The 43,320-nt window shown below is 69.5% G+C and carries 36 protein-coding genes (1 of these 36 only partly in view); 25 read left to right on the plus strand and 11 right to left on the minus strand.

Translation table 11 applies throughout. The features are described 5' to 3' along the window. Nucleotides 1-766: the 3' portion of an ABC1 kinase family protein gene (locus tag ACFVMC_RS22395; protein ID WP_379213059.1), read on the plus strand. It extends 599 nt beyond the left edge of the window; only the last 766 of its 1,365 coding nucleotides appear in the window; its start codon lies off the left edge, out of view; its stop codon occupies nucleotides 764-766. Here the strand turns inward: ACFVMC_RS22395 and ACFVMC_RS22400 are convergent, their stop codons facing one another. Continuing rightward, nucleotides 767-2,230, minus strand: coding sequence for a multicopper oxidase family protein (locus ACFVMC_RS22400; RefSeq protein ID WP_379213061.1), 1,464 nt, complete (start codon nucleotides 2,228-2,230; stop codon nucleotides 767-769). 427 nt (nucleotides 2,231-2,657) lie between these two features. Here ACFVMC_RS22400 and ACFVMC_RS22405 point away from each other — a divergent pair, with 427 nt between their 5' ends. From ACFVMC_RS22405 to tuf, 4 genes are all read left to right on the plus strand, one after another. Then, nucleotides 2,658-3,881: a sensor histidine kinase gene (locus ACFVMC_RS22405; RefSeq protein ID WP_379213063.1), complete on the plus strand. Its 1,224-nt coding sequence runs from the start codon at nucleotides 2,658-2,660 to the stop codon at nucleotides 3,879-3,881. Further along, the gene (locus ACFVMC_RS22410) at nucleotides 3,878-4,513 is read left to right on the plus strand and encodes a response regulator (protein WP_379213065.1); all 636 of its coding nucleotides are present in this window, start codon (nucleotides 3,878-3,880) and stop codon (nucleotides 4,511-4,513) included. The genes ACFVMC_RS22405 and ACFVMC_RS22410 overlap by 4 nt, the downstream gene beginning before the upstream one ends. A 53-nt stretch (nucleotides 4,514-4,566) precedes the next feature. Continuing rightward, nucleotides 4,567-5,808 (plus strand): acyl-CoA dehydrogenase family protein, encoded by a 1,242-nt coding sequence (locus tag ACFVMC_RS22415; protein ID WP_379213067.1) that lies wholly within the window; start codon nucleotides 4,567-4,569, stop codon nucleotides 5,806-5,808. A 217-nt stretch (nucleotides 5,809-6,025) separates the two neighbouring features. After that, nucleotides 6,026-7,198 carry an elongation factor Tu gene (gene tuf / locus ACFVMC_RS22420; RefSeq protein WP_379213069.1) on the plus strand — a complete coding sequence of 391 codons (1,173 nt, stop codon included), beginning with the start codon at nucleotides 6,026-6,028 and terminating at the stop codon, nucleotides 7,196-7,198. 189 nt (nucleotides 7,199-7,387) lie between these two features. Here the strand turns inward: tuf and ACFVMC_RS22425 are convergent, their stop codons facing one another. Next, a complete protein-coding gene (locus ACFVMC_RS22425; RefSeq protein ID WP_379213285.1) occupies nucleotides 7,388-8,215 on the minus strand; it encodes a siderophore-interacting protein in 828 nt (275 codons plus the stop codon). A gap of 139 nt (nucleotides 8,216-8,354) precedes the next feature. On the opposite strand from ACFVMC_RS22425, the gene ACFVMC_RS22430 reads away from it, so the two are divergent. From ACFVMC_RS22430 to ACFVMC_RS22440, 3 genes are read left to right on the plus strand one after another with little or no spacing between them, the layout of a single operon-like run. Continuing rightward, complete coding sequence (locus tag ACFVMC_RS22430; protein ID WP_379213071.1) at nucleotides 8,355-8,930, plus strand: biotin transporter BioY; 576 nt, start codon at nucleotides 8,355-8,357, stop codon at nucleotides 8,928-8,930. Beyond that, on the plus strand, nucleotides 8,923-9,603 hold the full coding sequence (locus ACFVMC_RS22435) for an energy-coupling factor ABC transporter ATP-binding protein (protein WP_379213073.1): 681 nt from the start codon (nucleotides 8,923-8,925) through the stop codon (nucleotides 9,601-9,603). The genes ACFVMC_RS22430 and ACFVMC_RS22435 overlap by 8 nt, the downstream gene beginning before the upstream one ends. After that, entirely contained in the window at nucleotides 9,600-10,199 is a 600-nt protein-coding gene (locus tag ACFVMC_RS22440) for an energy-coupling factor transporter transmembrane component T family protein (protein WP_379213075.1), read from the plus strand. The genes ACFVMC_RS22435 and ACFVMC_RS22440 overlap by 4 nt, the downstream gene beginning before the upstream one ends. Nucleotides 10,200-10,332: 133 nt before the next feature. Here ACFVMC_RS22440 and ACFVMC_RS22445 read toward each other — a convergent pair whose 3' ends face one another. Next, nucleotides 10,333-11,604: a hypothetical protein gene (locus ACFVMC_RS22445; protein ID WP_379213077.1), complete on the minus strand. Its 1,272-nt coding sequence runs from the start codon at nucleotides 11,602-11,604 to the stop codon at nucleotides 10,333-10,335. Nucleotides 11,605-11,681: 77 nt separating this feature from the next. On the opposite strand from ACFVMC_RS22445, the gene ACFVMC_RS22450 reads away from it, so the two are divergent. The 3 genes from ACFVMC_RS22450 (at nucleotide 11,682) to ACFVMC_RS22460 (ending at nucleotide 16,350) form a co-directional block, all read left to right on the plus strand. Next, the gene (locus ACFVMC_RS22450; protein ID WP_379213078.1) at nucleotides 11,682-12,554 is read left to right on the plus strand and encodes a LysR family transcriptional regulator; all 873 of its coding nucleotides are present in this window, start codon (nucleotides 11,682-11,684) and stop codon (nucleotides 12,552-12,554) included. A 308-nt stretch (nucleotides 12,555-12,862) separates the two neighbouring features. Further along, nucleotides 12,863-15,055, plus strand: a complete 2,193-nt coding sequence (gene helR / locus ACFVMC_RS22455; RefSeq protein WP_379213080.1) for an RNA polymerase recycling motor ATPase HelR — start codon at nucleotides 12,863-12,865, stop codon at nucleotides 15,053-15,055. 116 nt (nucleotides 15,056-15,171) lie between these two features. Beyond that, nucleotides 15,172-16,350: an Ig-like domain-containing protein gene (locus ACFVMC_RS22460; RefSeq protein WP_379213287.1), complete on the plus strand. Its 1,179-nt coding sequence runs from the start codon at nucleotides 15,172-15,174 to the stop codon at nucleotides 16,348-16,350. Nucleotides 16,351-16,414: 64 nt separating this feature from the next. On the opposite strand, the gene ACFVMC_RS22465 is transcribed toward ACFVMC_RS22460, so the two are convergent. Together ACFVMC_RS22465 and ACFVMC_RS22470 are read right to left on the minus strand one after the other, a co-directional pair. After that, the gene (locus tag ACFVMC_RS22465; RefSeq protein ID WP_379213081.1) at nucleotides 16,415-17,782 is read right to left on the minus strand and encodes an MFS transporter; all 1,368 of its coding nucleotides are present in this window, start codon (nucleotides 17,780-17,782) and stop codon (nucleotides 16,415-16,417) included. Between the two features lie 87 nt (nucleotides 17,783-17,869). Continuing rightward, nucleotides 17,870-18,775 carry a hypothetical protein gene (locus tag ACFVMC_RS22470; RefSeq protein WP_379213083.1) on the minus strand — a complete coding sequence of 302 codons (906 nt, stop codon included), beginning with the start codon at nucleotides 18,773-18,775 and terminating at the stop codon, nucleotides 17,870-17,872. Between the two features lie 189 nt (nucleotides 18,776-18,964). Between ACFVMC_RS22470 and ACFVMC_RS22475 the strand changes: the two genes are divergently transcribed. From ACFVMC_RS22475 to ACFVMC_RS22490, 4 genes are all read left to right on the plus strand, one after another. Beyond that, nucleotides 18,965-20,386: an MFS transporter gene (locus tag ACFVMC_RS22475; protein ID WP_379213085.1), complete on the plus strand. Its 1,422-nt coding sequence runs from the start codon at nucleotides 18,965-18,967 to the stop codon at nucleotides 20,384-20,386. 173 nt (nucleotides 20,387-20,559) lie between these two features. Continuing rightward, nucleotides 20,560-21,198, plus strand: coding sequence for a hypothetical protein (locus tag ACFVMC_RS22480; RefSeq protein WP_379213086.1), 639 nt, complete (start codon nucleotides 20,560-20,562; stop codon nucleotides 21,196-21,198). Then, nucleotides 21,191-22,078 (plus strand): hypothetical protein, encoded by an 888-nt coding sequence (locus tag ACFVMC_RS22485; protein ID WP_379213088.1) that lies wholly within the window; start codon nucleotides 21,191-21,193, stop codon nucleotides 22,076-22,078. Before ACFVMC_RS22480 ends, ACFVMC_RS22485 begins: the two co-directional genes overlap by 8 nt. A 128-nt stretch (nucleotides 22,079-22,206) precedes the next feature. After that, entirely contained in the window at nucleotides 22,207-22,968 is a 762-nt protein-coding gene (locus ACFVMC_RS22490; protein ID WP_379213089.1) for an SDR family oxidoreductase, read from the plus strand. Nucleotides 22,969-23,016: 48 nt separating this feature from the next. Here ACFVMC_RS22490 and ACFVMC_RS22495 read toward each other — a convergent pair whose 3' ends face one another. Then, nucleotides 23,017-23,367, minus strand: coding sequence for a VOC family protein (locus tag ACFVMC_RS22495; protein ID WP_379213091.1), 351 nt, complete (start codon nucleotides 23,365-23,367; stop codon nucleotides 23,017-23,019). A gap of 115 nt (nucleotides 23,368-23,482) precedes the next feature. Between ACFVMC_RS22495 and ACFVMC_RS22500 the strand changes: the two genes are divergently transcribed. Beyond that, on the plus strand, nucleotides 23,483-24,292 hold the full coding sequence (locus tag ACFVMC_RS22500; RefSeq protein ID WP_379213093.1) for a helix-turn-helix domain-containing protein: 810 nt from the start codon (nucleotides 23,483-23,485) through the stop codon (nucleotides 24,290-24,292). A gap of 198 nt (nucleotides 24,293-24,490) precedes the next feature. Here the strand turns inward: ACFVMC_RS22500 and ACFVMC_RS22505 are convergent, their stop codons facing one another. Continuing rightward, nucleotides 24,491-25,900 (minus strand): aldehyde dehydrogenase family protein, encoded by a 1,410-nt coding sequence (locus tag ACFVMC_RS22505; RefSeq protein ID WP_379213095.1) that lies wholly within the window; start codon nucleotides 25,898-25,900, stop codon nucleotides 24,491-24,493. Nucleotides 25,901-25,950: 50 nt separating this feature from the next. Between ACFVMC_RS22505 and ACFVMC_RS22510 the strand changes: the two genes are divergently transcribed. Beyond that, nucleotides 25,951-26,832, plus strand: coding sequence for an RNA polymerase sigma-70 factor (locus ACFVMC_RS22510; protein ID WP_379213097.1), 882 nt, complete (start codon nucleotides 25,951-25,953; stop codon nucleotides 26,830-26,832). 27 nt (nucleotides 26,833-26,859) lie between these two features. On the opposite strand, the gene ACFVMC_RS22515 is transcribed toward ACFVMC_RS22510, so the two are convergent. Beyond that, nucleotides 26,860-28,548 carry a hypothetical protein gene (locus ACFVMC_RS22515; RefSeq protein ID WP_379213099.1) on the minus strand — a complete coding sequence of 563 codons (1,689 nt, stop codon included), beginning with the start codon at nucleotides 28,546-28,548 and terminating at the stop codon, nucleotides 26,860-26,862. A gap of 320 nt (nucleotides 28,549-28,868) precedes the next feature. Here ACFVMC_RS22515 and ACFVMC_RS22520 point away from each other — a divergent pair, with 320 nt between their 5' ends. The 4 genes from ACFVMC_RS22520 (at nucleotide 28,869) to ACFVMC_RS22535 (ending at nucleotide 34,220) form a co-directional block, all read left to right on the plus strand. Continuing rightward, nucleotides 28,869-29,741, plus strand: coding sequence for a helix-turn-helix transcriptional regulator (locus ACFVMC_RS22520; RefSeq protein ID WP_379213101.1), 873 nt, complete (start codon nucleotides 28,869-28,871; stop codon nucleotides 29,739-29,741). Between the two features lie 95 nt (nucleotides 29,742-29,836). Beyond that, a complete protein-coding gene (locus ACFVMC_RS22525; protein ID WP_379213103.1) occupies nucleotides 29,837-29,983 on the plus strand; it encodes a DUF1059 domain-containing protein in 147 nt (48 codons plus the stop codon). A gap of 97 nt (nucleotides 29,984-30,080) precedes the next feature. Continuing rightward, nucleotides 30,081-30,767, plus strand: a complete 687-nt coding sequence (locus tag ACFVMC_RS22530; protein ID WP_379213105.1) for a DNA polymerase beta superfamily protein — start codon at nucleotides 30,081-30,083, stop codon at nucleotides 30,765-30,767. Between the two features lie 129 nt (nucleotides 30,768-30,896). After that, complete coding sequence (locus ACFVMC_RS22535; protein ID WP_379213107.1) at nucleotides 30,897-34,220, plus strand: hypothetical protein; 3,324 nt, start codon at nucleotides 30,897-30,899, stop codon at nucleotides 34,218-34,220. Between the two features lie 20 nt (nucleotides 34,221-34,240). On the opposite strand, the gene ACFVMC_RS22540 is transcribed toward ACFVMC_RS22535, so the two are convergent. From ACFVMC_RS22540 to ACFVMC_RS22550, 3 genes are all read right to left on the minus strand, one after another. Next, nucleotides 34,241-35,005 carry an alpha/beta fold hydrolase gene (locus ACFVMC_RS22540; RefSeq protein ID WP_379213109.1) on the minus strand — a complete coding sequence of 255 codons (765 nt, stop codon included), beginning with the start codon at nucleotides 35,003-35,005 and terminating at the stop codon, nucleotides 34,241-34,243. An 85-nt stretch (nucleotides 35,006-35,090) separates the two neighbouring features. Next, complete coding sequence (locus ACFVMC_RS22545) at nucleotides 35,091-35,768, minus strand: hypothetical protein (RefSeq protein WP_379213110.1); 678 nt, start codon at nucleotides 35,766-35,768, stop codon at nucleotides 35,091-35,093. A gap of 69 nt (nucleotides 35,769-35,837) precedes the next feature. Next, the gene (locus ACFVMC_RS22550; RefSeq protein WP_379213111.1) at nucleotides 35,838-36,395 is read right to left on the minus strand and encodes a heme-binding protein; all 558 of its coding nucleotides are present in this window, start codon (nucleotides 36,393-36,395) and stop codon (nucleotides 35,838-35,840) included. A 166-nt stretch (nucleotides 36,396-36,561) separates the two neighbouring features. On the opposite strand from ACFVMC_RS22550, the gene ACFVMC_RS22555 reads away from it, so the two are divergent. From ACFVMC_RS22555 to ACFVMC_RS22570, 4 genes are all read left to right on the plus strand, one after another. Beyond that, a complete protein-coding gene (locus ACFVMC_RS22555; RefSeq protein WP_379213113.1) occupies nucleotides 36,562-37,719 on the plus strand; it encodes a sensor histidine kinase in 1,158 nt (385 codons plus the stop codon). Further along, complete coding sequence (locus ACFVMC_RS22560) at nucleotides 37,716-38,345, plus strand: response regulator (protein ID WP_379213115.1); 630 nt, start codon at nucleotides 37,716-37,718, stop codon at nucleotides 38,343-38,345. The genes ACFVMC_RS22555 and ACFVMC_RS22560 overlap by 4 nt, the downstream gene beginning before the upstream one ends. Nucleotides 38,346-38,571: 226 nt before the next feature. Further along, complete coding sequence (locus ACFVMC_RS22565; protein ID WP_379213116.1) at nucleotides 38,572-40,821, plus strand: SulP family inorganic anion transporter; 2,250 nt, start codon at nucleotides 38,572-38,574, stop codon at nucleotides 40,819-40,821. Nucleotides 40,822-40,973: 152 nt separating this feature from the next. Then, a complete protein-coding gene (locus tag ACFVMC_RS22570; RefSeq protein ID WP_379213118.1) occupies nucleotides 40,974-43,208 on the plus strand; it encodes a SulP family inorganic anion transporter in 2,235 nt (744 codons plus the stop codon). Nucleotides 43,209-43,320 lie beyond the last annotated feature (112 nt).

Below are 43,320 nucleotides of genomic sequence, written 5' to 3' on the forward strand. Positions count from 1 at the left end.
CGGCGAACTCGACTATCCGCGGGAAGCGCTGACCCAGCATCGCATCGCCGAACGCTATCGCGGGCACCCGTTCATCACGGTGCCCGACAGCATCGGCGAGCTGTGCGGGCCGCACGTGCTGGTGACGGAATTCGTTGCGGGACAGTCCTTCGACGAGATCCGCGAGCTGCCCGCCGCCGATCGCGACCGGATCGGCGAACTGGTCTACCGCTTCTATGTGGGCACGCTGTTCTCCGACTACGAATTCTGTGGCGACCCGCATCCGGGCAATATCCTGCTCGCTCCCGACGGGCGGGTCGGGTTCGTCGACTTCGGGCTCTACAACACGATGGATGTCGCGCATGTCGAACTGGAGCGCGAATGCCTGCTCGCCGCGGGCGAATACCGCGCGGACGACCTGTACCGGGCCTGGGTCGCCAACGGCATCCTCGACCCGGAATCCGGGGTGTCCGCACAGGAAGTCCTCGACTATGTCTGGGCGGCGGCGGGCTGGCACCTGCTCGACGAGGACATCACCATCACTCCCGAGCTGGCCACCGGCGCGGTGATCATGGCCGTCGATCCCCGGGCCGCCGAGTTCAAAGGCATGCGGTACCAGCGTCTTCCGGCGGAGCACGTGTTCTCCCGCCGCGCCGACCTGTTCACCTTCGCGGCGCTCGGCCAGTTGCGCACCACCAACAACTGGCATCGAATCGCCCGCGAATGGCTCTATCGGGAGGCTCCGGCGACAGCGATCGGTCGTGCGGTGGCGCGCTGGAAGTCGTGATCAGCCGTGTGACATCGACATCGGCGCCGGCGTCTGCCCGGGGGCGAGGGCCAGGAACTGGCCCATCATGCCGTGATCCTCGTGCAGCAGCAGATGGCAGTGGAACATGTAGGGGTAGGTCGGGTCGGTGTGCGCGCCGAACCGCATGGCCAGCGTGTAGCTGGAACCGGGCCGGGTGTAGACGGTGTCCTTCCAACCCGCCAACTCCGATGGCGGTGCGGCGCCGTCGATTTCGGTGACCTGGAACTGGACGTCGTGGATGTGGAAGTTGTGCGGCCAGTCGTCGGCATTGCGGACCGTCCACACTTCGACACTGTCCGGTGTGACCGTGAAGTCGATGCGGTTCATGTCCATGCGCTGCCGGTTGATCTGGAACCACTGGAGATCGAAGTGCCGCCGCGCGAGCGCGGCCGCCGCGGGCACCGGGGTCATCGGTACGAGTGCATCCGGTACGACCGCGGACGATCTCGGCTCCTTTGCGCCGCGCAGTTCCAGAATGTCGAAGGTGTCGTCGAAGCCGAATTCGCGGGCCCGGTCCGCGTCGAGCTCGCCGCGCTGTTCGATCGGTAAGGCGCGCAGCATGACTCGGTCATCGGGCTGGATCGGTACCACGATCTCGGCGCGCTCGCCCGGGCTCAACTGGATCCGGATCAGCGCAACCGGCCGTGGCAGCAACCCGCCGTCGCCGCCGATCAGCTGGAACTCGCGGTTGTCGGCGAATCCGAGGTGATAGAGCCGTCCGGAGGAACCGTTGAGCAGCCGGAGTCGAATCCGCGAGGTGCGGGCGCGGAAGTACGCTCCCGCAATGCCGTTCGTGACGATGGTGTCGCCGAGCAGGCCGACGTCGGTGGGATCGGATTCGTCCAGCCCGCCGTCCGCGCGGAATCGCCGATCCTGGATCACCAGCGGAATATCGTCCACCCCATAGTCGTTCGGTAGCGCGAGGGTGTCGGCGACGTCGTCGTCGAGCAGGAAGAACCCGGCCAGCCCCCGGTAGACGTGCTTCTCGGTGCCGCCGTGTGGGTGCGGGTGGTACCAGAGCGTGGCGGCCTGCTGCGCCACGGTCCACGTCGGCGTCCATTCCCCGCCCACCGCGATCGTCTGATGCGGCCCGCCATCCATCCGCGCCGGTACCCGCATGCCGTGCCAATGCAGTGTGGACGGCTCCGGCAACTCGTTGCGGACCCGCACGGCGACGGTCTCGCCGCGCCGCGCCCGCAGCGTCGGCCCGAGATACGGCCCATCGATTCCCCAGGTGGGCGTCCGTTTTCCCGCCAAGATCTCGGTGTTGCCCACCTGCATGGTCAACTGAAATCGCCGCACCCCATCGGCTCCGACCACGGATTCGGCCAAGGGTGGGATCGGCAGCGCTCGCGGCCCCGTCGCGACGGCCCGACGTGCGCAGCCGACCGCGACCGGCGCGATGGCGAGCCCGGCCAGAAAACCTCTACGCGAAACACTCATGCCGAAATCCTGCTGACGATCAACCCGCCGCCCCTCCTGCCCTGAGCCGTGAATCGACCCGTGGAACCTCCGCCTCGCGACCCTTGCGGCATGGTTTGCGCTGTGGTAGCCACTGTCCGCACAGCATTGCTGCGGATCGGTTCGAGCCGCTGCCCGACGGCTTGGACACGACCCGGCGCGCGGATCGGATGCGGGCACCACGTTCGCGGAGTTCACTGCCGAATCGAAGCGTCCGCCCCCCCGGGGTTGGAGTTCGCATGCTCGTTTGCGTGATCGATGGCGCGATCGGGCGGGTGTTGTCGCTGCTCGGCTTGTGAAGTGGCGGCTGCGGAGGGCCGCCGACTATTTGCTGCCGGGTAGCGGACGTGCTGTCAACTCCTCCCGGGGGACGAGTCGGCACCGGGGCGGCGTCGCTTACCGTGGGCCGGTGAGCGAATTCGTTTTCCGCCGTGACCGGTGGTTGCTGCTGCGCTGTGTGCCGTTGGTGCTGGTGCCGTTGCTGCTGCTGGCGAGTACGTTCCCGGGGGAGTTCCGGGTGCCCGTGGGTTACTGGGTGCTCGCGATGACGGCGGCGGCGTTGTTCGCGCTGGGGAATCGGTGGCCGCTCACGGTGTCGGTAGCGCTGTCGGTGCTGGCGGTGCCGATGTTCCTGACCGATGCGTGGGGGCTGTCGGGACTGGTGCCCTACGTGGCGGCGGTGGCGTTGGTCGACGCGGTGGCGCGCACGCACCGGCGCGGCGCGGTCGGGCTGGTGACGGGATGCTGGGCGGCGGCCGTGCTGATCGGGCTGTGGTTCGATCACGTGCCGTTCCGGCGGGGCGCGATCGCGCTGGAGGTCGTCGCGTACGCGGGGCTGCCGCTGCTGCTCGGCCTGTATCTGCGGGCCCAGCGCGATCTCGCCCGGAAGTTCCGGCTGGAGGCGGTGGCCGCCGAACTGCGCCGGGCCGAGGCCGAAGAGCGCACCCGCGCCGCCGAACGCGCCGCCATGGCCCGCGAACTGCACGACCTGGTCGCCCATCACATGGCCTCCATCGTGCTGCGCATCGAGGTCGCCCGGTATGTGCTCGACGACCCCGACCCGCGGGTGGTCTCGGTACTCGACGACGTGCACGCCGCCGCCTCCGATTCGCTCACCGATATCCGCCGGCTCCTCGTCGCCCTGCGCGACCCCGATCTCGGCGCTGTCGCCCTCGTCGAATCCGGCACCCTCGGCCGCGAGATCGCCGCGGCGGTCGATCGCGCCCGCGCCGCGGGCTTCACCGTCGACGCCGACCTGGAACCCGACCTCGCCGGCCTGGACGCCGTCGGCCGCCTCACCCTCCTGCGCGTGGTCCAGGAATCCCTCACCAACGTCATGAAGCACGCCGATCCCGCAGCGCCGGTAACCGTCCGAATGTCCTACGCCGACAAGGGAATAGCGGTCCAGATCATCAACAGGGGCCACGGCGACGCACACCCCTCGGGGCACGGTCTGATCGGAATCCGCGAACGTGTCGACATCGCAGGCGGCACCCTCACCGTCGGTCCCGGTGTCGGTCGCGCCGGTTCGGGTGTGCCGGTGGTCGAATCGCGGATCGGGGAGCCCGCTGAGCGCGGGTGGATCGTCCGTGCGTGGTTGCCGCTGGTCTCGGCGCAGGAGGGTGTGCGGTGATCCGGGTATTGATCGTCGATGATCAGCGGCTGATTCGGGCGGGGTTGCGGATGCTGCTGGAATCGACCGACGACTTACAGGTCGTGGGTGAGGCGGGGGATGGTGTGGAGGCGGTGCGGGCCAGTGCCGAATCGGAGCCCGACCTGATTCTGATGGATCTGCGGATGCCGGGCCTGGACGGAGTGGCCGCCACCCGGCAGATAGTCGGATCCCGTCCTGCGGCAAAGGTTCTGGTGCTCACCACGTTCGACGACGACGATCATCTCTATCCGGCGCTCGCCGCGGGCGCGACCGGGTTCCTGGTCAAGGACACCGCCGCACCCGACCTGCTCGCCGCGATCCGGCGCGCCGTCGACGGTGACATGCCGTTCTCGCCCGCGCTGCTGCCGCGGTTGGTCGGCCGGGCGCTCGTGGCCCCGCGCGGCGCGCCCGATACCGTCGCGCTCACCCCGCGCGAACAAGAAGTGCTCGCCCTGGTCGGTGCGGGGCTGGGCAATCAGGAGATCGCGGACCGGCTGCACCTGGGCGTCACCACGGTGAAGACGCACGTGGGCAACCTCATGGACAAGACCGGCTGCGACAACCGCGTCCGCCTGGCGGTGTACGCGTACCGCCGCGCCGAATCCCACTAGAACGTGTTCTATATTTGGGGCACCCGTTCCGGCGATCCGTGGGAGTTTGCACGATGTACCAGTGGTCCGACACCGACCTGATGTTCCGCGACGCGCTGCGCGGATTCATCGACAAAGAGATCACCCCGCACGTCGAGCGGCTCGAGAGCGGCGAACTGCCACCCTTCGACATCATCCGCAAGCTCTACGCCACCTTCGGCATGGACGAACTGGCCCGGGAGAGCCTGCAGAAGACGATCGCGCGCGATGAAGCCCGGGAACGCGGCGAAGCACCCGCGGCCGACAAGCCCGGCGGCGGGTTCAGCGGCGCCGGCAGCATGGGCGTCATCCTGAACAGCGAACTCGCCGGCGTCAGCCTGGGGCTGGTCGCCTCCATGGGTGTTTCGCTCGGCCTGACGGTCGGCACCATCCGCAGTCGCGGCACCCTGGCGCAGAAGAAGCGCTGGCTGCCGGAGCTGGTCACCTTCGAGAAGGTCGGCGCCTGGGCCATCACCGAACCCGACTCCGGCTCGGACGCGTTCGGCGGCATGAAATCCTATGTGCGCCGCGACGGCGAGGACTACATCCTCAACGGCCGCAAAACCTTCATCACCAACGGCCCGCACGCCGATGTCACCGTCGTCTACGCCAAGCTCGACGAGGGCGACCCCAGCGTCGACCGCCGTGACCGCAAGGTGCTGGCCTTCGTGCTGGACAAGGGCATGGAGGGTTTCGTCCAGAGTCCCGCGTTCAAGAAGATGGGCATGAACTCCTCGCCCACCGGCGAACTGTTCTTCGACAATGTCCGGATCGGCAAGGACCGCCTGCTCGGCGAAACCGAGAACCCGGCCAAGGGCGACGGCAAGGACAGCGCCAAGGAGTCCTTCGCCGCCGAACGCATCGGCATCGCCTCGCTCGCGCTGGGCATCATCAACGAATGCCACCGGCTCTGCGTGGATTACGCGAAGTCGCGCACCCTGTGGGGCCGCGAGATCGCCCAGTTCCAGCTCATCCAGCTCAAACTGGCCGAGATGGAAGTGGCGCGAATCAATGTGCAGAACATGGTGTTCAACGCCATCGAGCGCACCGCCGCGGGGGAAAAGGTCTCGCTGGCCGAGGCTTCGGCGATGAAGCTGTACTCCTCGCGCGCCGCGACCGAGGTCGCCATGGAGGCCGTGCAGCTCTTCGGTGGCAACGGCTACATGCGTGAGTACAAGGTCGAGCAGCTGGCCCGCGACGCCAAGTCGCTGATGATCTACGCGGGCAGCAACGAGATCCAGGTGACCCACATCGCCAAGGGCCTGCTCGGAGCCTGATAAATCGGTGGCGTGGGCGCCGGCCCGCGCTGCATCATTGGTGCATGTTCCAGCAGCTGTTCATCGCTACGCCCGCGGGCGCGATGACGGCTGCCCTGGCAGTCGCATTCGACGGCGCACGAAGCTGACCTTCTCCGGGACGTCCCCGGGACCTCAGGCGGGGAAGGTCGTTCGTCGCCGAGGTTCCGAATTCCCGACTCCCAGACAAGGATTCATCATGGCCAAGCAGGCCTTCGTTCGCACCAAGCCGCACCTCAACATCGGCACCATGGGTCACGTCGACCACGGCAAGACCACGCTGACCGCCGCCATCACCAAGGTGCTCGCCGAGCGCGGCGGTGGTTCGTTCGTCCCGTTCGAGCGGATCGACCGCGCGCCGGAAGAACTCGCGCGCGGAATCACCATCAATATCGCGCACGTCGAATACGAAACCGACACACGGCATTACGCGCATGTGGACATGCCGGGGCACGCCGACTTCGTGAAGAACATGATCACCGGCGCGGCCCAGGTCGACGGCGCGATCCTGGTGCTGTCGGCCGAGGACGGGGTGATGCCGCAGACGATCGAGCACGTGCTGCTGGCCCGGCAGGTCGGAGTGGAACACCTGGTGGTCGCGCTGAACAAGGCCGACGCCGGTGACGCCGAGCTGCTCGAGCTGGTGGAGCTCGAGGTGCGGGAGCTGTTGAGCGCCAACGGATACGACGGCGCGGGTACGCCGGTGGTGCCGGTATCGGGGCTGCGGGCGCTCCAGGGCGACCCGCACTGGTCCGCGGCGGTGCTGCGCCTGCTGGACGCGGTGGACACCCACATCCCCACACCGGTGCGCTACACCGACGGGCCGTTCCTGTTGCCGATCGAGAATGTGCTCACCATCACCGGGCGCGGCACCGTCGTCACGGGCGCGGTGGAGCGTGGGCGGATCCGGATGGGGGATCGGGTCGCGGTCCTCGGATACGGTGCGGAACTGGAGTCCGTGGTCACCGGAGTCGAAACCTTCGGGCGGACAATGGAGTTCGCGGAGGCCGGGGACAATGTCGCGCTGCTGCTGCGTGGTGTGCAGCGCGGTCAGATCCGGCGCGGTCAGGTCGTGGCCGTGCCCGGCAGTATCGCCGTGCACACCCGCTGCACCGCGCGCCTGCACCTGCTGTCGGCGGCGGAGGGCGGCCGGCGCACGCCGATCACCTCCGGCTACCGGCCGCAGTTCTACCTGCGCACCGGTGACGTCGTCGGCGACGTCACGCTCGCCGCGCCCGCCCACCCGGGTGACACCGTCGAGGTGACGGTGACGCTGGGCCAGCCGGTCCCGCTCGAGCCCGGACTCGGGTTCGCCGTCCGCGAGGGCGGTCGGACCGTGGCGGCGGGGACGGTCCGCACAGTGGAGGGCTGACCGATGGGGCGTCGGCCGTTCGTTCAGTGCGAACGGCCGACGTCCATGGTCGGCGAAGTCCTGCGGAATCGGTCGAAACACCTGCTGGTGTCGGCGAATCGGGTGCGCACGGCACGATAGCGCCGCGTTTCGGACGCGACGGTACGTCCGCGGTCGACGCGCGGCCCCGCCTGGACGGCGGTCGGACCGCTATTCGTCCCGGTCGTAGTCCGCGACCCCGCGCTTCCAGTAGCCCGCAACGAGCGAATCCTTCGCTCCGGCTCCCAACTCGGTCCGCACCCAGCGGCGCAGGGGGCGCAGGCAACCGGCTTCACCGGCGATCCATGCGTAAACGCGTTCTCCCTCGGGCGCTTTCACCTCACGTACCGCCTGTTCCAGCGCGTCGCCGGTCCCCGGAGCGCCGTCCCGCAGCACCCAGCGCACCTGGACGCCGGCCGGTGGGTCGAGTTCGATCCGCTCACCCGCGACGCCGATCTCGATGATCGCCCAACCGGATGCGGTGCGCGGCAACCACTCCAGCCATCGGGCGATGGCGGGCAGTGCGGTGATGTCACCGGCGAGCAGGTACTTGTCGTAGGTCTTCGGCACCACCACGCCGCCCGGGGGACCGGCGATGTGCACGCGCGTTCCGGGTTGGACCGCCAGCGCCCAGTCCGAGGCGAGCCCGCCCGGATGGATCGCGAAGTCGATATCGAGCTCGTCGCCCTCGTGCCGGCGCACGGTGTATTCGCGCGAAATCGGCCGGGGCGCACCCCATTCCAGTGACAGCCCAACCCGTTCGGGCAGGTGCAGGTCGCCGTTGTCGTCCGGAAAGATCAGGCGCACATGCTCGTCCGGCACGTAGCTGTGGAAGCCTTCGAGGTCGGGGCCGCGGAAGGTCAGGCGCAGCAGGCCCGAACCGACCGGGACGCTGCCGACCACCTCGGCCTCGCACAGGCCGATCGGGTAGCCGACTTTCGCGCCGTGCTGCCCGGCGAGCACTTCGGCGATGCGTTCGGCGTAGGCGCTGCGATCCATCGTCATGAAGTTAGCCTAACCTTCCGAATCGCGGCACGGGGAAGCGACCTGTCCAGTCCGGCCCGGGTTCCGCGGTTCGGGCCGAACGACCGCTTGCTATCTTGAACGTCGTTCAAGCAGGTAGTGGAGGAAAACGGTCATGGAACACACCCGAGCGGCGAAGGCCGCGTTCTCCGCCCGGGAACTGGCACAGATCGCCGTCTTCGCGGCACTGATCGCCGCGCTGGGCCTCCCGGGCGCGATCACCGTCGGCTTCAGCGGCGTACCGATCACGGTGCAGACCCTCGGCGTCATCCTGGCGGGCGCGGTGCTCGGCGCGCGCAAAGGCACGGCCGCGGTGCTGGTGTTCATCGCGCTGACCATGCTCGGTCTGCCGCTGCTGTCGGGCGGGCGCACCGGTCTCACGGCGCTGTCCAGCCCGACGGCCGGATACCTGGTCGGCTGGATTCCGGCCACGCTGTTCATCGGACTGCTCACCGCGCGGATCCTGCCGAAATACCCGGTCGTGTTCGGACTGGTGATCAACGCGTTCGGCGGACTCGTGATCATCTACCTGTGCGGGTCGCTGGGTCTGCTGCTGCGCACCGACCTGGATCTGTCGCACGCGATCTCCACCAATTTCGCGTTCATTCCGGGCGATCTGGCCAAGGTGGTGGTGGCGACCGTGGTGGCCAAGGGTGTGCACCGGGCCTACCCGGGGCTGATTCGTGCCTGAGATCGTCGTCGACGGCGTGCACCACGCCTTCGGGGAACGACAGGTGCTCGCGGGCATCGACCTGCGGATCACCGAGCGTCGGGTCGGGATCATCGGCGCCAACGGGTCCGGCAAATCGACACTGGCCCGCATGTTCAACGGACTGCTGATCCCGTCCCGGGGGCAAGTCACGGTCGACGGTCTGGACACCGCGCGCAACGGGGCGCGGGTGCGGCGCAAGGTCGGATTCGTCTTCACCGATCCCGACACCCAGATCGTCATGCCGACGGTCGCCGAGGATCTGGCGTTCTCGCTACGCCGTTCCGGACTGACCCGATCGGAGGTCGCGGCCCGGGTCGGGGCGACGCTGGAACGATTCCAGCTCACCGGGCACGCCGAGCACCCCTCGCACCTGCTCTCCGGTGGTCAGAAGCAGCTGCTGGCGCTGGGCGCCGTGCTCATCCGCCGCCCCGAGCTGATCATCGCCGACGAACCGACCACCCTGCTGGATCTGCGCAACGCCCGCGTCGTCGCCCAGGCGCTCGACGCGCTGGACCAGCAGGTGATCGTGGTGACCCACCAATTGGCGCTACTGGACGGCTTCGATCGCGTGATCCTCGTCGACGAGGGTGCGATCGCCTACGACGGCACGCCCGCCGACGCCGTCGATACCTATCGGGCGCTGATCGGATGATCGGCCTCTACCGGCCGGGAACCTCGCCGCTGCATCGGCTTCCGGCCGGGGCGAAGATCCTGCTCCTGCTGGTAGCCATCGTCGCGGCAACGGTGTTCGCGCACAGTCCATTACGCGTCGGCCTCGTAGCTGCCGCCGTCGCGCTCCTGTACGCGATCGCCCGCATCCCGGTGAAAGTCGCGGTGGCACAACTTCGTCCGGCGGTCTGGATGCTGCTGCTCATCGCGGTCTTCCAGCTGGTCCTCACCTCGCCCGCACAGGCTCTCGTGGTCTGCGGCCTGCTCCTGATCTCGATGGCCCTCGCCGCCCTGGTCACCCTCACCACCCGCGTCACCGACATGCTCGACACCCTCACCCGCGTCCTCGGGCCCCTGCGCCGATTCGGCGTCGACCCCGACCGCATCGGCCTGCTCCTGGCGCTGGCCATTCGCTGTGTCCCCCTGCTGACCACCATCGTTCACGAGGTCGCCGAAGCACGCCGCGCCCGCGGCCTGCACTGGTCCATGACCGCCCTGGTCACCCCCGTTCTCGTCCGCGCGCTGCGCACCGCCGACGCCATGGGTGACGCCCTCGCCGCCCGCGGCGTGGACGACTGAACGCTCGGACGACGACCCTGACGAGTCGCTGCCGCCACCGAACGGCATCGGCCGGGCGCCGACCGGGTCCGGCGACTTCTCGACGAAGGACGCCGGACGGCACTCCTGTTGCCGGACGGTCGTCCGCGCCGGGTCAGTTGCTGACGACCTGGTGCACGCCGTGCGGCAGCGGGACGCGCAGGGCGGGGACGAGCCTGTCGGCAGTGACGCGGTAGATCTGGATTCCGGAACCGGGCGAGGTCGGGGTGCGACCCTGGTAGACGGAGGCGAGGAAATAGCGGCCCGTCGGATCGAAGGTGCCGCCCTCGGGCAGGACGCCGTCGAGGGGATAGTCGCCGAGTTCGGTCAGTGCGCCGGTAGCGGGGTCCAGGCGGAACAGGCTGACCGAGCCCTGTTCGTCGTAGCCGGGGACGTCGGGCGGAAAAGCGGTGCCGCGCATATTGATCGTGGCGACGCGGTCCCCGGCCGGATTGACGGCCAGGCCCTCGGCGGAGCGGTCGGATTCGGCGGTGGCGGTGACGTGATGGCCGGTCGTGCCCTCGGCCAGGCGGATGACGCTGAGCTTCGACGGGGTGGCGGGCAGGCGTTCGGCGAGATTGCCGGTGGTGAGGTCGCGGCCCCAGTCCGAGGTGATGTAGTGCCGGCCGTCGGGAGTGAAGCGGCCGACGAACGGATCGCGGCCGGTGGTCACGGGCGCGCCCCAGGGCCGGACGGTGTCCTCGACGGTGAAGAACGCGACCCGGTCCTGGGTCGTGATGTTCACGGCCAGCGCGCGGCCGCCGGGATGCCACTGCACATTCGTGGCGAGGACGCCGCCGCGCGGGCCGGCGGCGTGGCCGGTGATGCCGAGCGTGGCCAGGTCGAATACCCGCGGTGCGCCGAATCCGGTCGAGCTCCATGGAATCAGCTGGAGGTAGGACGCCTCGGCGGTATTGGAGACGACGGCGATGCGGGTCCCGTCCGGGCTGACGGCCAGCGCCTCGGGATAGTGCGCGATGGTGGCGGTCGCGGTGATCCGTTGCGGCTGAGCCAGATCGACGGCGAACAGGCGATCGCCCGGCGGCAGCTGCTGTGCCCGGGTGTCGCCCGGCTGCCGTCGCCCGAGCCGTTCGGTGACGAAAGCGGTTGTGCCGTCCGGGGACAGCGCGAGCACCTCCGGTGCGGAGGTCACCGAGTTCGGCACCTCGATCTGTTCGGCGGTGACGTGGCCGTTCTCGATCCGCAGGGTGCTCAGCAGGTCGCGATTCGCCTCGGGGGCGAGGATGCCGTCGACGTAGGTGCTCGCGAGATGGTCACCGTCGGAGAGGGCGACGATCCGGTCGATCGTCACCCCGGGTTCGGTGTCGGTGGCGCCGCAGGCGGTGAGGACGACCAGGGCGGCGCAGAGACAGAGCGTGGTTCGCATGAGACCGAGTCTCGGCATACCGGTGATCGTGATCAATCGGTATATCCGCTTGTGTGATAGTGCAATACGATCACAGCATGGATCTGCGCTCGGTCGAATGCTTCCTGCGGGTCGCGCAGACGCTGCACTTCGGCCGGGCCGCGGAGGAACTGCACCTGAGCCAGCCCGCCTTGAGCCAGCGCATCCGCACCCTCGAACGCGATATCGGCGCACGGCTTTTCGAACGCAATCGGCGAGGTGTCCGCCTCACGGCCGCGGGCCATGCGTTCCGGCCACACGCGCGAGCCGTTGTGACACAGGGGGAAAAGGCGGCGGACGCGGCGCGCCGGGCCGCGCTGGGGCTCCAGGGCCGGTTACGTCTCGGCTTCACCGTGATCGCGTCGTATACCGAACTGCCGCAGGCGATCCAGGCCTTTCGCACCGCGTACCCGGAGGTGGAGGTCGATCTGGTGGAGGTCAATTCACCGGCGCTGGAAGAGGCGCTGGACCGCGGCGAGATCGACCTCGCGATCCTGCACCCGCCGCTGGAGCGCCCGCACCTGCATATGCGCCACCTACCTGCCGAGCCGTTGGTGCTCGCACTCCCGGTCGGCCACCGGCTCGCCGGTCGATCGGCGATCTCCTTCTCCGATCTCGCCGATGAGCCACTGCTCAGCGCACCGCGCCACGTCGGTCCGGTCCTGTTCGACAAGGTCGTCGCCTGCTTCCGCGCCGCGGGTGTCGAACCGCGCATCGTCCAGGAGGCCACCCCCGTCACCACCCTGGCCGGTCTGGTCGCCGCGGGCGCGGGCATCGGTTTCGTCACCCGCGGCGTAGCCACGGCAACCAGACCCGGAGTCGTCTACCGCACCGTCCCCGCCGCCCCCACCGTCCCGCTGGCCGCCGCCTGGTCCCACCCCACCCCGCCCGCAACCCGCTTCCTGGAGATCCTGCCCCAGCAACCGACCTGACCCGATCAGCCATCAGACCGCGACGATGCGCACCCGTTCGCCGCACAGCTCTTCATGTCGTCGGTATCGGAGGTCAGGATGACCGCCGGTCTCGTTGCCCGGTCTGCACGGCCACAAGTACGCGATCGATGCGGTCGTGGCAGCCACGGCGCTGCGATTGCTGGGGCTGGATATCGCGATCCGAAAAATGGTGTGTGTTTCCCCCGTCCCTCTTCACTGTATAGCGCACCCCGGGGCTTGCGGCAAGGGCGGGGTGGGGGCGCATAATCGCTGGCCGGTGCTTGGACCTGCGGAAATGGGAGGTGTTGATGACTGTGTCGACTCAGGGGTACGAGGAAGAGCTGCGGGCCGAGCGGGAGTATGTGGCTGGGTTGTACGAACGGTTGGATGCGGAGCGGGCGCGGGTGCAGGGGCGCTACCGCGAGGTGCTGCGGGGCAACGGTATGCCCGCCATGGAGCGGGATTTCGAGGTGCGGGCGCTGGCCAAGGAGGTCACGCGGCTGGACGTGGCCGACCACGGCCTGTGCTTCGGGCGGCTGGACGATGTGACGGGTGAGCGGTCCTACATCGGGCGGATCGGCATCTTCGACGAGGCGAACGAATTCGAGCCGCTGCTGCTGGACTGGCGGGCTCCGGCCGCGCGGCCGTTCTATGTGGCGACCGCGGCGAGCCCGGAGAACATGGCGCGCCGCCGCCAGTTCCACACCCGTGCCCGACAGGTGGTCGATTTCACCGACGAGGTGCTCGGCCGCCCGGACGGCGCGGTGCACGGCGCGGACGCGGCGCTGCTGGCCGCGGTGAACGCGCCGCGCGGGGCGGGCATGCGCGACATCGTCGCGACCATCCAGGCCGAACAGGACGAGATCATCCGCCTGGAGCATCCGGGCGTGCTGGTCATCGAGGGCGGTCCGGGCACCGGTAAGACGGTGGTGGCGCTGCACCGGGTGGCGTATCTGCTCTACACCCGGCGTAAGCAGATGGAACGCAACGGCGTGCTGGTGGTCGGCCCCAATCCGGCGTTCCTGAGCCATATTTCGCATGTGCTGCCTTCGCTCGGCGAATCGAATGTGGTGTTCACCACGACCGGTGACCTGATGCCCGGAATCACCGCGACGGCCGAGGACAGCCCGGAGGTCGCGCGGGTCAAGGGCGCCCTGGCGATCGTCGAGGTGTTGCGGGCGGCGGTGGCCGACCGCCAGCAGGTGCCCGCGGAGCCGATCGCACTGGATCTGGCCGACATCACCGTGCGACTCGGCGCGGACATCGTCGGCTGGGCCCGCGACGAGGCGCGCGCGAGCGACCGGCCGCACAACGAGGCGCGCACGGTCTTTCTCGAGGTGCTCACCTGGGCGCTGACCGAACGCGCGATACCGCGCATCGGCAAGGGCTGGCTGACCCGGGACGACAAGGCGGCGTGGGAGGAACTGCGCGGTGACCTGCTGCGTGAACTGGCCGAGAACGCGACGTTCACGGCCGCGGTGGCGGACCTCTGGCCGCTGTTGACGCCCGAGCAGGTGCTGGCGGACCTGCTGTCCTCGGCGGATCGGCTCCGCGCGGCGGGCGCGGACCCGGCGCTGCTGCGCGCGCGGGGTGACGCCTGGACGGTCTCGGACGCGCCGCTGCTGGACGAACTGGCCGAACTCCTGGGTCAGGACACCACGGCCGCGGAGGCCGCGGCCCGGCGCGAGCGCAAGGCCCAGGCCGACTACGCGGCCGGCGTACTGGACCTGTTGGTCAGCCGCGAGGATCACATGGACGACGAGGATCACCTGTTCGCCACCGACATGCTCTTCGGTGACGACCTCGCGGACCGATTCGTCGAACGCGACCACCGGGAGCTGTCCGAACGCGCTGCGGCGGACCGGAGCTGGACCTACCGGCACGTCGTGGTCGACGAGGCGCAGGAGCTCTCGGGGATGGACTGGCGGGTGCTGATGCGACGGTGCCCGAGTCGGTCGTTCACCGTCGTCGGTGATCTGGCGCAGCGTCGTTCGGCGGCGGGCGCGCGCTCGTGGGCCGCGGTGTTCGAACCCTATGTGCCGGGCCGCTGGGCCTACCGGTCGCTGACGGTGAACTATCGCACCCCGGCCGAGATCATGGCGGTCGCGGGCGCGGTGCTGGCCGAGTTCGCGCCGGGAGTGCGGCCGCCGGAGTCGGTGCGCGCCTGCGGTGTGCGGCCGTGGTCGCGCCGGGTCACCGCGGACGAGGTGCCGGTCGCGATCGCGGAATTCGCGCGGGCGGAGGCGGATCGGGAGGGGACCTGTGTGGTGATCGGGCCGCCGGGCCTGCCCGGTACCGTTCCGGCCTCGGAGACCAAGGGGCTCGAGTTCGATGCGGTGCTGGTGGTGGATCCGGCGCGGATTCTGGCCGACGGTCCGCGCGGTGCGGCCGAGCTGTATGTCGCGTTGACGCGCGCGACCCAGCGGCTCGGGGTGCTGTTCGAGGGCGTGCTGCCGCCGGCCCTGTCCGGTCTCGCGGAGCTCGAGCCTGCCGGGCCGTAGGTGTCGGTTACGCGTCGGAACGGTCGCGGACCGCGGACACGCCGCCTGCGGTTGCTGAATGTTTGCTATACAGCAATTCGGTAGTCGATCGGCGGCGAAGGGAGTGCGCGGTGGCAATGCGACGGCGGCAGATATTGGCCGGATTGGCCGGTGCGACCGTTCTGGCGGGATGTGGGACGGCGCGCAAGGATCCGCCCGCCGCGACTCCGGCGGCCATCACGTTCGGCCCGGCCCCGGACGGCCCGGCGGCGGACCCGCGCAAGGTCGCCACCGCCGGGGTCGTCGGCGGCACGCTCACCTCGGTCGAATGGATCGACGAGACCGGCCGGCCGCTGCCGGGCATACTCACCCCCGACAAGCGGACCTGGTACAGCACCGAACCGCTCGGCTACGGACACACCTACGCGGTCAAGGCCGTGGCACACGGCGAGACCGGCGAGGTCACCGCGACCACCACCTGCACCTCGGTGCGTCCGGACAAACTCACCGATGTCGCGCTGCGCTCGGCGAGCCTGGACGACCTGGTCGAGGGGGACACCCACGGCGTGGGGCTGGTCGTGGTCGCGGTCTTCGACGAACCGGTCGATCGCGTCGCGGCCGAACGGAATCTGTCGGTGATCACCGACCCGCCGGTCGAGGGCGGGTGGTACTGGCTCAGCGACAAGAACGCGCACTGGCGTCCGGAGCACTATCACAAGCCCGGCACCAAGGTCACCGTCGTCTCGGACATCTACGGCGCCAGACTCGGCGACGGTCTTTACGGTGCGCGCAACCAGCGGGTCACCGTGCATATCGGACCCGAGCGCATCGCTGTCGCCGACGACAACACCAAGCATGTCGACGTCTTCGAGAACGGCCAGCTGGTGCGCAGTATGCCCACCTCGATGGGCAAGGGCGGCACGACTTACGCGGGCGGCAATGTGCTCTCGTTCTGGACTCCGCCAGGCGTCTACACCGTGCTGCAACGCCAGCATCCGGTGAAGATGACCTCGGCCAGCTACGGCCTGACCGGCGCCGACGGCTACGACGTGATGATCAACTACGGCGTCCGGATCAGTCACGACGGCATCTTCCTGCACGAGCTGGCCTCCAGTGTCTGGGCGCAGGGCAATACCAATGTCTCGCACGGCTGCCTCAACCTCGGCCCCGGCGACGCACAGTGGTTCTACGACTTCGTAGGCCAGGGCGACGTGGTCGAGGTCCGCAACACCGGCGGCGACCCGCTCAATATCTGGCAGAACGGCGACTGGGGCGTCCCGTGGGAGCAGTGGCGCACCGGCGTCTCACCGGAATGATCTGAGCCGCAACACGATTCGTGCCCCCGCACACGGTGCGGGGGCACGAATCGTCGGTCGGTGCTCAGGCGGCCATGGCCAGCTCGCGCCGGGTCGGCCAGCGGGGGTGGTCGGTGTCGATGATGTAGGGGTGGGTGTGGCGGTAGTGGGTGGCGTCGACCTGCTCCGCGTCCAGCAGCCGGGCGGGATCGATGCTGCCGATCTCGTGCAGGTGGGTGAGCTGCGCCGGGTCGTGGCGCGGCCACAGCCGCTGGGCGGCAACGATTCCCGCGCCCGCCAGGACGATCAGCGTGATCCATGTGGCGGTGAATCCGGCGGCGGTGGTCACCCGGCCGGCGATCGGGTAGGTGAGCAGCCAGGCCAGGTGCGACAGCGAGAACTGGGCCGCGAACAGGGCCGGCCGGTCACCGGGCTGGGCCGAGCGGCGCAGCAGCTGGCCGGTCGGGGTGAGGATGGCCGCGGTGCCCGCGCCGATCAGCGCCCAGATCGCGATGGCCGCGGTCCAGCGCCAGTCGCCGGATCCGGCGGTGGACAGGCCGATGGCGGCGGCCAGCCCCAGCACGAGCGCGGTCGCGCCGGTGAGCATGACCGGCCGGGGATCGGTCCGGTCCAGGATCCGGGGCAGCGCCAGGGCGACCAGCATGGTGCCGAAACCGTTGGCGGCCAGCAATATCGCCACGCCGGACTGGGTGCCGCCCAGGGTGTCGCGGACGTAGTTGACGGTATTGACCATGATCATCGACCCGGCCGCCGCGACCACCAGGTTCAGGCCGAGCAGACCGCGCAACCGCGGGGTGGCGGCGAAGATCCGCAGCCCCACCGTGATTCGGTCGCGGAAGCTGCCCGCAGCGGTGGCCGTCGAGTGCGGGATCCGGGTCGCCAGCACCAGGGCGGCCGAGACCGCGAAGCCGATCGCGGTGCCGACGAACAGCCAGTGGAAGCTGATCAGGGTCAGGGCCGCGGCGGCGAGCATCGGGCTGAGCAGGGTCTCCATGGTCGCGGCCAGCTGGGCGGCCGACAGGGCCCGGGTGTAGTCGTGTTCGTCGGGCAGGATATCGGGAATGATCGCCTGGTAGGTGGGAGTGAACGCGGCCGAGGCGGCTTGCAGGATCGCGATCAGTACATAGATCTGCCACACCTGGTCGATGAACGGCAGGCCCAGCACGATCGCGCCGCGAATTCCGTTGAGCGTCACCAGGAACGAGCGGCGCGGCAGCCGGTGTGCGAACGCCGCCACGACGGGGGCGAGGGTCACGTAGACGAACATCTTGATGGTGAGCGCGGTGCCGAGCACGGCGGCCGCGTCGGCACCCGCCAGCTCGTAGGCGAGCAGACCCAGTGCGACAGTGGTCAATCCGGTGCCGAACAGGGCCGACACCTGGGCGGTGAACAATTTGCGGTAGTCACGGTGCTGGAAAAGGGTGGTGGACATCGGTGGCGCTTCCTCGGAATAGGTTGGCGGAGGGTGGATCTCGGGTGCGTTGGCAGCAGCAGTCGCACACGGTGAACTCCTCGGGGGTCAGGCCTGGACCGTCGGCAGGGTGAAGGCGGCCGTGCGGACGACCTCTCCGTGCTTGAAATCCAGGAACAGGCGGTAGGTTCCGGCACCCGGAACCGCGGTGTGGAAGGTGACCTCCGGCCCGGGCGCGGTCACGCCGTCGCCGGGCTCACCGTTCGGGTGGACGTGCACGTAGGCCAGATCGCCCGCCCGCAGGACCACCAGGTGGCCGTAGGCGGCGAGGTAGGGCTGTAGATCGGTGACCGGCTGTCCGTCCTTGCGAACGGTGAGGGTGAGCAGCCGACCCGCGCCGGGCACCAGATCACCGTCCAGGGTGACCTCGTAGCCGTCGACCAGCGCGGTGCGCGCGGCCGGGGGAGTGGGCCGCGGTGCGTAAGCGCCCGCCAGGGCGAGATCCGCGCCGAGGGTGAGGGTCTTACCGAGGGCGCGCGGGGCGATATCGGTGAAGACGCGGTACGCGCCCGCCTCCGGCAGTTCCAGTCGCACCGCCCAGGTGCCGTCCGCGCCGAGCGTCGGGTGCACGTGCCAGAAGCCGGTGAGCTCCCGGCGCGCCACGATCAGGTGCAGTTCGCGATCGTGGATGGCGGTGTAGTCGGTGACCGGGTTGCCGTCGGGGCCCAGGATCCGGAAGCGGAAATCGAGGACGCCGGGCTGGGCGATCGGCTCGGCCAGCTCCAAGGTGTAGCCGTCCTGGGTGATCTGGAGGCCGCCCGGGAGACCGCCGCCGTGGCCGGCGTGAGCGTCGTGACCGGCGTGAGCGTTATGTCCGGCGTGGGCAGTGTGCCCGGCCTGAGCGTTGTGGCCCGTGTGCTCGGTGGTGTGGCCGACGTGGGCACCGTGTCCCGCGTGGGCGGTGTGATCCCCGTGTGCGCCGCCGTGGTTGGTGTGGTTGTGGGTGGTGGTCATCGTTCCGGCCTTTCCGATCTTGTTTGTCCGACGCACTGAAATTTATACCCCCGGGGGGTATGGCGCAAGCCGATGTGACGCAGCCCACTCGGCGCGAAAACCTCACCCGCGCAGGGTTGACGGCCGCATACCTTAGGGGGGTATGGTTTCGGCTCGGATCGGAACACTCTCGAAAGGACGGACACCGAAATGTCTACCCAGAACCCGCCATCCACACGAAAGTGGTTGGCACTGGCGGTCATCGCCGCCGCTCAGTTCATGGTCATCATGGACACCTCGATCATCGGCATCGCATTGCCGAAGATGCAGGCCGAACTCGGCTTCTCCCAGGAGAACCTGACCTGGGTGTTCAACGCCTACGTGGTCGCCTTCGGCGGCCTGCTGCTGCTCGGCGGCCGCCTGTCCGACCTACTCGGCGCCCGCCGCGTCTTCGGCGCGGGATGGGTTGTGCTGCTTGCCGGTTCGGTGCTGGCCGGGGCCGCGGGCAATGTCGCGGTCGAGCTGACCGGCCGCGTCGTGCAGGGCGCGGGCGCGGCACTCGTCGCCCCGTCGGCATTGACCCTGCTCATGATGCTGTTCGGGTCCTCGCCCAAAGAGCTGACCAAGGCGCTCGCGGTGTACGGCGCGGCCGCCCCCGCCGGCGGCACCGCGGGTGTGTTCCTGGGCGGTGTGATCACCGAATACATCAGCTGGCCTTGGGTTTTCTACATCAACGTCCCGATCGCGCTGCTCGCGCTGATCGCCATCCCCGCCCTCATGCCCAGCGCACCCGCCCGCTCCGGCTCGATCGACCTGCTCGGCGCGGTGACCGTCACCGCGGGCCTGGCCGCCGCCGTCTACGGCATCGTCCGCGCACCCGAGGTCGGCTGGGACTCCGGTCAGACCTGGGGCGTGCTCGCCGCCGCGGCCGCCCTGCTCGGCGCGTTCCTACTGGTGCAGACCAGGCACCGCGCACCACTGATGCCGCTGGGCATCTTCCGGGCGCCGAACCTGGCCGCCGCCAACCTCGCACAGCTGCTGCTGGGCGCGGCGTGGGTGCCGATGTGGTTCTTCCTGAACCTGTACCTGCAGCAGGTGCTCGGCTACAGCGCCTTCCCCTCGGGCGCCGCGCTGCTGCCGATGACCACGCTGATCATGCTCGGCATGATCGTGCTGGCGCCGCGCGCCATGCAGCGCTTCGGCGCCGAGCCGATGATCGTCACCGGCCTGCTGGTGCTCGGCGCCGGGCTCGCCCTGCTGTCCTTGGTCCGGCCGACCGGCAACTTCTGGATCGACGTGCTGCCGGCCTCGCTGGTCGCCGCGGGCGGTATGGCGCTGGCCTTCATTCCCTCGCTCGGCACCGCGATCGCCGCGGCCCGGCCGGAGGAGGGCGGCCTGGCCTCGGGCATCGTCAATGTCAGCTACCAGGTCGGTTCCGCGATCGGCCTGGCCGCGATGACCGCGGTGGCCACGGCCTTCGGCGCGGATCAGCTCGGGGACCTGCCCGAACTCACCGACGGCTTCTCGGCGGCGTTCCTGGGCGCGGCGGGCATCGCGGTGGTCGGCGCGGGCGTCGCGGCCGTCACCATGCGCCGCCCGGCGCGGGAGGAGGCGGCACTCGAACAGGTCTGAGTATGCGACTACCGGAAGCGGATGGCCGTGGCAGCGAATGCCACGGCCATCCGTGTGCGTCACACGTGCAAGCCACCGCATGTCCGTAGGACATCCGCGCGCGAAACCGGTATGTGGTGGGGGCCGACGCTGAACAATGAGAGGGCTGTTGGCTGCGGTGAATGGAGTTCGCCATGCGGAGACCGGTGCAGGTTCTGGTCGTGGCCGTTGTGCTCGGTGGGCTGGCCGGGTGCGATACGAGTGCGCCGACGGGGCCCGGTGATCCGGGTGGGCCGGTGATCATGGACACCGCCGAGGCCGGACAGACCAGCGGTACCGGCGACGGAAACGGCGACAACAACGGCACCGGTAACGGTGGGGGTGGCCTGAAGGGGATACCGATCGACTTGGGAGCCCAGCTCTTCGGTGAGGGGATTCCCGTCGAATCCGTGGAATCGACTATGCGAGAACGGATCGCGACCGGATGCGCGGCGGCCGGCCTGGCCACCGACTGTGTGCAGGTCACCCGGCAGATCAAGAACTCGGCACCGACGCCATCGTGCTTCTCGGAGCCGGATGATCCGAAGACCGGCGCTTTCCTGGCCTATGTCGGTATGAGCGCGGATCTGCCCTCGGCCGGTGACACGCACAAGGCGACCCTGAACTCGGGGGAGACGCTGGTGATCTACGCGAAGATGTGCGAACCCGACGAGGTCGTGGCGACGGATACGCCGCCGACCACCACGACCACCACCAATATCGGGCCGAGTACACCGTTGCGGTCGACGACGACCACCGGTGCCGTCGCTCCCACCACCACGACCGATGGCTGAGCAACCGGCCCGGCCCGGCACCGGGTCCTCGCTGAGCGACCTGTCGCAATGGGCGCAGCTGGTGGCGCAGTTCGTCGCGCCCGCCACCCTGCTGGCGGGCCTGCTCTACTACTGGGGCTTCTTCCATGCGAAGGGCTTCTGCGCCTATTTCGGCGTCGATTCGACCTCCCTGGGCCTGACCACCACCGATTACGTGATGCGCAGTGCCGACGGGCTTTTCATCCCGCTGGCGACGGTCGCCGTGGTTGCCCTGGCCCTCGCCTGGGGTCCGGTCGCGCTGCCGACTCGGCTGCGCGGCCGCCCGCGTCCGCGGTGGCTGACGCTGTCCGCGACCGCGCTGGGCCTCCTCTTGCTCTTGAACGGCTTGTCCCAGTTGTGGTTTCAGACTCCGCTCAACCGCGGTGTCGGAGTCGCGCCGTTCTGTCTGGTCGCCGGCCTGCTGCTGCTGTGGAATGTGGTCCGTGCGCGCCGCATCCAGCTGGGCGCCGCCACCGATCCGGTCGAGTGGGGCCTGATCTTCCTGCTGGTCGGCGGCAGTTTCTTCTGGGGCGCCACCGCCTATTCGCTGGAGGTGGGCAAGGGCCGCGCCGCCCGGATCGAGCAGACCCTGGCCAATGCCGCGACGCTCACCCTCTACACCGAGAAGTCGATCGACCTCGGCGTGGCCGGGGTCCGCCGAACAGCCTGTACCGAACCCGAATCCGCCTATCGCTACCGCTACGACGGGCTGGTGCTGGTGCTGACCACCGCCGACACGTATCTGATCCTGCCGCGCACCTGGACCTACCGCCGGGGTACCGCGATCGTCCTGCCCCGCACCGGCACCGGCGCGCTGCGCACCGAGTTCACCCGATCCCCCGCCGCCGCACCCGCCTGCTGACCGCGTGGGTGGGTCTGGCAGACCGAGGTCGAAGGGTGCCCGTTTCGAGGGTCCGAGGGGTGCTGTTTCGGCGTTGTATCGAGTGCGTGGCCGATCCGGTCACCACAGATACCGAGGAGAACATCCCCATGACTCAGACTCTTATCGGCCGCGTCGCCGTGGTGACCGGAGCGTCCAGCGGCATCGGCGAAGCGACCGCGAAGCAGCTGGCCGCCGCCGGGGCGAAGGTGGCCGTGCTCGCCCGCCGGGCCGACCGGCTCGAGCGATTGGTGAAGGAGATCGAGCAGGCCGGCGGCACGGCGCTGGCGCTGCCGGTGGACGTCACCGACACCGCGGCGCCGGTCGCGGCGGCGGCACAGGTCGCCACCGAATTCGGCGGCGCCGACCTGCTTTTCAACAATGCCGGAGTGATGTTGCCCGCTCCGGCCGCGGAGCTGGCGGTCCAGCAGTGGCAGCAGCAGATCGACCTGAACATCTCCGGCCTGATGAACGCGATCGGGGCGTTCCTGCCGCAGCTGATCGCGTCGGCGGCGGAGAAGGGCGTGGCCGATCTGATCAACACCTCCTCGATCGCGGCGCAGAACATCTTTCCGAGCTTCGCGGTCTATTCGGGTACGAAAGCCTATGTGACGCATCTGTCGCGGACGCTGCGCGCCGAGCTCGGGGCCAAGGATGTGCGGGTCTCGGTGATCGAACCGGGCATCGTCGGCACCGAGTTGCAGGAGCACGTCACCGACCCGGGTGCGCTGCAATGGCTGGCCGACGCCAAGGAGACGATCACCTGGCTGCATCCGGAGGATGTCGCGCAGACCGTCGGATTCCTGGCCGCGCAGCCCGCGCGGGTCAACCTGCAGCAGGTCACGATCATGCCGACGCGGCAGGCGGCATGATCGTCCGGCTCGGCCCCACCCGCGAAAGCCGGTGGGGCCGAGCCGTGCTCACGCCGCCAGGCAGAACGGATGTCCCTCGGGGTCCAGGAGCACCACCCACTGTCCGGCCCCGGGCTGGAAATCCGGTTTGGTCGCGCCGAGCGCGAGCAGTTCCGCGACGGCGCGCTCGGGGTCCGCGACGGTGAAGTCGAGGTGCAGGTGCTTGGCGCCCTCGGGCCACCGCCCCGCCTGGTAGCCCTCGACCCGGGCGAAGGCCAGGCTCGGCCCGGTGCCGAGGGACGCGAAATCGTCGTCGCTGTCGGTGAGTTCCCAGCCGGTGGCCTTCTGGTAGAACGCGGCGAGCGCGACCGGGTCGGCGCAGTCGATGACGATGGTGCTCAGGTGGTCGAGAACGGGCATGACGGGCTCCTCGAATCGGGGATGGACACGGTGAGCCTCTCCCGGCCGATCCCGTCGGGTCTTGAACATTCTTGCGGCGGCCGACTTGTCGGACCCGCGGCGTACGGTGCGAAGCATGCTCTGTGCGGAACGCGTCGCCGCCCGGCCCGAGTTCGAGATCAGCGCGGTCGCCTGCCGCAGCGACCACACCCGCTGGTCCGCGCCCGAGCTGTGCGGCTCCTATCGCGTGGTCCTGGTGCGGCGCGGGCGTTTTCGCCGGCGCGCGGCCGGGCCGCCGGTGGATCTGGACCCGAGCCTGGGCTACCTCGCGGCCCCGGGCGAGGAGGAGAGTTTCGCCCATCCCCACGGCGGTGACCAGTGCACCTCGATCAGCGTCACCGCCGCGCTCTGGCACTCGCTGGCCGGGGATCGGCCCGCGCCCGGCCCGGTGTATGTCGATCCCGCCCTGGATCTGGCGCACCGGCGCGTGCTCGCGGCCGCCCGCTCCGCCGATGTCGACTACGCCACCGCCGAGCAACTTCTGACGCTGCTGGCGGCGGCCGTCGCCCGCGCGACCACCGGCCCGTCGCCCGCCGTCGCCACCGGATCCGACCGGGCCGTCGTCGCGGCGGCCCGCGCCGCGATCGTCGCCGATCACCCCGCCGCCACCACTCTGTTCGCCCTCGCCGAACTCCTCGAGGTCTCCCCGTACCGCCTCAGCCGCGCCTTCCCCCGCGAACTCGGCGTCTCGATCACCCACTACCGCCACCGCGTCCGCCTGGGCCGTGCCCTGGACCGCCTCGAAAACGGCGAACCCAGCCTCAGCGCGCTGGCCGCCGACCTCGGCTACGCCGACCAGGCCCACCTCACCCGCACCTTCCGCCGCCACCTCGGCCACACTCCGAATACCCTGCGCCGCCTACTGACCCGGATCGACCGAGCCTGAACCGCTGGCTCCCACCACAACCAGTGCGCACCAAAACCCCTGTGAAGCCGACTCACAGCGGTTTCCGCGACATCGCACACCCGACTGCGTGTGCGCTGTGCCCCAACTCCCTGTGACGTCGACGAGAGCCCATGGCTGGGTACGCCGGGCTCGAGCGGTGTAGGAGGTATGGCGTATCGCCGGCCCGCATCCAGGGAATCAGCGCTTGCCGTCGATCCGGCGGAGTAGATCCCACGGGTTGGCGTCGCGGAGGGCCGGGGGCAGGAGGGCGTCGGGGAATTCTTGCCAGGCGACGGGACGGAGGACGCGGTCGATGGCGGCGGGGCCCATGGAGGTAGTGGTGGTGGCGGGGTAGGGGCCGCCGTGCTGCTGGGCCCAGGTGAGGGTGATGCCGGTGGGCCAGCCGTTCCAGACCAGGCGACCGGCCAGGCGGGTCAGGGTGGGGAGGAGAGGGCGGATGGTGTCGTATTCGGTGTCTTCGGCGTGGATGGTGGCGGTGAGAGCGGGTTCGAGGGCCGCGAGGACCCGGTGGATCGATGTGGTGTCGGTGTATTCGACGATGAGGGAGGAGGGTCCGAAGCACTCGGTGCGCAATTGTGGTGCGGCCGCGACGAATTCGTCGGCGGTCACCCGCAGCAAGGTCGGTTCGACGGTGTCGGCCACCGCGTCGGGCGCGGAGATCACCTCGGTCGCGGGATCGTCACGCAGACCGGCCAGAGTCGCGTGATAGCCCTCGGCGATTCGGTCGTCGAGCATCGGCTGCCCGTGCGTCGCGGCCACCGCGGCTCGCAGTGTGCCGGTCAGGCCGTGCCCCTCCGGGAGCAGCAGCAGACCGGGTTTGGTGCAGAACTGCCCGGCGCCCAGGGTGAACGACGAGACATACCCGGCGGCGATCTCGGGGCCACGGGCCCGCACCGCCCCGGGGGTGACCAGCACCGGATTGAGGCTGCCCAGTTCACCGTAGAACGGGATCGGCCGCGGCCGCGCGGCGGCGATATCGAACAGTGCGCGTCCACCGGCCACCGAACCGGTGAACGACGCCGCGGCGATCTCCTCGTGGCGCAACGCCGCGACACCGGCTTCGGTCTCGCAGATCACCGCGACGATGTTCGGCGGTGCGCCGGCCCAGGTGAGCGCGTCGACCAGGATCTCGCCGGTGCGCACCGACAGTTCCGGATGTCCGGGGTGCGCCTTCACCACCACCGGGCATCCGGCCGCCAACGCGGCCGCGGTGTCGTGCCCGGCGACGCTGAGCGCGAACGGGAAGTTGCCGGCCGCGAACACCAGCACCGGACCGATCGGCACCACCATGCGCCGCAGGTCCGGGCGCGCACCCATCTCCCAGTGCGGATCGGCGTGATCGACCGTGGCGCACAGGAATTCGCCGTCGGTGAGCGTGTGCCCGAACAATCGCAGCTGGAACGCGGTCCGATCGAGCTCCGCGTGCAGGCGCGGCAATTCGGGCAACCGTGTTTCCCGCGCGGCCAGCGGAACCAACTCCCCGGCGGCGTGCTCGAGCGCGGAGGCGGCCGCGCGCAACCACGCGGCCCGCTCCACCGTAACGGCGACGCCGGCGGCGGCAGCGCGGCCACGGTGGTTGTGACCCATGACACCTCGTCGACCTGTCACAGAACGGGGCCGGGCGGCATCTAGTGTCTGTGTCAGAGTTCAGAGATCCCGCCACCGAAACCTTCGTGACCCACCGCAACCTGCTGTTCACCGTCGCCTACGAGATGCTGGGCTCGGCCGCGGACGCGGAGGACGTGCTCCAGGAGACCTGGCTGCGCTGGGCGGGCGTCGATGTGGAATCGGTGCGCGAGCAGCGGGCGTACCTCGTGCGGATCACCACCCGCCAGGCGCTCATGCGGTTGCGCACGCTGGGCCGGCGCAAGGAGTCCTATGTCGGCCCGTGGCTGCCCGAACCGCTGCTGACCGCGCCGGACGTGGCCGAGGACGTCGAACTGGCGGAGAGCCTGTCCATGGCGATGCTGTTGGTGCTGGAAACGCTGACGCCGACCGAGCGGGCGGTGTTCGTCCTGCGCGAAGTATTCGACCTGGACTACGACGAGATCGCCGAGGCGGTCGAGAAGAGCCCGGCGGCGGTGCGTCAGATCGCCCACCGCGCCCGCTCGCATGTCGCCGCGCGACGCCCGCGCGGCGCGGCGTCTCCGGCCGAGGCGCGGGCGGCGCTGGCGGCTTTCCAGCGGGCGGTGCGGACCGGCGATCTGCAAGCGCTGCTGGACATTCTCGCGCCCGAGGTCGTCTTCCTCGGTGACGGCGGCGGCGTCAAACAGGCTGCGCTGCAACCGATTATCGGCGCCGAGGCGATCGCCGACGTACTGCTGCACGGTGTCGCGGCCACTGCGGACCTGGCCCCGGCACAGGTCAACGGCTACCCGGCGCTGCTGCTGCGGATCGATGGCGAGATCGACACGGTCGTCGCGGTCCGCCTCGAGGCCGGTCGGATCACCGGGTTGTACGCGGTGCGCAATCCGGCGAAGCTGTCGCGAATGGAGCACGAGACGTCCCTGCACCGCTGAACACGCCGAGTAAGGCGGCGACCTGCGTCACGGTTGATTCGTCTCGTCGCAGCAACCGGTCTGGGCCGCAGCAGCCGCAGTGGTATCACCACTGTGACAGCTCACCGCGGTGAGGCGGCAGAAGCAGGACGCCTCGATCGGAATATCGGCATAGGCGACCGCCATGTCGAGTTGCTGACCGATTATGGCGGCCTCGGCAGTGCGTCCCAATTCGAGCAGGCATTCATGAAAGCCGTGCAGGCTCCACACGTTGCCGGGATGTTGTTGCGACCGCGGCAGGCTGTCATCCAGGCCGAGGTCCGCGCGGTAGACCTCGGCCGCTTCCTCGATGCGTCCCTGTTCCATCAACAACGCCGCGTAGGCGTGCCGCGTGGGCTGCATCCATCCCCACGGCTCGTCGTAGGGAAGATTGTCATCGAGGGCGATCGCGCGCTCCAGCGCAGCAAATGCTATGTCGTAGTTGCCTTTTCGATACTCGAGTTCCCCTTCGAGCATGGCTTCGGCGACGGCGAGGATGTCACGGCAGGTGTTGTTGAACAAGGTCCGTGACGGCAGCACCCGCGCGTAGGCGGCCGCGAACTCGGCTTGTTCACGTTCGGCCTCGAGGACCTGGTTCGTTGCCGAATAGGCGACGCCCTTCGCGTAGTGCAGCATCGCGGTAGTGACGCAATAGAGCTCGGGATCCGCGGGCAGCGGTTCGTCGATGATGTCCTGCCATCGCCCGAATCGGATCAGCGCATGGGCCTTGGCCGACAAGAAGCCCTCGAGCCAGTCCGCCATCGGCGGAACCGCGACGCGCAACAGGTCCTCGGGGATGGAGGCGCTCAACCGTTCCGCGGTTTCGATCGCAACAGCGGAACGGCCGAGGAACATGGCGCCGTAGATCTTGAAGTGGTAGTCGTGGCTCCGGTACAGCGTGTAGAAGTTCATCGGACCCTCACGGTCGAGGTACTTCTCGTCGGCGGCCACGGCATCGGCGTTGGCTGCGACCACCCGGCGGTAGTCGCCGCACAACACGTCGAGGTGGCTGGGCATGTGATGCAGATGCCCGGCATCGGGTACCAGCCCACGCAGGTGATCGGCGATGGTCAGCGCCTGTTCGGGAGTACCCGACATCTCCATGAGATGGATGTACATGTGCAGCATCCCGGGATGCTCCAGCGCGCCCGGAAGCGTCAGCGCGTGGTCGAGCACGGCCTTGGCCTCCACGGTCGCGGCTCCCGGCGCGGGTTCTCCGGTACGCAGATCCCACAGCTGCCAGGGCGTCAGGTTCATCAGCGCGTCCGCGAACAAGGTGGCGACGTCCAGATCGTCGGGGAACCGTGCGTACACATCACGCATCCGATCGGCGTAGTCGACATTCCAAACCGAGCAGTCCGCTGCCGAGGCGACACGTGCGACGGGAAAGCGCGCCTCGAGTGCCTCGATCAGTGCTTGTTCCACCGGAGACGCCGAGCCGATGTGCTTGCGCGCGTTCCCCATCGCACGATGGGTCTTCTCGACGGTCGTGGTGAGGTCTTCCTCGTCGAAGAACTCCCACGGCTTGTTGTAGTTGGGGCCGAGCGCGTAGGCGATCCCCCAATAAGCGATGGCGCAATTCGAATCCACGGCAACGGCCCGTTCGAAGCACGCTGCCGATGCTTCGTGATTGAAGGCGTACGACCAGACGAGGCCCCGATCGAACCAGATCTGAGCGTCCTCGGATGGTGTCGACACCAACCGGCTGTATCGACCGAGATCGTAGTACGACACCAGCACATCCCTTCCGGATTCTCCGACACAGGGCTTGGACCCCGGAAGTTGGGCACGGGGTTTGTGATCACGCGGTTCGGGCCATGCTATCGGCTGCGTGAACGGATTCGTAGTCGGTGGTGCTGAACGAGGTTGAACCGGTGGCGGTGACCCGACCTGTGGATCGGCCGAGCCACCGCCTGCCCGGCGGCCGTGTGCCTGCGGGGGCACACACCGGTCTCGGTAGGTCCCGTGGACCCACCTTCGGTGACCCCAGGGGGTGGTGGGCTTGGCACACTGGAGAGGTGGAGAACAACGCCGAGCTGAAGGAGTTCCTGCGCAGCAGACGCGCGCGGTTGAACGTGGACGACATGCCGATCGGGGGAACCGGGGGCGTGCGGCGAGTGCCTGGTTTGCGGCGGGAGGAAGTCGCTCGGCTGGCCGGGGTCAGCGTGGATTACTACAGCCGGTTGGAGCAGGGCCGCGATCTGAATGTGTCCGACGAGGTGCTCGACGCGGTCGCTCGCGCGCTCCGGCTCGACGATACCGAGCGGTCGTATCTGTTCCAGGTGGCGCGGGCGCATCCGCGGCGGGCGCGGCGGCGGTCGCCGGCGCGGGTGCAGCGGGTGCGGCCCGGGATCCGGCGGATGCTGGAGACGCTCGACGATGTGACGCCCGCGTTCGTGTTCGGGCGGCGCATGGACATTCTCGCCGCCAACCGGCTGGCCCGCGCCCTGATCACCGACTTCGAGGCGCTGCCGCCCCGGGAGCGGAACCTGATGCGCTTCACGTTCCTGAACGAATCCGCGCGCGAGCTGTTCCTGGATTGGGAGGAGATCGCCCGCGACAATGTGGGTGTGCTGCGCCTGGACGCCGGCCGCCACCCCGACGATCCACTCCTGGCCGAACTGGTCGGTGAGCTGTCGATCAAGAGCCCGGAATTCCGGGGCTGGTGGGCCGACCACAATGTCCGTGAACGCAGCTTCGGCACCAAGCGCTACCACCACCCGCTGGTCGGCGACCTGGCCGTGGAGTACGAAAGCCTCACGCTGTCCGGCGATCCGGATCAGACCCTGTGCGTCTACACAGCCGCGGCGGGCTCGGCCTCGGAAGCGTCGCTGCGCCTGCTCGCGAGTTGGACCGGATCCTCGGTAGCCGAGGGGTCGGCGTCGGTGTAGTGCGGCCTCGGACACCCATCGCGGACGGTCGGGGGCCGGTGTCCGTGCGCGTCGCGCGGCCCACGCCTAGACTTCCGGGCGAAAGGAGGGCCCTGATGAAGCGAAACCTGAACTGTCCCTGCGGGGAAGCGATCGTCGGTGTCGACGAGGATGATCTGGTCGAGAAGACCCGGAAGCATCTGGCCGACAACCATCCCGGTCATGATTATTCGCGCGACGAAATCCTGTTCATCGCCTACTGATTCGGTGCGGGTGGGGCCCTGGCGCGCCACCCGCGAAAATCGGTTGCCCGGCCGGAGTGTCGCTGTGAGGCTGGAGGCGACATGAAGGGGGAGCCGGATGACGGATCTGCTGTTGGAAGGTGTCGTCGGGTCGCATGCCTACGGGCTCGATACGCCGGCCAGCGATATCGACTATCTCGGGGTGTACGTCGAACCGACGCGGACCTTCCTGGGTTTGCATCCGCCGACCCGGGATCGGGGCACCCGGCAGGGGCGTGACGGCGCGGATGCCACCTATCACGAGGTGGGTAAGGCGATGGCGCTGATCCTGTCCTGCAATCCGACCGCCACCGAAGTGCTGTGGCTCGACAAATACACTGTCGCTACCGATTTCGGTATGGAGCTGGTCGGGTTGCGATCGAGTTTCCTCTCGGCCGCGCGCGTGCGCGACGCCTACTTCGGCTACGCGATGGCCCAGTTCCGCAGGATGCTGCATCGCCGGGAGCACGAGGGCCTGGCGGATCCTCGGCTGGCCAAGCACGCCAGGCACACGATGCGGCTGCTGTGGCAGGGATATCAGCTGTACACCACGGGCTTTCTGCCGATCCGGCTGCCGGATCCCGCGCCGTACTTCGAGTTCGGTCGCCGGCTGAGCACCGAGGCCGGCGCGGACGTCGCCAAGGCTTTGATCGCCGAGTACGAGCAGAAGTTCGACACCGCGACGACGGCGCTGCCGCGGCGGGCCGACGAAGCACCGCTGGAGGATTTCCTCCAGCGGGTCCGGCGCGCGCACCTGGACAGTTGAACAGCGTTTGTCGGGCCCGGGACGTTCGGGCATACTGTGCCGCATGACGACACGTGGAAAGGGCGTCCAGCGCCCGGGCCGTTGAGCCCCCAGCCGGTCCTCGAACCGGCCTCCGTTCTGCTCGATCGCGTGGAATCCCTGCCGTATCCGCAGCGCATGGGTGCGCTGGCGCGGCATGCCCGCGCCCATGCCGCGCATCCCGGATTCCCCGCATTCCTGACCGATCTCGCCGCCGACGGGGCCTACGGCCGGCGCACGGCACTGCATCTGGCGATGGCCGCGCGCGACCTGGACTATGTCGCGCGGGTGCTCGCCGGGCCCGAACCCGCGCTGCGCCGGGCCGCGTTACGCGCCGTGCGTACCCTGCCCGTACCCGACGAAGCGATTCCGCCCGTGCTGTCGGAGGCATCGACCGAACTGCGAATCGCGGTGTACCGCACCATCGTTCATGCTCGGCGCGCCGAGCTCGCGGATGGTCTGCTGGCGCGGGTGCACGCGAACTGGGGCGCAGGGGAAGCCGCGCGGCTGCTCGCGGCGTGCTCGCCGGTCGTTGTGGCGCAATGGCTTCCGGTGCTCATGCATGCCGTCACGGCATGGAAGCCGCTGGCTCGGCGCCACCCGCAGGCCGTATTGCGCTGCCTGGACTCGGAATTGGCGTCCGGGCGTCGGTGGGCCGTCTGGCGCAGGCATATCGCCGCGGTGTGCGTCATCGCCGAGTTCGAACCCGGACCGGTCCTGGACCTGCTGGAACGACACGATCTGGGCAACTGGGCGGCTCGCCTGCCGGACGTGGTGCTGGGCCGGCTGTTCCGGGCCGATCCACGCCGTGCGGCCCCGCTGCTGCTGCGCGGTGTCTCGCGCCGCGTCATGCGGCGGATGCGCCGCTCCGGCAACCCGTTCCCGGTTCCGCTGTCGAACTGGTACGCCGCTCTGCCCGACGACGAACTCGTGCGGCACGGAACCCGGTTCGGTGCGGCGAACCTGCTGTCCGCCTTGCCGATCCAGCGCCGCCGCGAGATCTACCCGCGGCTCGTCATCGGTGAGCACGAGGCGCTGCGTCTGCTGCATCTGCTGCCGGATGACCTGGCCGAGCAGCTGGCCCGCCGCCTGCGCGACTGGCTCGCCGCCGGCTGGCATTCCGCACGCGCCCATCTCGACGACCCGAAGCTCACCCTGCGGATCACTTCCTTCCTCCCCTTCCCCGAAGCCGAACCCGCCCTGCGCACCGCCGCTTTCGCCGGCGACCCCCGCCACCGCGAGGTCGCCCGCACCCTGCTGCTGTCCGCTGCCCACCGCACCGGCGACCGCGCCGCGACGACCACCCTGCTCGGCGAACTCGTCACCCGCCTGCGCAACGACCGCGACCCCGCCCGCGCCGCCTTCCTGGAGGGTCTCGTCGACCTGCGCCTCGACCCACACTGGACACCACATCTGACCGAGCTCACCGATACCGTCCTGCGCTCCCGCGACACCTCCGAACGCACCCGCGACGCCCTGCGCACCCTCGCCGACCGCGCCCTGAATGCCTCACCTGCACATCCCTCCCGGTCGCCCGGCCGCGATGCAGCGTCGGCTGACCGAGCCCAGCGGACCGAACCTGCCCGTTCCGCCGGGGCGCCCCACGGCCCAGCGGCATCGTCGGACCGAGGCCCGAGTGCCGCGCCCGCGCACCCGGAGTCGGATACCGGTGTGGCACTGGGAGACTGGGCGCTGCGGACGTACGGTCGTTTGATCGACCGGTACGGGGGTGACGCGCTGGCGCACCCCGCCGATGCGGGCCGGGTACCGCTGTTGGAGCGGGTGTTGCGGCGCGGGCAGGAGCGGGAGCTGTTCGATCTGCTGGAGCGGGCGCGTGATCACCGCACCACGGTGATATTGGCCCGAGCCCTCGGAGCCCGGGTGCGGCTGCTGCCGGAGCTGCTGGCGGAACTGCGGCAGACGGTGCTCGCCGGTTCCGGCGAGTGGGCCGGCTCGGCGGCGTCGATCCTGTTGCGGCACAGTGCCGATCGGGAAACCGAAGTGGCGGCGCTGGTGGGTGAGATGCCCGCCGCACTGCGATTGGCTGCGGTGTGGCGGCTGGTCGCCACACGCCGGACCGAGCTGTTGACCGCCGATCCGGACCTGCTGGCCGCACGCGAGGTGGAGCCGGGCATGCCCGGGCGGTGGACGGATGCGCAGCGCGAATCCGTCGGCCGCGTGCTGCGTGCGATCGCGGCCGACCGCGCGGCCGCCTCCGAGGAAAGGCTGCGGGCGTTGCGGGGGCTCAGCCGGATACCGTTCCACAACGCCGATCTCGTCGCGCACGCCCTCGGCGGTGAACCCGTCCTGGCGGATGCCGCGCTGGAGGCGCTGAGCCGATATCCCCGGGTGTTGCCCCGTCTGCTGCTGCGGGTGCCCGGGCCGGTCGCGCTGGCCACCGCGGCGCAGCTGTGCCGTATCAGCCGGCCGACTCCGCTGCGCGAGCATCTGGAACGGGCGCTGTTCGAAGGTCGCGTCGGAGCGCGGAAACTCGCGGCCCGGCAACTGGTTTCGCAGCGGGTTCCCGAAGCCGCCGACCTGCTGCTGCGCGCCTGGGCGGATCCGGATCTGCACCCGGATGCGCGGGTGGCGGTGGCCGTCGCGCTGAGCCGGTTGCCCGAGCATCCCGGTGCCCGTGCGGTACTCGCGGAGATCCCGGGCCGCTACCCCACGGAGGTGATGATCCGGACCCTGTTGCAGGTCACCCCGGAGATGTACCCGCCCGAGCACCGGTCCGTGTTCGCCGATCTGGCCTACGAGCTGCTGGCCGCCACCGACCTGCCTGGCGTCCGGTTCCGTGCCGCGAAGGCGTTCGCGGCGTGGGCGCCCTGGTTCCAGCGTGGCACCGGGGTGATCGTCGAGGGCGCCGTCACCGGCGGCGATGCCGAAATGACCGTGTTCCGAGCGGTAGTGCACAACGGTGTGATCCGTGACGAAGCCCTGACGGTGCTGCGCCGTTTGCTGGCCGCGGGCAACCACGCGCGCGCCCGGGAGGTCGCCGAAATTCTCGACGCCGGCGGGGGAATCCAGACCTGGCGACGCGGTGTGGCCCGGGCGGCCGCGGAACTGCTGCTCGACCACCCGACGCACCTCATCCAAGGCGTCCGCATGCTGACCAGCCTGCTTCCGATGGGCGAATCCGACTCCGACACACTCGCTTTCGAGCTCAACCTGCTGGCCGACCGGCTCACGCCCGTGGCCGCCACCCGCATCGTCGACTCGGCGCACGCGCTGTTCCGCTGGAGCAACGACGGAGTGAGCGTCCTGCCCGCCATCCGTACCCTCATCGCCCGTGACGACCTCACCGGCGGCATCCTGGCTCTCGGATTGGTCGAGAAGCGCACGCTCACAACGGAGCAGCGGACCGCGCTGCTCGAACAGCTGCGATCGTCCCGGCTGCCCGAATTGCGTCAGCTGGCGTGGGATGTGCGGTGAGCTCGGAGACCCGTGTTGATTCAGCTGGTGCCGGAACGGTTTTCGGCGGCAGCCAGGAACTCGCTCAGCACGGCGTCGAACCCGGGTGCGCGCGCAACGGCGTGCCCCGCCCCGGGCAGGTGGGCTCGGCGTGCCCCGAGCCGCGCGGCCACGGCATCGCACAGCTGCTCCATATCCGGATCGTGCGCGCCGGAGATGACCAGCGCCGGGATCTCCGCGGCCGCGATCACCTCCCAGCGCGGGTCGGCTTCCCGGGGCGAACGCAGTGAGCGCCACAGGGCAGCCGAGGCGCGGATATCGGGACGCGCGGCCTGCTCGGGTGTCAGGCCCGCCAGGGCGAGGAACTCGTGTTCGGCCGGTAGGTCGTTCGCGTCCGCGGCGAACCGTTCGGCGATGGTCATCAGGCGTCGCGCGGATTCACCTCCGGCCTGCCACAGCGGCGTCTCGATCAGCGTCAGTGAGCGCACCAGGTCGGGCCGGGTGGTGGCGGCCAGGCACGCGCCCAGGCCGCCGTAGGAGTAGCCGACCAGGTGCGCGCCGCCCGGGATCTCGGTGAGCAGCGCGGTCAGATCGACCGCGTCCACCAGGAAGTCCTGTCGCGGCGCGGGCGGGCTCGGCGCATAGCCGCGGCGGCTCGGAATGATCAGCGACCATTCGGATTCGAGGTCGCGACGGCGGCCCCAGGTCACTTCGGCGGACAACCCGCCGTGCACGAGGACGACGGGTGGGCCGGTGCCCGCCCGTCGGATGTACAGGGGCGCGGTGTCGAGCCGGGCTTCGTCCATGGTTCCTCCCGGTTCGAACCCTAGGCCCGAATGGACGGCGCCGGCTGGTGGAATCGATCACAGACCGGAAATGCGCTGGCCTGGTTCAGTTCTGGCAGGCCACCCAGGTCGCCGCGGGGTTGCAGTGGGCGGGGCAGGCGAAGAGGTAGACCTCGTTGCCGAGGAACAGGCCGTCGTCGAGCCCCTCGAAGCCGTCCTCGTCGTCCTCCAGTTCGGGGCGGGCGAATTCGGAGAAGGTGAAACCCTCGTCGATCTGGCCCAGGAACGCGAGATCGGCCCCGCAGGCACAGCGATAGTGTTCGGCGCGCTGGAGCCAGACGGGCGCGCCGCCGATCGTGAAGGCCTGCGGCACGCCCCCGGGGTCAGCAACGATATCGCGATCCGCCGACCGCAGTGCGAGGCGGCGCGGCAGGAAGTAGGGGTCGGCCTCGGGGTGCGGAGCGCCGTTTCGTTGCAGCAGGATTCGCCAGAAGACCGAATCGCTGCCGGGCGGCTGGTCCCAATACCGCTCGGGCAGTTGACTCTCGGCGGAATAGGAGATGTCACTCTCGCGCGGACAGTAGAAGACCAGCAGCTGATCCCCGCCGAAATACGGTATGTCGGCGGGGATCTCGAGCTGGAAGTGCAGGGCCATACGGGTGCCGCAGCCGCATTCGGGCCACTGCTGCCCGGGGTCCAGCATCGGCCAGCCGCCGATCGTATCGCGATCGCCGGACCGGCCGGCCGCTGTCGTGATATCGACCAGATAGGTCTTGTCCGTCACCTTCGATTCCTCTCCCCGCGGTACCGGGCGAGCGTACCGGCGGGGTCGGACATCCCGGTGCGCGCAGGGTCAGCGGGCCAGTTCGGCCGCGCCCGCGCGGGCGAATTCCTCGTCCAGGTCACCGCTGGGCGCACCGGCGACACCGATGCCGGCGATGGGCGCGTTGCTCGCGGTGACGGGGACGCCGCCGCCGAGGAACAGGGTGCCGGGGATATCGGCGAGGTGCGGGGCGGAGGCGAGCCGCTTGGCCAGCTCGGAGGTCGGCGCGTTCCACGAGACGGCCGTGAACGCCTTGCGCTCGGCGGACTCGTAGGACTGCGGGCCCGCGCCGTCGCCGCGCAGGGTGAGGATGGTGTTGCCGTCGCGGTCGACCACGGCGACGCTCACCCGCTGGTTCTTCGCCGCGGCGGCGTCGAGCACGGCTTCGGCGGCGCGGGTGGCGGCGTCGATGGACAGGTGGGTGGTCTGGCGCAGGTTGGCGGGCGCGGATTCGGCGGCCAGGGCGACCTGGGCGGTGGCGGGTGTGTCGGAGCCGGTCAGGTCGACGGCCACGGCGCCCGCGCCGACGGCGGCGAGTACGGCGGCGCCGGTGATGAGTCCGGTCAGGGTGCGGCGGGAGGTGGCCATGATGATTCCTTGCTGTGGGGGGTGGTTTGTTGCTGCTTCGATCCTGCTGCGGGAACGGGGCCCGGCGGATCGGCGAGGCGGGCCGATGTCGGCGGTGACCCGGGTGATGCCGGTGTCGTCCGATCGGTTGATCCGCGCGGGCGCGGGGCCGGGCAGAATGAGGCGCATGACCGACAGCAGGGCGGTGGACGGGGACCGGATTCTGGGCGTGATCATGCACGTCGCGTTCCTGTTGCTGGTCGCCGCGTCGCTGGCGCGATTCCTGCTGCGCCACCCCGAGTCGGCCCGGACCCCCGCGATCGTGATCCTGTCGATCGCGGTGGCGGCCGTGTACGCGCTCGGGGCGCGCCGCGGCCGGGTCCTCTGGCTGGCGCTGGTGGTGTCGCTGTGGATCGTGCTGGTGGCGTTGGCCCCGAGTTATGCCTGGTGCGCGGTGCCGCTGCTGTACACGGGGCTGCGGATTCTGCCGACGCGAACCGCGCTGATCCTGGTCGCGGTGCTCACCGCGTTCGTCGCGGGCGCGCAGCTGCGGCTGGCCGGATGGGCGGATCCGGCGGTGCTGGTCATGCTGCCGACGGTGGTCGTGCTGGCCACCGCGGTCTTCGTGTACATGCGGCGCCAGTCCGAGCAGCAGCGGATCCTGATCGAGGACCTGATCCGCACGCGCCGTGAGCTGGCCGCCACCGAGCGCCGCGAGGGCACGCTGGCCGAGCGCGAGCGCCTGGCCATGGAGATCCACGACACGCTCGCGCAGGGCCTGTCGAGCCAGCGGATGCTGCTGCAGGCCGCGGACCGGATCTGGGACGCCGATCCGGTCCGCGCGCACGACCATGTGCGTTCGGCGGAGTCGATCGCCGAGCAGAACCTCACGGAGGCAAGGCAATTCGTGCGGGATCTGGCTCCGGCGGATCTCGCGGCGAACGGCTCGCTGCCGGCCGCGCTCGAGGCTCTCGCGCGGCGAGAGAGCACAGAGACGCTCACGGTGCGCTGTCATGTCGACGGTGAACTGCCGTTGCTGCCGGACCGGGTGGCCGCGACCCTGCTGCGAATCGCGCAGGGCGCGCTGGCGAATGTGCGTGAGCACGCCGAGGCCTGTACCGCGACGGTGACGCTGACCGGTCTCGGCACCCAGGTCGCGCTCGATATCGCCGATGACGGCCGCGGCTTCGACGCCGCGGCACCGCTGCCCGAAACCGGTGGCCGCGGTTACGGACTCGCGGCCATCCGGGCACGTTTGCAGCAGTTCGGCGGTGCGCTCACCGTCGAATCCACGCCGGGCGAGGGAACGGTGCTCTCCGCGGCCATCCCGTTGGGAGAATCATGAATTCGACTGTGCGCGTGCTCGTCTGTGACGACCACGCGGTGGTGCGGGCCGGTCTGCTCGCGTTGCTGTCCAGTGCATCGGATATCGAGGTGATCGGCGAGGCGGGCACCGGCGAGGAGGCGGTCGCGCTCACGGCGCGCCTGTCGCCCGATGTGGTGCTGATGGATCTGCAACTCGGTCCCGGCATCGACGGCATCGAGGCCACCCGCCGAATCGCGGACGCCGGCGCGGGCGCGCACGTCCTGGTGCTCACCACCTACGACACCGACGCCGATATCTCGCGCGCCATCGCCGCGGGCGCGACCGGATATCTGCTCAAAGCCGAACGTCCCGAGGAACTCTTCGCCGCGATCCGGGCGGCGGCCGCGGGCCGACCGGCGCTCTCCCCGCCGGTTGCCCAGCGGGTGATGGCCCGGATGCGAAACCCGTTGCCCACCTTGACCGCTCGGGAACTGGACATTCTTGCACAGCTCGCCCACGGTCACGGCAATCGCGAAATCGCTCGCGCGCTGCATATCAGCGAGTCCACGGTCAAAACCCATCTGGGGCGGGTCTACGAGAAGCTCGGTGTCGATACCCGGGCGGCCGCGGTGGCCGTGGCCAAGGAGCAGCGCCTGCTCGGCTGAGGTGACAGCCGATTCCCCGCCCGGGTATTCTTGTGTGACTGCGGTCACATTTTGGTAGCGATTCCCGGTTCTGGCGGTGAAAACCCTTTTCATTCGCTTTGCGTAGTCTTTACTATCAGCGCGGTCCTCCGCATAACCGGGTAGTTGCTCGACCCGAGTGTTTCGATGCCAGTACATGTTCGCCCGATGAACCGAATCCGGTGCGCCGGTTCGGCGAAGGAGAATGATGTCCACCGACACCGATTCCGCACCACGGATGTTGCCCCGCTCCACCACTGTCGAACTGCTACGCGGTGGGTTGCGTCACGATCTACCCGCCTCCCTGGTGGTTTTCCTTGTCGCCCTTCCTCTTTCGCTGGGCATCGCGGTAGCCAGCGGCGCTCCCGTCGCGGCCGGTCTGGTCGCGGCCGTGGTCGGCGGTGTCGTCGGCGGCCTGCTCGGCGGATCGGCGCTGCAGGTCAGTGGCCCGGCCGCGGGCCTGACCGTCGTGGTCGCCAGCACGATCAGCCAGTTCGGCTGGGCCGCAACCTGTTTCATCACAGCCGCGGCCGGGGTACTGCAGGTGGTGTTCGGCCTCAGCCGGATCGCGCGCGCTGCGCTGGGTATCACGCCGGTGGTGGTGCACGCGATGCTGGCCGGGATCGGCATCACCATCGCTCTGCAACAACTCCATGTGTTGTTGGGCGGCGCCTCCTACAGCTCGGCGTGGCGCAATGTCGCCGAATTGCCCGGCCAGCTGATCCACTGGCACGGTCCCGCGGTGCTGATCGGCGTCACGGCGATCGCGATCACGCTCGGCTGGAAGTATTTGCCCGCGCGGGTGCGAGCAGTACCCGGCCCATTGGTGGCGGTGGCCGTCGCGACGGTGCTTTCACTCGCCCTGCCGGTCGAGGTCGAGCGAGTTCCCCTGGGTAGCGGGCTCTTCGACGAGATCGCGCTGCCACAGGTGCCGCAAGGCGACTGGTTCGCGGTCGCGGTCACCGTCTTGACGGTCGCGCTGATCGCGAGTGTGCAGAGCCTGCTGACGGCTGTCGCGGTGGACAAGATGCACAGCGGCGAGCGCACCGATTTCGATCGCGAGCTGCTCGGCCAAGGGTCGGCGAATGTGGTCTCCGGCCTGCTCGGTGGGTTGCCGGTGGCGGGGGTGATCGTGCGCAGCGCGGCCAATGTGCAAGCGGGAGCGCGCACCCGGGCCGCCTCGGTGCTGCACGGCCTGTGGATACTCGTCTTCGCGGTGGCCCTGGTCGGTCTGGTCCGGCAGATTCCGACCGCCGCGCTGGCAGGCCTGCTCATCGTGGTCGGCATCCAACTCGTGAAGCTCGCCCACATCAAACTCGCGCATCGGTCCCGGGATCTGGTCGTCTACCTGGGCACGGTGCTCGCGGTGGTGTTCTTGAACCTGCTCGAGGGCGTGCTGATCGGACTCGGGCTGGCCTTCGGCCTGCTGCTGTGGCGCGTGGTGCGCGCGCACATCGAGGCGAAACCCTTGCCCGGCAGCGACTTCGGTCCGACCTGGCTGGTCACCATCGAGGGCAGCTGCTCGTTCGTCTGCCTGCCGAAACTGTCGCAGGAGCTGGCGAAGGTGCCCGCGGGCGCGCTGGTCCGGTTCGAGATGAGCGTCGACTTCCTCGACCACGCCGCCTACGAGACCATCGACGAGTGGGTGCGCAGACACCGAAGTGCCGGCGGCGCCGTGGAATTCGTGGAGCTCGGCCCGGTGCGCATGGCGGCCGCGCTGTCGGGGCCGCCGACTCGCGAGCCCACCCGCAAGGCGGTCGAGGAGCTGATCGGCCCGTGGCGGCGCACGGCGAACCGGGTGGATCCGGTGGTGGCGGGCATCTCGGCCTATCACCGCGGGCACGCGCATCTGCTGCGCCCGCACCTGGACGGGCTGCGCAATCACGGCGAGGCCGACACCTTCTTCCTCACCTGCGCCGATGCCCGGATCGTGCCGAACGTCATCACCCACAGCGGCCCCGGTGACCTGTTCACCGTGCGCAATGTCGGCAATCTGGTGCCGGGCGGGCACGACGTGTCGGTGGAGGCCGCGCTGATCTATGCGCTGGAGAAGCTGGATGTGCGCAGTGTGGTGGTGTGCGGGCATTCCGGCTGCGGCGCGATGGACGCGCTGCTGCACGCGGTGCAGGCCGGGCCGGAGCTGGGGGATTGGCTGGCGCACGCCCGAGGCAGCCTGGCCCGCTTCCGGCTCGGGCATCCGGTGGCGGAGGCGGCGGCGCGGGCCGGGTTCTCCGAGGTGGATCAGTTGGGGATGGTGAATGTGGCCTTGCAGGTGGAGACCTTGCACGCGCATCCGGCGGTGGCTCGCGGGGTGCAGGAGCGCGGAGTCGCGGTACGTGGCCTGTTCTTCGATATCCAGACCGCGCGCGTGATCGAGGTGACCGGTGCGGGCATCGCCGAATTCGAGGAGGACATACCGAGTCCGGCTGCGGCGGAACCGGTTCGGCTATCCCTGTGAGGACCCTCACAAGCCGGCGCGCCTATGCTTCCAGCCACTGGGAAGCTACTTCTTAGCCTTTGCTAAGTCTTTACTAATACCCTTGGGCGGATTTACTTGCTGGCCCAACGGCGCGTCGGCGACCCCTCACACGCACTGGACCTGGAGGAGCCTTGGCTGTCGAGATCGACCCAGCCCCACCTGTGCCCGGATCTGCAACGGGCACGATCACACAACGTCTGAACTTCCTTATGCGCCATGACCTTCCGGCCTCGATCGTGGTCTTCCTGGTAGCGCTACCCCTGTCCCTCGGTATCGCCGTCGCCTCCGGCGCGCCCGTCGCCGCGGGCCTGATCGCCGCGGTGATCGGCGGTATCGTCGCCGGGCTGCTCGGCGGCTCGGTGCTCCAGGTCAGCGGCCCCGCCGCCGGCCTGACCGTCGTCGTTGCCGAATCGATCAGCAAATTCGGCTGGGGGACAACGGGTTTCATCGTAGTCGCGGCGGGCGTGCTGCAGATCATATTCGGTCTGAGCAGAATCGCGCGCGCTGCGCTGGCCGTCGCTCCGGTGGTGGTGCACGCGATGCTGGCCGGGATCGGCATCACCATCGCGTTGCAGCAGATCCACGTGCTGCTCGGCGGATCTTCGCGCAGCTCGGCCTGGAACAATATCGTCGAACTACCCGGTCAACTGCTGAATCTGCACGGCGGCGACGTCTTCGTCGGCGGCGTGGTGATCGCGATCATGCTCGGCTGGCGCTTCGTGCCCGGGCGGATCCGGGTCGTGCCCGGCCCGCTGGTCGCGGTCGTGGTGGCGACCGTGCTGTCGCTGCTACTGCCCACCGGCGCCGAGCGAATCGTGTTGAACGGCTCGCTCTTCGACGCCATCGGCCTGCCGGAGATCCCGTCCGGCGGCTGGTCCGCCATCGCGCTCATGGTCCTGACCATCGCGCTGATCGCCAGCGTGGAGAGTCTGCTCTCGGCGGTTGCGGTCGACAAGATGCACACCGGGCCGCGCACCGACTTCGACCGCGAACTCATCGGCCAGGGTTCGGCGAACGTGCTCTCCGGCCTGATCGGCGGCCTGCCGATCACCGGCGTGATCGTACGCAGCGCCACCAATGTGCAGGCCGGCGCCCGCAGCCGGGCGTCGAGTGTGCTGCACGGTGTGTGGATCCTGCTGTTCTCGGTCGCGCTGGCCGGGCTGGTGCAGCAGATTCCGCTGGCCGCGCTGGCCGGTCTGCTCATCGTGATCGGCATGCAACTGGTCAAACTGGCGCACATCCGGCTCGCGCGGCGCACCGGCGACCTGCTGGTCTATGCCGTCACCATCGGCGGCGTGGTGTTCCTGAACCTGCTCGAGGGTGTGATCATCGGCCTGGCACTGGCTTTCGGCCTGCTGCTGTGGCGGGTGGTGCGCGTCGACATCATCGCCCGTCAGATCCCCGCCTCCCAGCGCTGGCTGGTCACCATCGACGGCTCCTGCACCTTCCTGGCCCTGCCGAAGCTGTCGGCGGAGTTGTCGAACGTGCCCACCGACGCCGACGTGACGGTCGAGATGACCGTCGACTTCCTCGACCACGCCGCCACCGACGCGCTCTCGGACTGGGTGCGCCAGCAGGAAAGCAACGGCGGCAGTGTGGAATTCGTGGAGATCGGCAGCGCGCGCATGGCCGACGCGGCCACCAGCCCGCCCGCGCGTGGCTTCGGGCGCGCACTCGTCGATCAAGCGCTGAGCCCGTGGCGGCGCGACGATCGGCCCAGCGATCCGATCGCCGCCGGAGTCGCGGCCTACCACCGCGGCCATGCCCACGTGGTGCGCCCGCACCTGGACGAACTGCGCGACCGCCAGGACCCGCACTCGTTCTTCCTGGCCTGCGCGGACTCGCGGGTGGTGCCGAACGTGATCACCAACAGCGGCCCCGGTGACCTGTTCACCGTCCGCAATGTCGGCAATCTGGTGCCGGTCGAGGGCGACACTTCGGTGGAGGCCGCGCTCACCTTCGCGCTGGAGCAGCTCGATGTCCGGTCGGTCGTGGTGTGCGGGCACTCCTCCTGCGGGGCCATGTCGGCGCTGCATCGCGGTGAGCACGAGCGCCTGTCCGGCACCGGGATCGGGGCCTGGCTGGCGCACGCCCAGCCCAGCCTGGACCGGTTCCGGCTCGGGCATCCGGTCGCGCTCGCCGCTGAAGCGGCCGGTTTCGGTGCGGTCGATCAGCTGAGCATGGTCAATATCGCCGTCCAGCTCGAGACGCTGCACCGGCATCCGGCGGTGCGCGCCGCGATCGCCGCGCGCGGTATCACGGTGTCGGGTTTGTTCTTCGACATCGCGACCGCGCGGGTGGTCGAGGTGACGGTCGACGGGCTGGCGCATATCGAGGATCGTCCGGCCACACCGGAACTGGTCTGATCGTCGCGGGGGCCCCCCCCCGGGGGGGGGGGGGGGGGGCGGCGGCGCCCCGAGGGGGAGAAACCCACCCGGGGGGGGGGCCCGCAGTTGGGGGTGGGTGTGAGGATCGGGA

Source organism: Nocardia sp. NPDC127579 (assembly GCF_042672005.1).
In the GTDB taxonomy this organism is placed as follows: domain Bacteria; phylum Actinomycetota; class Actinomycetes; order Mycobacteriales; family Mycobacteriaceae; genus Nocardia.

Bases quoted from the DNA above. Each gene is read 5' to 3' on its own strand.
- ACFVMC_RS22400 (WP_379213061.1), bottom strand. From the start codon at position 2,230: ATGAGTGTTTCGCGTAGAGGTTTTCTGGCCGGGCTCGCCATCGCGCCG.
- ACFVMC_RS22415 (WP_379213067.1), top strand. From the start codon at position 4,567: ATGTACCAGTGGTCCGACACCGACCTGATGTTCCGCGACGCGCTGCGC.
- tuf (WP_379213069.1), top strand. From the start codon at position 6,026: ATGGCCAAGCAGGCCTTCGTTCGCACCAAGCCGCACCTCAACATCGGC.
- ACFVMC_RS22425 (WP_379213285.1), bottom strand. From the start codon at position 8,215: ATGGATCGCAGCGCCTACGCCGAACGCATCGCCGAAGTGCTCGCCGGG.
- ACFVMC_RS22430 (WP_379213071.1), top strand. From the start codon at position 8,355: ATGGAACACACCCGAGCGGCGAAGGCCGCGTTCTCCGCCCGGGAACTG.
- ACFVMC_RS22440 (WP_379213075.1), top strand. From the start codon at position 9,600: ATGATCGGCCTCTACCGGCCGGGAACCTCGCCGCTGCATCGGCTTCCG.
- ACFVMC_RS22445 (WP_379213077.1), bottom strand. From the start codon at position 11,604: ATGCGAACCACGCTCTGTCTCTGCGCCGCCCTGGTCGTCCTCACCGCC.
- ACFVMC_RS22450 (WP_379213078.1), top strand. From the start codon at position 11,682: ATGGATCTGCGCTCGGTCGAATGCTTCCTGCGGGTCGCGCAGACGCTG.
- helR (WP_379213080.1), top strand. From the start codon at position 12,863: ATGACTGTGTCGACTCAGGGGTACGAGGAAGAGCTGCGGGCCGAGCGG.
- ACFVMC_RS22460 (WP_379213287.1), top strand. From the start codon at position 15,172: ATGCGACGGCGGCAGATATTGGCCGGATTGGCCGGTGCGACCGTTCTG.
- ACFVMC_RS22465 (WP_379213081.1), bottom strand. From the start codon at position 17,782: ATGTCCACCACCCTTTTCCAGCACCGTGACTACCGCAAATTGTTCACC.
- ACFVMC_RS22470 (WP_379213083.1), bottom strand. From the start codon at position 18,775: ATGACCACCACCCACAACCACACCAACCACGGCGGCGCACACGGGGAT.
- ACFVMC_RS22475 (WP_379213085.1), top strand. From the start codon at position 18,965: ATGTCTACCCAGAACCCGCCATCCACACGAAAGTGGTTGGCACTGGCG.
- ACFVMC_RS22480 (WP_379213086.1), top strand. From the start codon at position 20,560: ATGCGGAGACCGGTGCAGGTTCTGGTCGTGGCCGTTGTGCTCGGTGGG.
- ACFVMC_RS22485 (WP_379213088.1), top strand. From the start codon at position 21,191: ATGGCTGAGCAACCGGCCCGGCCCGGCACCGGGTCCTCGCTGAGCGAC.
- ACFVMC_RS22490 (WP_379213089.1), top strand. From the start codon at position 22,207: ATGACTCAGACTCTTATCGGCCGCGTCGCCGTGGTGACCGGAGCGTCC.
- ACFVMC_RS22495 (WP_379213091.1), bottom strand. From the start codon at position 23,367: ATGCCCGTTCTCGACCACCTGAGCACCATCGTCATCGACTGCGCCGAC.
- ACFVMC_RS22500 (WP_379213093.1), top strand. From the start codon at position 23,483: ATGCTCTGTGCGGAACGCGTCGCCGCCCGGCCCGAGTTCGAGATCAGC.
- ACFVMC_RS22505 (WP_379213095.1), bottom strand. From the start codon at position 25,900: ATGGGTCACAACCACCGTGGCCGCGCTGCCGCCGCCGGCGTCGCCGTT.
- ACFVMC_RS22525 (WP_379213103.1), top strand. From the start codon at position 29,837: ATGAAGCGAAACCTGAACTGTCCCTGCGGGGAAGCGATCGTCGGTGTC.
- ACFVMC_RS22530 (WP_379213105.1), top strand. From the start codon at position 30,081: ATGACGGATCTGCTGTTGGAAGGTGTCGTCGGGTCGCATGCCTACGGG.
- ACFVMC_RS22540 (WP_379213109.1), bottom strand. From the start codon at position 35,005: ATGGACGAAGCCCGGCTCGACACCGCGCCCCTGTACATCCGACGGGCG.
- ACFVMC_RS22550 (WP_379213111.1), bottom strand. From the start codon at position 36,395: ATGGCCACCTCCCGCCGCACCCTGACCGGACTCATCACCGGCGCCGCC.
- ACFVMC_RS22555 (WP_379213113.1), top strand. From the start codon at position 36,562: ATGACCGACAGCAGGGCGGTGGACGGGGACCGGATTCTGGGCGTGATC.
- ACFVMC_RS22560 (WP_379213115.1), top strand. From the start codon at position 37,716: ATGAATTCGACTGTGCGCGTGCTCGTCTGTGACGACCACGCGGTGGTG.
- ACFVMC_RS22565 (WP_379213116.1), top strand. From the start codon at position 38,572: ATGTCCACCGACACCGATTCCGCACCACGGATGTTGCCCCGCTCCACC.